Here is a 54,637-nt window from a genome sequence, read left to right as displayed (position 1 = left end):
CGATTGAGCCTGAAGCTTTTGGGCGTACTATTATTGAAGGGCAGGCTATGGAAAAGCTTGTTATTGCCACTAATATTGGTGGAGCTACCGAAACAATAAATGATAATGTAACAGGTTTCCACGTAAAGCCAAATGATGCTGAAGATTTAGCTCAAAAAATTGATCATTGCTTATCTATTCTAAATACTGAAGAAGCTAAGAAAATTCAAACCGCCGCAAGACATACTGTAATTAATGACTTCTCCCTTGATTTAATGCTCCGAAAGAATCTTGAAGTTTATAAAGAAGTTTTAAAAAACTCCCCTAATTCAAAAACGATGCCATAAATTTAAGATTTTCTAATAAAATCACTTATTCCTCATTCTCTATAAGTGATAAAGCAATTAATAATCTCTCTTTTTCTTTTATATAATTTCTATTGCTTTACATATAATGTATTTTTTTGGTTTATCAATTTCTCTAGAAATATTGGAAAGACTAGTATCTAACTCATTAGAAATTTGAGTGGTTATAACTGTTAAATAATTTTATATTTTTATTTTTGCATTAAATCTATTATAGCTTAATGCGATAAGGTAGTGATTTTTAAGAGCATAGTAAACAGCATCAAAAAAGTGCTCAAAATTAGAAATAGTTTTTCTTATTTCATTCTTGATTTTAAACCAGTAATGCTCAATAGAATTTAAGTCAGGAGAGTAAGTTGGTAAAAATAAAATACTGCAACCAACAGATTCAATTAACGTTTTCACTTTTGTACTTTTATGAAAATTAATATTATCCATTACTACTATCTGACCAGCCTTTAATTCCTTGATCAATATCTCTTGTACATAAGTTTCAAAAATGTCCTTATTACATGTCCCATCAAATATTATTGGGGCAATAATATCTTTGACACACAGCCCAGCAATCATACTAATCCGTGATTTATGTTGATAGACCTTTTCACCATAACATCTTTGACCGATAATGCTCCACCCGTGTTCTCTACAGCTATTATAGCATAAGTCATTAAGGTACTGACAGAGCGAGAGTATCATGTTATAGTAAGCAAATATTCAAAACTTACGCTATGTTATAGCAAATATGCTAAAAACTCTTATTACACAGCAATGTTTTATAGTGAAGCACTTCATAATATCCCTTAATTCATGGGCATTATATCAAACATAGCGTAAGTTTTGTATTAACAAGCATGTAAAGAGATATGGCACGAGCATATGCAATAGAACTAAGACTAAGAGTTATAAAAGCTGTAGAAGCAGGGATACGAATAAGTAAGGTAAGTAAATAAAAGTAATCCCCGCCGCAAGCAGCGGGGTATTTTAGAAGAAAGCTAGCTGATGATCCTCATGCAGTTTCTGATATTCCTTGCCTTGGTTTTTTACGTATTTTCCTATCATATTCTCATTTCCATGCTTACCTACCGTACTCGTAAAATATCCATCAGTCCAAAATTCTCCACCCCATAATTGTTTCTTTACCTGTGGACACTGTCTAAATATTTGACGAGCTGTAACACTTTTAATTGTTGTTACTATTTTTGTTACGCTATAGGTTGGTACAGATTGTACCAAAAAATGGACATGATCTTCATCAACCCCTATTTCTAAAAATTTTATTTGATATCTCTTTTCTATCTCTAAACATATTTCTCGTAATACTTGATCAACTGATACGTCAAACACTGCTCGGCGATATTTTGCTGGAAATACCATGTGATACAGCAGTACCGTAACATTATGACTTTTATGTATATATTTGCTCATTCCGCCATATTACGCCGCAAGCGGCGGGGAATATACCCAAAAGAGATTTAATGTAAGTCGTGATACTATATATAAATGGAAAAAATTAAAAGATAAGCAAGGTACTTTAGAAGCAGCAACTGGTTATCAGAAAGGACATAGTCATAAGATAAAAGATTCAGAATCTTTTAAAGAATTTTTTAAAGCTAATATGAATAAAACATCAAAGGAGTTAGCAAAGCAATGGGGTAATATTGCATCTGTAACTATTTTAAGACAAATCAGAAAACTTGGCTATAGCTATAAAAAAACTCATTTTCATCCGAAAAGAGATATTAAATTAAGAAATGAATTTATAGCAAAGATACAAACCATCACAAAAGACAAATTAGTATATCTTGATGAATCTGGAATAGAGGATAATGCTTGCAAAGAGTATGGATGGAGCATTATAGGACAAAGGTGTTATGGAGAAAAGGTGTATCAACATAAATTTAGAATAAGTATGATAGCTGGTCTTTGTAATGGTAATCTTATTGCTCCTGTAATATTTGAAGGTAATTGTAATACAGAGGTCTTTAAAACTTATATTAGGGATGTATTAATTACAGAATTACAACCTGGGCAAACCGTTATTATGGATAACATTAATTTTCATAAAAATTCTAAAGTTAAAGAGTTCATTGAATCCGTTGGTTGTACCATATTGTATTTACCAACTTACTCTCCTGATTTAAATCCTATAGAGCATTACTGGTTTAAGATAAAAAATGAAATTAGGAAAGTTGTAGGAGATTTTGAAACATTTTATGATGCTGTTTTTAATACTATTAAATTGTCAGTATCTTAATGATTTATGCTATATCTTCTATCCCAGACTCATCGATAAATACTAAATCTTGTTTATCTATAGTTTTTAGTTTCAATATAAACTCATTCCTTAGACCAATATCCCTTTTGGGATGAAGAAAAGTTTTTTTTATAACTATAACCTAATTTATTAAGCAATCTTGATATCGTACTTGCAGATACTTTTTGACTCCAGTTATTAGCTAGCTCCATGGTGGTTTTATCAAAATTTAATTCTATAAATTTTTTAAATCCCTCTATGTCTCTTATTATTCTACGATGTCCTGTATGATAACCACTTTTTGCTTTGACATCCCCAGTTTGTTTCTTTAATTTTTTCCACTCTATTATAGTCTTCCTACTAATAGAGTATATCTCTGAAGTCTCTTTTATTGTTTTACCATCTGTTAAACTTTTTATTACTCGTATTCTTAAATCGTATGAATATGCCTTTGCCATAAGTTTTTCATTTAGTATAATCCAACTCATACTATAAGTCACTACCTTATCGCATTAAGCTATATATATCTATTTTTAGTTTCGTTAAATCTAAAGATTTTATTCTTTAGGTTCTTATATTCATTTAATTTAGATTAGTAGTATGTATAGTAAAGAAAAGCTAAGCTTACGTGTAGAAAGGTTAGAGCAGCAGTTAGAAAAAATAAAATCAGAAAATTTAGGAAGTGTAAAGAATAATTTATGGTTTAAGTATCGTTCTGAAGTGCATAAAAAATTTAGTAAAATTAATTACACAGTAAAAAAATTAAATGATTTTTTATTTTGTTCAATATTAATTTCTTTTATTTTAATACTTATGCTAGCTCATTATACAAACAATTTTTTTTTGTTATGATCTTGATAGCATTAACATTATTTATAGTATTTATTTTTATATATCCTTTTATTGCAGTATTTTTTCAACTAAGAATTTATCGCCAGCTTAGAAAACCAAAAAATTTTATAAAAATATTAATTTCATTTGGAAAGTTTTTAGAGCAATCTTTAACAACATTTATAATTAAATTTGGTCTTCCATTAACATTATCTATAGTTATAAAAATCCTGTTGTTAAATATTTTGAGAAGCAAAGTTATAGAATTACCACCTGATGAATTGAAAATTGTGATTGACTCAATTATCCAAGGAAAAAATCTAAGTGTTATAATATATATATTTATGTTTAGTATTATATTACTAGCATATAAAGTTTCTTATGTTCGTACAAAAAGTTATCTACAAACTTTAAATAATAAGTGGAGATATTATAAACCTGTAGATATTTTTTCTGTTTTCTCTTTAATGTTTATTTCTTTTTTTATAATATTTTCTTTTTGTATAGAAATACCTGCCTTTATTAATGCATTACAAGAAGATCTAGCTGAAAATAATATGTTATATGCTACTAATATACTAGTTTCCAGTTATCAGTACTATTTTATTCTAGGAGCATTTATTTTACATTCAATAGGGTTGTTAGTCAGCGAATACTTCGTAGATAAGCAATATATTGAAGAACATAATATTTTACCCTTGCATTAAAGCGATTAGGCAGCTATTTTTATTTTATTGATTTTTTAAAATTAAAGGAAATAATTTATGTCGACAAATGGGCAAGACAGTACCGCAAATAATAATGATACAATAGAGATACAAGAAACTGAAGTGGTACCTGTAGAAACTACGAATTCTCTACAATCGGGATTAACAAGCTTAATACCGATGGTTTTAATTTTTGCTGTTTTTTATTTCTTACTATTACGTCCGCAAGAAAAACGTCGTAAAGAAAGAGAAAAACTAGTAAGCGAAGTTAAAAAGGGTGAAGAAGTTCTAACAAATAGCGGTATTTACGGGATCGTTACTAAAGTTAGCGAAAGCGAACCTAACATTGAAGTTGAGATAGCAAAAGATGTACGTATTAAAGTTTTAAAAAGTGCTATTGTTGATATAACTAGCCGTTCTAAAGATGTAGCAGTTAAAAAGGAAGACAGTAAAAATAATAAAAAAGATAAGAAGGTAAGCGGTGCAAAATCTTCCTAAGTGGAAAATTTTCCTTTCAATTATATGTACGATTTTTGCAGTTATTTGTGCTTTACCGAATTTTACACAGGTAAAGTCCAAATATTTGCCTCATGATTCAGTAAATTTAGGGCTTGACCTTAGGGGTGGAGCACATTTATTGCTTGATGTTGATTTCGATACTTATCTCAATGACACTATGGAAAATTTAGCCGATACTTTACGTAAAAGCTTCCGTGAAGATAAAATTGGTTATAAAAATCTATTGGTTAAGCAGAATAATATTCAGTTAGAGCTGAGATCGCAGGAAGAATTAAAGCCATTAAAGAAAATAATTAGCAAAATTGATCCTGAGATTAATGTTGAAGCAAATGATAATAGAATAAAGCTTTCCTATAGCGAATCTAGATTAAGAGAGCTACTTAATAAAATAGTCGATCAATCTATTGAGATTGTCAGAATGCGAGTTGATAGTACTGGTACTAAAGAGCCTATACTGCAAAAGCAAGGTGATAGGCATATATTATTACAAGTTCCTGGTGAAGAAGATCCAACCTATTTGAAAAATATTTTAGGTAAAACTGCTAAACTAACTTTTCACTTAGTTGATGAAAATGCCAATGTTGAAGAAGCAGTAAAAGGTCATGTGCCTATGGGTTCAATGCTTGTTCAAGGGGATAGAATGGGTTATTTAGTTGTAAAGAAAAAAGCTATTTTAGGTGGCGATTCATTAACAACTGCCGCAGCATCTTTTGATCAGAATTCACAGGCGGTTGTATCATTTTCTTTTAACAGTTTGGGTAGTAAATTATTTGGTGAAGTTACTAAAAATAATGTTGGAAAGCATCTTGCTATAGTTTTAGATAATAAGCTACTTAGTGCTCCAACAATAAATCAACCAATTATGGGTGGTAGCGGTATAATCTCAGGTGATTTTACTGTTGAATCGGCAAATGAACTTGCGTTATTATTACGTGCTGGCTCGCTGCCTGCACCGCTTAAGATTATTGAAGAAAGAAGTATAGGACCGAATCTTGGAGCTGATTCTATAGAATCCGGAAAAAAAGCAGGAATAATTAGTTTTGCAGCAGTTTGTATATTTATGGTCTGGTCTTATGGCTTGCTTGGTTTTTTTGCAAATATAGCTTTAAGTCTTGCTATGCTATATGTTTTAGCATTATTGTCGCTTTTCCAAGCTACCTTAACTCTGCCAGGGATTGCTGGAATAATACTTACTATGGGTATGGCTGTTGATGCTAATGTCTTGATTTATGAGCGAATAAAGGAGGAGCTGAACAAAGGAACTTCCAATCTTTATGCTATTAAAACCGGTTTTGAGTCAGCTTTTGCTACTATTTTAGATTCTAACCTTACTACTCTAATTGTTGCTTTTCTACTTTATATATTTGGAGTTGGAGCAATAAAAGGATTTGCTGTGGCATTAACAATCGGGATTATATCATCGATGTTTTCAGCAATTATTATTACTAAATTACTAATAGATATTTGGGTAAAATATTTTAAACCTAAAAAAATAGGTCTTGTATAAGATTTGGGGATATAAAAAATGCAATCAAATATTATAAAAATTATTATTGGAGTTAGTCTATTAATAGGTGTTGGAGCATTATATTTGTTATTATCTTTAAAGACTCCTGATAAGCCTCTTGCTGGTCAGGTAAATATTTATGAAGATAATGCAGAAATCGGTGGTGACTTTGAATTAATAGATCAAAATGGTGAAATATTTAACAGTGATGAACTAAAAGGTAAATTAAGTCTCTTATATTTTGGATTTACTGGCTGTCCTGATATATGTCCAACTTCTTTAAATAAAATAACAAAAGCGGTGGAAATTTTAAGCGAAAATAAGATAGATATAGTACCGGTTTTTATTACTATTGATCCAAGGCACGATACTCCAGCAGTATTAAAGGAATATTTAAAACATTTTCATCCTAAATTTATTGGACTTACAGGTGATGAGAAGCAAATAAGAGAAGTAGCAGATAAGTTTAAGGTTTATTATGCTAAGGCTGCTAGTGAAAATGATAATGACCAAGATTATATGCTAGATCATTCCTCCTTTACTTATTTGATGAATGAAAACGGAAAATATCTAAAGCATTTTTATTTAGATTCTGCTCCTAGCGAAATTATGGAGTTTTTAAAAAGTAACTGATGAATAATTATTTATTAGTAGCATATATATTTACCTTTTTAAGTCTGGGAGTATTGTTAGTTAGTAGCTTTGTAAGTTATAAGAAAGAGAAGAAAAATACTGATGCAAAAAAGAGCAAAAAATAAGTTAATAACTATCATTATTTGCTTTTGTTCAGCAGTAATCGGAGTTAGTATAATACTTTATAATTTAGAAAAAAGTATAGTATTTTTCGTGCCGCCATCAAAAATTAATGAAATAGAGCAGGGGAAAGAGCTAAGAGTTGGCGGGCTAGTTAAAGTAGATTCAATAAATAAAATTGCGGCTGATAAAATAAGTTTTGTTATCACAGACAATATTAAGGACTTAGAAATATTATATCAGGGTGTGCTACCTGCCTTATTTCGTGAGAATCAGGGTATTATTGCTATAGGTAAGTTATCAAACGGCAAGTTTATAGCAAGGGAGTTGCTTGCAAAACATGACGAGAATTATCGACCTCCGAATACTGTCTTCCGCAGAAGCGGGAATCCAGCATAAAGCGAGATAAATCGAGCTTTTAGCTCTAAAAATTTACTCTGTTTATGCTTTTTTTCTGGATTCCCGCTTTTAGCTAGGAATGACAAATGAGCTATTAAATAACATAAAACAATTATAACAAAAAAATAAAACATGTTCATAGATAAAATTAAAGCAAAAGCAAATAACGATGAAATAAATGTAATCATTGAAATACCGATGAATAGTGGTCCGATTAAGTATGAATTCGATAAAGAATCAGGAGCGGTTTTTGTTGATCGTTTCATGCAAACTAAAATGAGTTATCCATGTAATTACGGTTTTATTCCGCATACTCTTTCTAATGATGGTGATCCGGTAGATGTGCTTGTTGTATCGCATCATCCAGTAGTGCCTGGCTCAGTAATTAAGTGCCGAGCTGTTGGAGTATTGATGATGGAAGATGAATCGGGTTTTGATGAGAAAATTATTGCAGTTCCAACCTCTAAGCTTGATATTACCTTTGATCATATCAAAGAATTAGATGATGTATGTGAGATGCTTAGGAAACGTATAGTTCATTTCTTCGAGCATTATAAAGATTTAGAAAAAGGCAAATGGGTTAAAGTTACCGGCTGGGAGAATAAAGCCAAAGCTGATAGCCTTATAGAGGAAGGGATAGAAAGGATTAAAAGTTAGTTGTATGTCATTCCTGCGGAAGCAGGAATCCAGTATAAAGCGAGATAAATTGAGCTTTTAATTTTAAAAACTTACTGCTTTTATGTTTGTTTTTCTGGATTCCCGCCTCTAGCTAAGAATGATATAGAATAAAAACTGTCCGGTACTATTGGACAAGCCACGGGATAACAGGGGAAAAATTGATTCACCCAGGCAACATTTTTTCTCAATGACGTACTTATAAAAACTATAAAATTATAAATTAGTGACATTATTCAGATCAGGGATTGTAGTAGCCTTTTTTACATTAATTTCTCGCATATTTGGGCTTGTGCGTGAGCAATTTATTGCATCATTATTCGGCTCTACTCAAATGGGTGATAGCATAAATGTTGCTTTTAAATTACCAAATCTATTTAGAAGAATTTTTGCCGAGGGAGCATTATCAAACGTTTTTATCCCTATTTATAATAAAAAAATGCTGATTTCTAAGAAAGCAGCAGGTAGATTTTCTGGTGAGGTCTTTACACTTTTACTACTCTCATTAATAGTTATAATAGTATTAATGCAAATATTTATGCCGCAATTAATGCTATTTATAGCTCCTGGTTTTCACGGTAAAAAAGAGAAGTTTGAGCTTACAGTATTCTTATGCCGAATCACTATACCTTACTTAATATTTGTATCACTTACAGCTTTATTAGGTGGGATTTTAAATTCGGTAAAACGCTTTGCTGCTTTTGCTTTTTCACCTGTTATCTTAAGCGTATGCGTAATAGTCTGTACATTAATGTTGGATAATTATACAGAGTCTACCGTTTCAATCAGCTTATCTTTAATAATTGCTGGAATATTACAAGTTTCTTTTATGTTTGTTTGCGTTAAAAGAGCTGATTTAAGCTTTCCGTTTATTTTTAAACCAAATGATCCAGATGTAAAAAAGCTTTTAATTAATATGGGACCGGCGACCATTAGCTCAGGCGTACAGCAATTAAACCTTTTTATCTCTCAATCTATTGCTAGCTTCATTGAGGGAGCTATCTCCATACTATCTTATGCTGACCGAATTTATCAATTTCCTCTATCAATAATAGGCACTAGCTTTTCAACTATTTTATTACCTGAATTATCAAAAATATATAAATCAAACGATATAGTAGCTGCAACGAAAGTACAGAATAATGCAATTAGAATGGGGCTATTTTTGTCACTACCTGCAACTTTTGGAATTATAATTTTATCGCATCCAATTATTAACGTAATATATGAAAGGGGAGCGTTTACCTCTCAAGATACTACAAATTCTGCTGAGGCTATTTCTGCTTTTGCTTTAGGGCTTCCTGCTTTTATTTTGGCAAAAATTCTAACTCCTATTTTTTATGCCAATGGTGATACTAAAACACCTCTGAAAATAACTCTATTTTCAATAATAATTAATACCAGCATGAATTTATTATTAATGGATTCTTTAAAGCATATCGGTATTGCGGTTGGTACTTCTATTGCAGCTTGGTATAATTTAGGTTTATTATATAGCTATACTAAAAAGCAGAATATGCTACATATAGAGCAGGATATAAAATCTTTTTGTATTAAAGTTTTATTATGCTGCATAATTATGTCTATTATGATTGGCTCAATAAAACATTATTTCTTAGAATATTTTTATTCGGAATATTTGCTGATTAAAATTTGTGCATTAGGAGGTACTATTACAATTGGCATTATAGTCTTTTTTGGTGTAGCTTATTTAATAAAAGTAATCCCCGCCGCAAGCAGCGGGGTATTTTAGAAGAAAGCTAGCTGATGATCCTCATGCAGTTTCTGATATTCCTTGCCTTGGTTTTTTACGTATTTTCCTATCATATTCTCATTTCCATGCTTACCTACCGTACTCGTAAAATATCCATCAGTCCAAAATTCTCCACCCCATAATTGTTTCTTTACCTGTGGACACTGTCTAAATATTTGACGAGCTGTAACACTTTTAATTGTTGTTACTATTTTTGTTACGCTATAGGTTGGTACAGATTGTACCAAAAAATGGACATGATCTTCATCAACCCCTATTTCTAAAAATTTTATTTGATATCTCTTTTTTATCTCTAAACATATTTCTCGTAATACTTGATCAACTGATACGTCAAACACTGCTCGGCGATATTTTGCTGGAAATACCATGTGATACAGCAGTACCGTAACATTATGACTTTTATGTATATATTTGCTCATTCCGCCATATTACGCCGCAAGCGGCGGGGAATATACCCAAAAGAGATTAAAAGTAGTTAAGCATGTTAGAAAGCAGTAAAAATAAATCAAATTATCAAGATTTGCTAAAAACTCTAGCAATCATAGCTATGATCATCGATCATATAGGTTTGTATCTATATCCTGACCTTATTACTTTGCGAATAATCGGTCGTACTGCTATGCCGGTTTTTTGCTTTTTTGCTGGCTATAATTTTCATGATAAGCCAAAATTGCGAATAATAATATGGGGTATTTTACTACAAATTTACACTACAATATTATTCAAGCAGTTTATCACCACAAATATTTTAATCTCTATTTATTTAGGGCAGTGCTATATTTATTGTTTTCGTAAGTCGTTAACTCGTTTCTTCTATAGCGGCTACTGCCATGTTATTATAATGATAATATTATGGTATATAAGCTGGGCTATCATTGATTATGGTACGATTGTAATTGCAATTATGATACTTGGATTTATTGCAAAACATGAACCCAAAAACCTAAAACTTTGTTGTTTTGTAACAATTCTTATTACTTTAGTACATTCAGCTCTGTTCGTGCTTACTATTTCTTTTAGTGATCTTAATTTATCAAATTTTGATTTAGTTTTAGATATTATCTTGTTAACAGTTACATACATATTAATGATCATAAGTAATTATTCAAAGAGACTATTTATAAGTTTAAAATGGATCAGTAGAAATGTTATATATATATATTGTGTGCAAATTATGATTTTGCAGTTTATATTTGTCTATAGCTACACATATGGTTTTAAAAATTAGTAAATAAAAATTAACAATTTTGGTGGCATTTATTTTTTATCGATATTAATATGTTTGAGCAACTAATTAATATTAACAACGATGAATGTAATAGATCGTTTAATTTTAGATAATGAAAAATATAAAGAAAGGTTTAAACAAAATAAGTTAATAAAAGTAATCCCCGCCGCAAGCAGCGGGGTATTTTAGAAGAAAGCTAGCTGATGATCCTCATGCAGTTTCTGATATTCCTTGCCTTGGTTTTTTACGTATTTTCCTATCATATTCTCATTTCCATGCTTACCTACCGTACTCGTAAAATATCCATCAGTCCAAAATTCTCCACCCCATAATTGTTTCTTTACCTGTGGACACTGTCTAAATATTTGACGAGCTGTAACACTTTTAATTGTTGTTACTATTTTTGTTACGCTATAGATTGGTACAGATTGTACCAAAAAATGGACATGATCTTCATCAACCCCTATTTCTAAAAATTTTATTTGATATCTCTTTTCTATCTCTAAACATATTTCTCGTAATACTTGATCAACTGATACGTCAAACACTGCTCGGCGATATTTTGCTGGAAATACCATGTGATACAGCAGTACCGTAACATTATGACTTTTATGTATATATTTGCTCATTACGCCATATTACGCCGCAAGCGGCGGGGAATATACCCAAAAGAGATTTAAAATTAATTTAGAAAGTGACGCACAAAAAAATAAATTTCTTGATTACTTCCAAATCTGGTCAAATGAATTTCAAAAAATGGTACTTGCAAGGGTAGTATTTTCAGAACATAAAAAATTTACAAAACTTGCTTGGGAACATTTACTTGATGAATTCGGTCACAATATAGAACTCTCAAAAGACAGAAAAAATAATACAGAAGTGGAAGATCCTATCTTTGAGGCACTTGGTTCTTGGTTTACTTTAAAAATGATGACACTTGGTGATAGTGAGCGAGTGGTGCTTGTACATATGATAATAGAATCATGTGCTACTATATTTTATGAGAAGTTAGGCTCGATATTTTTAAGTTGTAAAAAAGCTGAAAAGCACTTTAAAACCCACATGCATCTTGACCCCGAGCATGAACAAATGGGAGTAGATTTATTAAGACAGTTAAATGTTAATGATCTTTTACTACTTAATATTCAGAAAAAAGGCTGGGACATGATTGAGGCTCTATTCACTAGACTTGCAAGCATTGTGGAAGGGTGATCGTCATTGTCATTCTGTGGGGGCATTGCCTGCATGAGTTAGTTCTCGTCATTGCAAGCAAGCATTGCTTGTGTGGCAATCTCATGAAGCAGAACTTCTAGGATTACTTCGTAAAACCTATGGTTTTTCTGGTCTTGTTACCCGGCTTGATTTTTTCCGTCATTGCGAGGAAAAATTGAAAATTTTGACGAAGCAATCTAGTAAAAAATACTAAAATCAGTACTTTTTTACTTTTTTTCTGGATTGCTGCACTCATTTCATTCGCTCGCAATGACGATTTGAGAGTTATGTAACAACGTCGGTTTTTCCTCTCAATGACGTTAACTCATTTCACCATCATATGCCTTGCCTAATAATTCTAAAGCATTTTGTTCATAATTTCTTTGTTGTTCCATGCCATATTATTGTTTCATAATTTTGTTGTTTTAAAGTAGTTTCTGCCGTATTTTTTAAATAACTCACTATCTAATGTATGTAATACATATGAAAGCGTATAAGAAATATCAGGTTTATCTGGAGCTTGCTGTATTTTTTCTTGAATATAATTATGTTGTAGTTAGTTAGTATAGCATAAATCATTAAGATACTGACAATTTAATAGTATTAAAAACAGCATCATAAAATGTTTCAAAATCTCCTACAACTTTCCTAATTTCATTTTTTATCTTAAACCAGTAATGCTCTATAGGATTTAAATCAGGAGAGTAAGTTGGTAAATACAATATGGTACAACCAACGGATTCAATTAACTCTTTAACTTTAGAATTTTTATGAAAATTAATGTTATCCATAATGAAAATGCAAGGACTAAGTAGAACAAAACCTATAAATTTTCTGCCCAAATTTCATTGGGGGTTTTATAACCAAAAATCTTTCTTGGCATGTTATTTAAAATCTCAGCAACATTGTCAAGACCTCTTTGTGTAACGGTAGTAATATCTGTATTTTTAGGTAAAATTCTATGAATCATAGAATTCATTTTTTCCACTAATGCTTTTTGTCTAGGGCGGTATGGATCACAAAAGAAAGTTTGAAACCCAGATAGTCTATAGGCAACATGCCCCACAAACTCTTTGCCATTATCCATAGTAATAGTCTTTCTCACACTATTTGGAAGAGTTTTTATCTTTCTTAAAAAACCATTGGTAACTGTTGTAGCTCTCTTGGAGTTATTCAGCACTAAAATAATCTTTTGACTCTTCAAAACTTACGCTATGTTATAGCAAATATGCTAAAAACTTTTATTACACAGCAATGTTTTATAGTGAAGCACTTCATAATATCCCTTAATTCATGGGCATTATATCAAACATAGCGTAAGTTTTGTCTTTTTATCCACCAGTGCACCAATATTCATACTTTGATTACCTTTATGAAATGTAAGATCTGCCTCAAAATTCCCTACTTCTACCTTTTTCGTAGCTATTGCATCACGCTGATGTATTGAGATCCTTTGTGGTATAATGATCCTTTGACGCCTCTTCCCTCTTTCTTGCCTTTTATATCTTTTAGAAGGTAAATAGCTATATAACTTTAATTTAGCTGCTACTGCAGAAGTGTAAACAAATCTATATATACTTTCTGTACTGATACACAAAGCTGTATTTTTGTCTAGTTTTAACTTTCCGGCTATAGCATCCGGCGACCATTTCTTGCGAATCATAGCATTTTTAATATAATCTAACAACATAGGGTTCTTTTCTATTTTTAATAACTCTTGCTGATACATCCTGTTTTCATATTTTTCCTGAGCAACACAAGGCATATACTTATCTTTTACCTTATTTCTTTTTAGCTCCATACTAATAGCGCTTTTAGACCTCGTAAGATGTTGTGCTATCTTATTAATACTGACTCCTAGGTCATACATTCTTTTTATCTCATATCTCTCTTCTCGAGATAAGTGTCTATACAGAAAGTATATATAGATTTGTTTACACTTCTGCAGTAGCAGCTAAATTAAAGTTATATAGCTATTTACCTTCTAAAAGATATAAAAGGCAAGAAAGAGGGAAGAGGCGTCAAAGGATCATTATACCACAAAGGATCTCAATACATCAGCCTGATGCAATAGCTACGAAAAAGGTAGAAGTAGGGAATTTTGAGGCAGATCTTACATTTCATAAAGGTAATCAAAGTATGAATATTGGTGCACTGGTGGATAAAAAGAGTCAAAAGATTATTTTAGTGCTGAATAACTCCAAGAGAGCTAAAACAGTTACCAATGGGTTTTTAAGAAAGATAAAAACTCTTCCAAATAGTGTGAGAAAGACTATTACTATGGATAATGGCAAAGAGTTTGTGGGGCATGTTGCCTATAGACTATCTGGGTTTCAAACTTTCTTTTGTGATCCATACCGCCCTAGACAAAAAGCATTAGTGGAAAAAATGAATTCTATGATTCATAGAATTTTACCTAAAAATACAGATATTACTACCGTTACACAAAGAGGTCTTGACAATGTTGCTGAGATTTTAAATAACATGCCAAGAAAGATTTTTGGTTATAAAACCCCCAATGAAATTTGGGCAGAAAATTTATAGGTTTTGTTCTACTTAGTCCTTGCATTTTCAAATCTGAAAATCTTTGGGAAAGAAGAATAGCAATGGTTGCAACTTGGTATTTTATTCGCAAAAATGAACTCGATTTAACTTTTAAAATAGCTCAATTATTACTAAACGATAAGCACGATTTAATTCATAAAGCGGTAGGGTGGATGCTACGTGAAGCAGGAAAAAAGGATGAAAAGCAATTGATAGAGTTTTTAAATAGACATATATCACAAATGCCTAGAACTACATTGCGTTATGCGATTGAGAGGTTTATGCTGGAAATACGTAGGTATTATATTCTAAAAAACTAGATTTATATAAAATTTATGCTAGTATTTTATAAAACTATTAAAAGGTGTTAATTATGATAAAAACTTTATTGGCTAGTTTTATAGCTTTTGCTAGTATAACAAGCTATGCTAAGCTTACAAATACGCAGCCAACCCAAACTACTAGTCCTACTGATACTACTACAGATTCATCTACTACTTTATCTAAGTTAAATGCAGCAGGAGCTGTACAATTTGCCCAACCTTGGGTAAGACCTACTACAAATGTTGATAATGTACTAAGCAATTCTGCTATGTATTTTACATTAGTAAATACTAGACCGGCTAGCTATAATATAGTTAATATATCTTCAGATCAAGTAGGTAGAATAGAGATGCACCAAACGATTAATGACAGTAATGGTGTTAGCCAAATGGTGAAAGTAGATTATCCGTTTTTAATTTCTGGTAATCTTAACGTTGCTTTTAAACCTGGAGATATGCATATAATGCTTTATGATATAAGAAAAGATCTAAACGTAGGTGATACAGTTGATATAACTTTTTTCTTTGATGATAATAGTGTAAAAACTGTTACTGCTAAAGTGGCAAGTGATAACCCTTATCCTCAACAGTAAAAGAAAATTTTAATAGCCCGTCATTGCGAGTATAGTACCGAACAGTTTTTAAAAAATGTTATATTTTATTCAGGTATAGGTATTATTCTATGTAATTCTTAGCTAGAGGCGGGAATGACATAGAATAATAACTGTCCGGTACTATTGGACAAGCCACGGGATGACGACAGGGGGAAACGATCCACGCAAGCAAATCTTAAGCGGGAATGACATAGAATAATAACTTTTCGATGCTATTCTATCTTTCATGCATATAACTATTGCATAATTGTATTATTTCTTCTTTATATCTTGGTTTTAGTAAATATCTACTTTTTAGGTTTAAATTTTTAAAATCTTGTTCAGTTAAAGGTAGATATTTACATAGCTTCATTAAATCTTCATCTGAAATAAAATGTTTTCGAGGGATATTTATAGTTTGTGCCTTTTCTTCACGATAAGCTGCAAGCATTTGTATTTTAGTTTTAAAATCTTTAATTTCAATCCTAAATTTTACTTTTTTCCAAGCATCTTCGGGTTTTACCTCATAGTTTTTAATATTAAATAAAAACTGGAGCATGGATTGATATTGATTCGTTAAATTATTATTCAAAATTATCTTATTTAGTTGTTTATATATTTTATCCAAATATTCAACATCTAAAAATGCATAATTTAGCATATCTTCGGTAATAGGGCGTTTTAACCAATTAGATTTTTGATGAGTTTTATCAATATTGATTTTGAAGAGTTTATAACAAATATCATCATAGCTTAGTTGATTACCAAGACCACAAACATTTGCAGCAACTTGTACATCAAAAATATTAGAAGGCAGAGTTTTAAACAAATTATAAAAAATTTCGAAATCTTCACGAGGTGCATGAAATATTTTAATAATATTATTATCTATAAGTAATTTATTAAAGACGTTTAAATCTAAATTATTTATCGCATCAATTATTATGCTGCAATCTTCTGCTTTTACTTGTATTATACTGAGTTTAGAGTAATAGGTATAACGACGTTCAAATTCTGTATCTATACTTAACCATTTTTTAGTGGATAATTCCTTACAAAACTCTTCTAATATTTTTTGACTATTAATAATTTGCATAAATGAAGCTATTTACAAAGCTCCAATAATTTTTAGAAAAAGATTGGTATGAGATAAAGATAATACTACTTCAAGACCAATTAATATAATAATAATCCACTCAAGTTTAGTAGAGTGTTTATAGTTAAGGTCATTGGAAAGGATATCAAGCAACTCATGAATCATATTAAGGCGATGGTTCATTATATTTTGCCTTATTTCTATGTCTTGAAATTCTGCCGTCATAAGATATAAAGGCTCATAGCTAGGACGACGCCAAAAAAATTCAGGAGTATCGAATATATCACTATGTAAGCTGATTGAATAACGTTCACTAAATAATATTCCTATTTGTTGTAATATCTCTTTTTTAGAGAGTGATACACTACCAGTTCTAGCTAATTCCTGTTGTATAGGAGTGGTCTGAGATATCAAATTACTTACAGATTGCTCAAGAACGCTAAGCTTAACAGATTGGGCAAGTGCATGAGAAATAGACAGCTTAACAAAAACCGATTTATCAGCCAAAATTATTTTGTTTTTTTCTTCGTCAATAAAAGTTTTTTCGTGTTCTTCACTATATTCAAAATAAATATAATCGGATACAGGTTCGGCAAGTTTATTTATCGTTACTAAATCAGTATCATTTAAAATTACTCTTTCCTGAATTTCGTCACCGCCCCAAATAGTTACACAACCAAAAGGGAAGAAAAATATATCTATATAATCAGAATCTTTATTTATTTCTTTCCGAATATATAAAACATCATCAAAATGCTGAGGTTCAAGCCCAATCTTTTTTAAATTAGTAACCAGATCACTCATCTTATATTCAGAAGAAACGCAGTAAGATGAACATCTCATAATTATTTAAGTTTAATTTACATAAATTTAAAGTATAGTAGTGTGAAGCATAGAAAGTCAATAATATTATAATTATGTACGAAATATTAAACAATAGAGAGGTTATTAAAATAGCGGGTTCGGATTCGTTAAAGTTCCTGCAAAACCTTACAACTAATGATATCAATAAGAGTAATTATTGTTATACTTATTTACTTAATAATCAAGGTAGATATTTATTTGATTTCTTTGTATATACACATAACCTTGAAGAAATTTATATTGATATTGATGAGAAAAGTAAAACTGCCTTAATAGATCACTTAAATTTTTATAAGTTCCGCTCCAAAATAGAAATAATAGATTGTAAAGATGAATATAAAATTGCTTATTCTCATCAGGAATTAAATATGGATTCGTTAGTCATAGCTCGTGATCCTCGATATAATTTGCTGGGATTTCGCTCAATAACACTAAGCCAAGCATGTCATTCCTGCGTAGGCGGGAATCTAAGTAAAAAATTATATCTAAAAGATAAATATAATTTTGCCATAGTAGACGGAGTAGATGATTTGGCTTCAGGTGAGTCAATTCCAGTTATCTATGGTGCTGAAGAATTGAACGCTATTAGTTATGATAAAGGTTGTTATGTAGGTCAAGAAGTTATATCAAGAGCTAAATATCAAGGTGTTATAAGAAGAAAAATATACAAAATTATAGGTGAGGAAGATTTATCATCTTTAGTTAAAAATGAGGAAATAATTACGACCAAGTACAAAATTGGGATAATATGTTCTAGCTATCAAAATAAAGCTATCGCCTTAATTAGAGAAGAGAAGTATTTGGCTAATAAGGAAGAAGATATTACTGTGGGAGGGATTAAGGTAGGCTTGTCTTTTGCTCCTTGGTATGGTTAAGATTAAAAACGTCATGAGTTACACGAATTTTTGTGTCATTCCCAGCAACGGCGGGAATCCAGCATAAAGCGAGATACATCGAGCTTTTAATTTTAAAAACTTGTTGTATTTGTGTTTTTATTACTGGATTCTCGCCATTGCTAGGAATGACATTATGGATGATGAGATGACATAATAATAAAAATCAAAATATATGAATAATAATTCTCCAAAAATATCAATAGTTTTACCGGTTTATAACAGAGAGAAGTTATTGCCGAAAGCTATTGAAAGCTGCCTTAATCAAACATTTACAGATTTTGAGCTTATTATAATCGATGACTGCTCTAAAGATAAAAGCTTTGAAATAGCAAAGGAATATGCAAAGCAGGATCAGCGTATCAAAGTAATAAGAAATGAGCCTAATAAAAGATTGCCAGCTAGTCTTAATATTGCTTTTAAGGAGGCTAGGGGGCAGTATTTTACTTGGACTTCCGATGATAATCTTTTGCATGAAAATGCTTTAGCAAAAATGAATGATGTTTTAGATAATTCACCAGATATTGGGCTTGTTTATACCGATTATACTTTAATTGATGAGCATGGTAAAGTGGGTAGCAGAATGCACCAAGAACCTCCAGAATTTCTACCTATTCGTGATTGTGTCGGGGCATGCTTTCTATATAGGGCGGATATAGCAAAGATGGTAGGAGGATATAACGAAAACATGCATTTAGTTGATGATTATGAATATTGGCTTCGGTTTGGGCTTGTTACAAAATTTGCTCATATACCAGAGTCGTTGTATTTTTATATGGTGCATAATCAGAGCTTAACAACTGAACGAAAAGCAGAAGCCCAAAAAGCTAAAAGAGCTTTGAAAGAATTATTTAAAGATAAATATACTATTCCTGATAAGATTAAGCCTATAGATGATTTATATAGCTGGTTTATTGAAGATAAAAATTTAAATTCTTATCTCAAATTATTAAAAATAATAATTTGTAATCCTATCATTACCCTTTCTTATATTCTAAAAAACCTTAAAAGAATTAGATAATTTTTATTGATAAAAGCAGAAATAGGGGTATTATTCTATGGTGTCATTCCTGCAAAAGCAGGAATCCAGCATAAAGCGAGAGAAATCGAGTTTTATAATTTTAAAGGCTTAATGTTTTTATGTTTATTTTTTCTAGATTCCTGCGATCAACGGAATGACAATAAAAGCTTTTTTCAAGCCATGGGATTGACATCCACACAACCAATATATCCATAATATGCCAAATCAAGACTTCTTACATTCATTAAATGAGCAGCAGCAAAAAGCAGTTCTTCATACCGAAGGACCTCTTCTTTTGCTTGCAGGAGCAGGAACTGGTAAGACGAAAGTACTAACCTCAAGAATTGCAAATATTATTCATCAAAATTTAGCATCCCCGCAAAATATTTTAGCTGTTACTTTCACGAATAAAGCAGCAAAAGAGATGCAGGAAAGAGTCCATAATTTGGTTAGCTCTTACGGTCTTAATATTGGTACTTTCCACTCAATGGCAGCAAGGATATTGCGTGATCAAATAGAGCATTTAAATCTTAGTTTAAATAGCAGATTCACTATTATTAGCCAAGATGATCAACTAAGATTAATCAAGGATATAGTAAAGCTTAAAAACATCGATACTAAAAAATATGCTCCTAAACTAATACATATCGTAATTTCACGTTGGAAAGATCAAGGTTTATTGCCAAATAAGTTATCAAGTTCTGATACTAATTTACCTTTGCAACGTGTAGCAAAACTTGTTTATGAAGAATATCAGCAAAATTTACTGATCTCTAACGTAGTGGATTTTGGGGATTTACTGCTTTATAATAATGAGCTTTTCATTAAAAACCATGAGATATTAAAACATTATCAAGAAAAATATCGTTATATTTTAATTGATGAGTATCAAGATACTAATGTCGTGCAATATTTGTGGGCAAGAATGCTTGCGAGCTTAAGTAAAAATATCTGCTGCGTTGGTGACGACGACCAGTCTATTTATGGTTGGCGTGGTGCAGAAGTAGGCAATATATTACGTTTTGAAAAAGATTTTTTAAATGCCACAATTATTAAGTTAGAGCAGAATTATAGATCAACTCTTCCAATTCTTGCGGCTGCTTCAAATGTCATTAATAACAATAAAAATCGTCATGGCAAAATCTTATGGACTGATAAGGAAAGCGGCGAAAAGATCAAAATTATATCTTGCTGGAATGATAAAGAAGAAGCAAGATATATTGCCTCCGAAATAGCTAGGTTAGTGCGAGAGGGAAGATATAGTGCAGGGAATATTGCTATATTAGTAAGAGCAGGGTTTCAAACTAGAAGCTTTGAAGAAGCCTTTATAAATAGTGCTATGCCTTATAAAATTATCGGCGGTTTGCGGTTCTATGAACGTATGGAGATTAGGGATGTGCTGGCTTATATCCGTATCGCTTTAAACCAAAATGATAATTTAGCATTAGAGCGTATTATTAACGTACCGAAAAGAGCAATAGGGGCAGTAACGTTAAATAAAATTAAAACATATGCTATAGAAAAAAATATCTCTAATTTCGCTGCTATTAAAGAAATGCTAGAGGATGGTGAGATAAAAACAAAATCCTATGAAACTTTGAAAGATTTAGTTACCAAAATTAGCAATTGGCATGAAAGATTTAGCTTTGATGCTCCAATAAATGTAACTAAAGCAATACTCGATGATTCCGGATATTTAGAAATGCTTCAGGAAGAGAAAACTGAAGAAGCTTTAAGCAGGATCGAGAATATCAACGAAATGCTAAGAGCTATTGCTGAGTTTAACGATATTCATGATTTTATTGAGCATTCTAGCTTAGTTATGGAAAATGAAGTTTTAGAAACCAATTATGGTGGTTCTGTAACAATAATGACTCTACATGGTGCTAAAGGGCTTGAGTTTGATGTAGTATTTTTGCCAGGTTGGGAAGAGGGGGTATTTCCGTCTCAAAGATCTTTAGATGAAGAGGGTGAAAAAGGTTTGGAAGAAGAACGCCGCATTGCTTATGTTGGTATTACTAGAGCTAAAAAAGAGCTTTACATTACCCATGCTGAAAGCCGTAAAATATTCTACGAAATAGTCAGATCATACCCATCAAGGTTCTTAGCTGAAATCCCAGAGGAAATTATTATCCGCACATCTTCTATAAAAAAATACGATTCTTTTTACAAATTTTAACTAATTTTTTTTCTAGAATTTAAAATTAATTTGGCATTTTTTTTAATGTTTATTATTATTTAAAATAAATTAAAAAAGGAATAATATGACAGATAATTTGAAAGTTGATGACAGAGTTCAGCAACTGAAAGACATAACGGATATTCAAGAAAAGGATTTAAATATTGATGATCGAACTCAGCAATTACCAAAAAAAGACGTAGCTGATAAAAAAATTAATGAGATTGAAGAGAAAAAAAATTTAAAAATTGATGATCAGAACCAGCAATCATCAAATAGAAATATAGTAAATAATAAAATCAACGATATTACAGGAGTAATTAGAAAGTTTGATCAATATCAGTCATTAGTACCTAAAGATCTTTCTTTTTTTGATCAACCGCTTCAATATATACAAAATTTTGGTGGAGCATTAGATTTAGGTTATGATCTTATAAGATCCTATCTTAAAGAAGAGAAAATTCAAGATTTTGTTGATAGCATAAATGAAAATGCAAAACAAAATGCTGCAATAACTACAAAGCAAAATAGAGATAAAATTAAACTTTATGCTGCAAAAATTGAAGGTAATTTAAAAGGATTTAGGGTAAGTTTAGATTTAGTATCAATGAAACCTGTACTAAATGAATTTAATGATCAAGATATAAATACTTTAACAAATGCAATTAATGAATCATTAGTTGAAGTGAGCAATAATAAGATTCCTGCAAAAGTATATACTGAAAAACTGCTAGATGCAGTTGTAAAAAAATTACCTAATTCTTTCTCACAACAAAAATTGCAGCAATGTAAGGAATTTATTCAAAGTGGGCAAAAAAATAAAAAAACATACACAGAATCGGAAATGGATAGAAAAGAAATTTCTAAAGCAGCAGAAGATTCGATAAATCAACTGACAGAAAGGTTAGATAAAAATACTCGCGAAAGTAAAATGTTAGAGCCTATGGTTAGGCTTTTTGCTCCTTTATATGAGAGTACCAATGAAAAACTTATTGAAAAAACAGGAACAATTTTAAAGAATTTAGATTCTGCTTATCTGACTGAAAATAGTAATAAAATAGTCTCGGAGCTAAAAGAAATTAATGACAAAGGCACTTCTCTATGGGAAAAGTTTAAGTCAATTTTTACAGGTAAAGATTATTTAGAGGAAAGATTAGAACAATCAGTAAATAAATATGCAGCGTTAAGTGATGAACATGTAAAAAAAGAAATTGATAATAAAATCTTTTCAAATGCTTTAACAAATGAACAAATTGCTGCTAGCTTAACAAAATTAATGAATAAAACTGTTGAGCCGAAAGAAGTTAATAATCCTAATCCTAATCTTAATTTAGTTGAAATAAGAAAAGCAAATCCTGAAATATTTGATAAATTATTATTTGCCAACCAATCTCAAACATCTTCAAAAGATAAACCTGATATTCATCAAGAGAATCAGAAAGTAAGAACAAGAGGACCTGGTCTTTAATTAGCTTTCTTTCCAAGCTATGAAGATTTCTAAAAATACCTTAAATGGGATATGTATTAGAAATCTTCATAGAACCTATCTTAGTTATTTTACATCGTTAATTTTTTAAATATTTTTATCAAAAGATAAAAAAGTTGTAAATTATGGAATTTTGATATCTAATATATCAAATGTTTTAATAATAGGTAACATATGGCTATAAAGTTACAAGAAGCACAGCATGAGGTTAGGAGTAAAGATAAAGAAAGTGATTTAATACAATTATTAAGAAACGACCTAAAAGAAACAAAAAACTATTTAGTACAGGGGTTAATTAACGAGGGGTTTAAAAAAAAAAGAAATTAATGTAAATGATCCTGATGTAAAAAACAATTGAAAATCTAATATATTCTGATCCGGATGACCCTAAAAATAAAATATATCTTCTAAGCCTAATGCAAAAAATGATGTTAAAAGTATTATTGCAACTATAAAAAATAACAACGAGCAAATAACAAAATGGGAGAAAGAAGGTTATAATCCTAAAGCTTTTAAAGGAATTAAAGAAAAGATGGAAAAGCTTCCTAAGCAGTTAGAAGCAGAGTTATCAAGTCAAAAAAATGTAGATAATCTTGTAAAGGAGCGTGTAAAAAACCGTATATTTATGTACGCTAATTTTGCTAAAGAAAATCAGCCAATATTTAAAGATGAAAAAGACGCTCTTATAAATAAAATAAATAAATATGTAGAAATATCGCAAGATACAGTTTCGGCTTTGCTAAAAAATGAAAAATTATTAGATCCATTAGTGCGGCAAATTACTAAAAATGCTAGCGATTTTTTTGGTAAAGATGGAGCTAACGTTAAAAATGTATGCGTTTTAGATGAGAAAAAGGTGACTGATGAAAATATCCTTAAATTTACTTATGAAACTAATCATACTATTAAGTCGTTTGAATCAGTACAAAAAGGGATTAATAACTTAGATGTTGCAAAAAATAAGCAGGTCACAGAAACATTATTATCTAAATTAGATACAGATTATATAACTAAATATAGCATAAATCATTAAGATACTGACAATTTAATAGTATTAAAAACAGCATCATAAAATGTTTCAAAATCTTCTACAACTTTCCTAATTTCATTTTTTATCTTAAACCAGTAATGCTCTATAGGATTTAAATCAGGAGAGTAAGTTGGTAAATACAATATGGTACAACCAACGGATTCAATGAACTCTTTAACTTTAGAATTTTTATGAAAATTAATGTTATCCATAATAACGGTTTGCCCAGGTTGTAATTCTGTAATTAATACATCCCTAATATAAGTTTTAAAGACCTCTGTATTACAATTACCTTCAAATATTACAGGAGCAATAAGATTACCATTACAAAGACCAGCTATCATACTTATTCTAAATTTATGTTGATACACCTTTTCTCCATAACACCTTTGTCCTATAATGCTCCATCCATACTCTTTGCAAGCATTATCCTCTATTCCAGATTCATCAAGATATACTAATTTGTCTTTTGTGATGGTTTGTATCTTTGCTATAAATTCATTTCTTCAAAACTTACGCTATGTTTGATATAATTCCTATAAATTAAAGGATATTATAAAGTGATGCACCGTAAAAACATAGCTTTGTAGTAAGGGTTTTTAGCATATTTGCTATAACATAGCGTAAGTTTTGTCTTAATTTAATATCTCTTTTCGGATGAAAATGAGTTTTGTTTATAGCTATAGCCAAGTTTTCTGATTTGTCTTAAAATAGTTACAGATGCAATATTACCCCATTGCTTTGCTAACTCCTTTGATGTTTTATTCATATTAGCTTTAAAAAATTCTTTAAAAGATTCTGAATCTTTTATCTTATGACTATGTCCTTTCTGATAACCAGTTGCTGCTTCTAAAGTACCTTGCTTATCTTTTAATTTTTTCCATTTATATATAGTATCACGACTTACATTAAATAATTTACTTACCTTACTTATTCGTATCCCTGCTTCTACAGCTTTTATAACTCTTAGTCTTAGTTCTATTGCATATGCTCGTGCCATATCTCTTTACATGCTTGTTAATATTTGCTTACTATAACATGATACTCTCGCTCTGTCAGTACCTTAATGACTTATGCTATATGCTATTTGTTGCCTGGTTCTGAAAAAATTGTGCTATCCCGCCAAGTACGCCGTTAAGCACCGCCATTCTTGCGACATCTGATGATCTATCAACAACTATCCCTTTTAATGCCGGGTCTACCATCTTCTCCTATTAACCAGCCTTCTACCGGTTTTTCAATTATCTCTCCATTACTATTTAGTAAAGATATTGTCTCTAACCGGCATTTAGCCCGCTCTGATGAAATATCCCCAGTGCAAGAACCAATTAAAATTGCTTCTTTGATTTGCTCCGTTTTATATCCTTTAGAAAAAATAGCTGTATCAACAAGCCTTACCATTATAGGCTCAGGTGAAGCTGCATTATTAGTGCCGGTTCCAACCACCACGCCAGTAAGCAGCACCCCTCTTGCAAAGCTGCCAGTAGTAATATAATCTTTAACGTCTTTTTTTATCCTTAAGTCAGCTCTTTTTACATAACCAAGTAATCTTTTTACTGGAGCAGTAGGAGCAGCAGCAATGCTTTTCTCAAGGTTATTATCTAGTAAATCTTCTATTTTTTGATTATTATTAAAATCATTGCCATCATATAATATAGTTTCTTCATGAGGCTTCTCTAATGATTCTAACTTTTGACTAAAATCATCAATTTTAGTTTTAGTTTCTAAATATTTATTCTCTATTAACTTCTCTAAATGATTCTGCATATTTTTAACTTCATTTAATATTTCTGCAGTCCATTTAGCCCTTGGATCTATTGCCCTCTCTATTCCAGATATTTCCCTTGATTGTCTATCTTCTTGTAGAGCCCTAGAAGTTTTTACCTCACTTTCTGACAATCCATAAAACACCAAAAGCATTATTACGCCTATGCAAGCTAGAGTTAGTTACTAATGGTCTGTTTTTAATTATCTCTATGAATCCTGATAATCTTTTGCTAAATGTAGATGGTAATTTATGATCCTCTACTGTACTTTGTAATTCTTCCTGCTTATTGAAATCTTGATTCATTGCTTTTAATCAATATCCTAATTATCTAACTGATTTTCATCCCACTAGAGACCCACTCTAAATAAAACCCTAAAATAATACCAATAGCTACAATTGCTCCGGCAAGTCTTAAATTACCCCTGACTACTGCCCAGATTGATGATAAAATCGTTGCCCCTGATATCCCGATAGTTTTAAGTTTACCAGTAGAGAGTCCACCAATGTGATCTAACTGTCCTTCTAATGTTTCTCCTAAAGCGATTTCAGGCAGTATTACATTTAGACAAAAAATTAATAATACCGGCAATAAATTATATATTATTCTTAAATACTGTTTATTCTTTTCTTTTTCTCGTACATCTTTGTTTTTTACATTCATGATGCTTCTCTTCCTTATTATTAGTTAACTTTGTTACTTCTTGTTCTAAATCAAACTTAATGAGTCTAATCAGTGCTGGTTTGCTTTTAGTAAAATTCAGCATTAAATCTTGGATCGTGCCATTTTCCCCAATTAGGGTTAAGTAAAGCTTAACTTTATCTTGCTGCGGTAAAATAAATAAACAGCCCGAATCATGCACAACTATTTCTGCAGCTTCCTGCGGATGAATAAAAATATCGTTAATCTTTTCTCCTTCGATATTAATCCTAGTTGGAGCGTCTTTTGCTATTTGTAGCTCTAACAAAGAATCAGCATGTAACATATAACCTATAGCGTAAGTATTACTACTAAAACTTGCAAGCATTATGCCAACAAAAACTACTAATATCTGTAACTCTGACTGTAAACTTTTCATTGCTTATTTGCCTCTTCTTCCTTAATACCAGTAAGTAACAACAAATGATTAGCTCCTCGCTTGTAAGTTAATAAATAAGTTTTATCAGCTGCGACATGCTTATTCTCAGAAAACCAATAACGAAATGTTCCATTAATTAATACTCCATCCGCAATGACTTTTACTTTTTTAGGAAAAAATACCGATGAAATATTAGAGCCTTTAACAAAATCTAAATGTTCCTTAAAAAATTTATCCAATTGCTCTGTATTACTAGATACCACCTTCATATCTGCTATTTGCCTCTCTACTCCTTCTGGCGAAGTAGTAAATAATTCTTTCATTACGAAAACTGCCCATTCTTTAAGATATGTCTCATGATAGTTCTTGGATGATACTATCATCCGACGATCTGGCTCTATTGCCGGAATTAATAACCATTTTTCTTCCGTGCTAACTGTTTTCATCATTCCAAGTAGACTCGTAACTGCACGCAGCAATGTGATAAGCAATAATCTCTTATTATATTTAACTAGCTGCTGAATCCCGCTTTGTTTAAATCTCTTTTGGGTATATTCCCCGCCGCTTGCGGCGTAATATGGCGGAATGAGCAAATATATACATAAAAGTCATAATGTTACGGTACTGCTGTATCACATGGTATTTCCAGCAAAATATCGCCGAGCAGTGTTTGACGTATCAGTTGATCAAGTATTACGAGAAATATGTTTAGAGATAGAAAAGAGATATCAAATAAAATTTTTAGAAATAGGGGTTGATGAAGATCATGTCCATTTTTTGGTACAATCTGTACCAACCTATAGCGTAACAAAAATAGTAACAACAATTAAAAGTGTTACAGCTCGTCAAATATTTAGACAGTGTCCACAGGTAAAGAAACAATTATGGGGTGGAGAATTTTGGACTGATGGATATTTTACGAGTACGGTAGGTAAGCATGGAAATGAGAATATGATAGGAAAATACGTAAAAAACCAAGGCAAGGAATATCAGAAACTGCATGAGGATCATCAGCTAGCTTTCTTCTAAAATACCCCGCTGCTTGCGGCGGGGATTACTTTTATTAAATGATCCATTACTTGCCTACCTTTTTACCAAGTAGATTAGGATAAGAAGTAGGAGCATATAGCCATTTCTTAGCGACTAAATAACTCTTAAGTATAAAATATTCTGATATTTTCTTAAACTTTTTAAATGTATAGCAAAGTACAATACCAGCTATAATGCATATCATCCCAAGCTTAGCATGTCCGCTATTTAGTAACACTATCCCAGGTACTATACCAAGTAATATAACAAACCACTCATCTAAGCTTAATCCCATATATTTTAAGGAAGTAGATAGTGACCAATATAATCTTTGATTAGCACAATTATTATTCATATTAATTAAGTGATATTTCCATTAATAGATAAGTTTTGCTAGTCATGACATTAACATCCTAATTTTTACATTGCCAGTGGAGTTTTAAGCCATAACAAAAAAAGCGGTAATTCATCTAAAACTGTGGATATCTGGAGATAGAATCTATAGCTCTATCCATGAATTTGTTGATAACTAGCAGTAATTTTGCTAATATTAACGAAATAAATTATTGGTGAGTTGTGTATGTTTAGAAGTGATGTAGAGTTAAAATTAGAATGTTTAAAACTTGCTATTCAGTCCTGCTGTAGTTATGATGCTGTGGATCTTGCAAAACAATATTATCGTTTTCTTGTAGAAAATAGTGAAAATGTGCCGGTTCAATTCCTTTTTAATAATAAAGCCAATTTAAATTAACCTTTTTTTAAGATAAGTTAGTATCAAAAATAGAGTTTTAGCTTTTTATTTTAAGGCATAAACTAAATTAATAATGTCCTTTACAAAGTTTGATTTTCTTCATTGATAAAATATACCAATCTATGTTCTTGATCTATTAAATATATATTTAAGATTTTGTATTTATAATAGCATTTACAGCTTTTTGCATATATTTTCGAGCAGTATCAGTGGCAAGTCTAGTATAAACTGCCGTTGATCTTGGATCTCTATGATTTAGAAGCTGTCCTATTACATATTGATTTGCTCCGGTCATTGCAATCCAGCTTGGTATTGTTCTTCTTAAATCATGGATTCTTAAATTTTCTATTCCTGCCTTTTTACAAATCCTCTTCCACGCTTTCTTTGGTTCCTGCAGGTGACCACTACTGCTGGTCTCACTTGGAAATACCCACATGCTAGTAGATTGCTCTTTCCTGGCTTTTAATATTTCTACTGCCTGATCTAGTAAAGGTAAACGGTGAGGATCACCATTTTTAGTTTCTGGAAGATATAATTGTTTATCAGCAAAACTCACCTGTTCCCAACGCATAGTAAGTAAATTATCCTTACGAACTGATGTATACAAAGCTATTAAGAAAAAGTCTTGCATTACCTGGTTTTGCTCGTCTGCTATTGCTGTAAAAAATCGTGGTATTTCTTCCCTAGTTAAATACCTGCTTCTTGATTGTTCCTTGTGCTTCTTTATGCCAATAACTGGATTTATTGTAAGCAATTCCCATTCTATTGCTTTACTAAATACAGGACTTAAAACTTCAAGAAATCTATTAGCTCCATATTTACCGGTTTTAGTTAAATTATTAAATAATTCTTGAATATCTGTTTTTTAAATAGTAGATATTTTTCTAGGATATAAATGTTTTGCATATCTATCTACAGAAGCGGCATAATCTTTCCATCTTTTATTATTAATTTTACTATATTCATTAAGGTATTTATCATAAAGCTCCTTAAAGGTCAGTTCTTTTGATAATCTAGCTTTTTCTTCTACAGGATTATATCCTTTGGCGATCTCACCTTTTAATTCAGATGCTTTGGCTCTAGCATCAATAATTGATAGATCAGGGAACACACCTATTTTAATTCTATGATATTTCTTATCAAGTACTGTGCCCAAATAAAATATTTTACTACCACCATATGATACAATTAGCAATAATCCTTTTTCTTTGGTATCTTTATATACATCTCGTTTTGCCTGTGGAGCTTTAATTTCATGTAATGCTTCTTTAGTAAAAACTAGTGATTTAACTGACATAAATCCTCCCACAGCTTAATTCATATATAATTAAACTGTAATATGCTTTACTCAGAAAAACAAATCTTATGTTAAATAAGATTATACTTTAAAAAATGATGATTTATCCTAACTATATACAATTTAACAATTAATAGTTGCTATAATTTTTTATCAAATTCAAAAGGTCTAAATATAATTATAAGATAAAAATTAGCCATTAGTTTGAACTAATTATATGCTCATCATATCCACATATTATTTTTAGATTTGTACTATTTTTTTAATATTGACAAATAATTGCAACTCTACTACAGTTAAGCTGTAATTTTTTGGCACCCAAGAAAAGTACCATAAACATTAGGGTTATGAGCTACAAATTAGTGTATGAGCAAGAAGCAAAGAAGCAGGGAAAAAGAGGCTTTTAGGTTGACATCGTAAAGGTTAGAGGTTCGAGTCCACTATCACCCACCACCTTACAATCAGGCTTTTCATAATCTACTAATTTTACCTCCCTACTCTGTATGCTGCTTATATGCTCCTCGCATTTTTAAAAATACTGCTTTAATTGCCTTATTACCTCGATTAAACCTGATGTTTAAGTTGAGGTCTTATGCACACTATATGCTGCTCACATTTCACTCCTGATTGTGTAATCCATAATCATAGTGATAAAAATCACACTATCTTCTACAATTTTGTTGGTAATTTTGTTCCGCCTGAATGGAGTACTCTTTCCTCTCGTAATGGTAAAATTTTAAGTAAAACCTCAAGACAACTCCTATCTCTTATAGTCTTCCGCATGCAAATCTATCATAATAATAGCATTGATGAACTTCAGGAAACTTATCATTTCTTTGAACAACACTTGAGTGTTTGTCAACGAAGAGTAAGACAATGTTTACTCGAATTGGAACAATCCGGGTTCATCAATCTTTCTACCACAACAATTATTAAATATGGTATCAAATGTCGTAATACCCCTTGTATAAAATTAGCAAAAGATTTCCAACTTTATGATCATAAATCTTCAACTGAAAACGAAAAAAATTTCGGCACTACACGAAAAATTTTTCGCCCCAACCCGAAAGAAATTTCAGCTCAACCTGAAAAAAATTTCGCTAACTACTTATATATAGATAATAATAAAAATATATAGCATAAATCATTAAGATACTGACAATTTAATAGTATTAAAAACAGCATCATAAAATGTTTCAAAATCTCCTACAACTTTCCTAATTTCATTTTTTATCTTAAACCAGTAATGCTCTATAGGATTTAAATCAGGAGAGTAAGTTGGTAAATACAATATGGTACAACCAACGGATTCAATTAACTCTTTAACTTTAGAATTTTTATGAAAATTAATGTTATCCATAATAACGGTTTGCCCAGGTTGTAATTCTGTAATTAATACATCCCTAATATAAGTTTTAAAGACCTCTGTATTACAATTACCTTCAAATATTACAGGAGCAATAAGATTACCATTACAAAGACCAGCTATCATACTTATTCTAAATTTATGTTGATACACCTTTTCTCCATAACACCTTTGTCCTATAATGCTCCATCCATACTCTTTGCAAGCATTATCCTCTATTCCAGATTCATCAAGATATACTAATTTGTCTTTTGTGATGGTTTGTATCTTTGCTATAAATTCATTTCTTAATTTAATATCTCTTTTCGGATGAAAATGAGTTTTGTTTATAGCTATAGCCAAGTTTTCTGATTTGTCTTAAAATAGTTACAGATGCAATATTACCCCATTGCTTTGCTAACTCCTTTGATGTTTTATTCATATTAGCTTTAAAAAATTCTTTAAAAGATTCTGAATCTTTTATCTTATGACTGAAAATACTATAAGTAAGTAGAACAGAACCTATTTAAAATAATAAGATTTTAAATAGGTAATGATGAACAGAAAATATAGACACTTATCTCGAGAAGAGAGATATGAGATAAAAAGAATGTATGACCTAGGAGTCAGTATTAATAAGATAGCACAACATCTTACGAGGAAAAGCACTATTAGTATGGAGCTAAAAAGAAATAAGGTAAAAGATAAGTATATGCCTTGTGTTGCTCAGGAAAAATATGAAAACAGGATGTATCAGCAAGAGTTATTAAAAATAGAAAAGAACCCTATGTTGTTAGATTATATTAAAAATGCTATGATTCGCAAGAAATGGTCGCCGGATGCTATAGCCGGAAAGTTAAAACTAGACAAAAATACAGCTTTGTGTATCAGTACAGAAAGTATATATAGATTTGTTTACACTTCTGCAGTAGCAGCTAAAATAAAAGTAATCCCCGCCGCAAGCAGCGGGGTATTTTAGAAGAAAGCTAGCTGATGATCCTCATGCAGTTTCTGATATTCCTTGCCTTGGTTTTTTACGTATTTTCCTATCATATTCTCATTTCCATGCTTACCTACCGTACTCGTAAATATCCATCAGTCCAAAATTCTCCACCCCATAATTGTTTCTTTACCTGTGGACACTGTCTAAATATTTGACGAGCTGTAACACTTTTAATTGTTGTTACTATTTTTGTTACGCTATAGGTTGGTACAGATTGTACCAAAAAATGGACATGATCTTCATCAACCCCTATTTCTAAAAATTTTATTTGATATCTCTTTTCTATCTCTAAACATATTTCTCGTAATACTTGATCAACTGATACGTCAAACACTGCTCGGCGATATTTTGCTGGAAATACCATGTGATACAGCAGTACCGTAACATTATGACTTTTATGTATATATTTGCTCATTCCGCCATATTACGCCGCAAGCGGCGGGGAATATACCCAAAAGAGATTAAAGTTATATAGCTATTTACCTTCTAAAAGATATAAAAGGCAAGAAAGAGGGAAGAGGCGTCAAAGGATCATTATACCACAAAGGATCTCAATACATCAGCGTGATGCAATAGCTACGAAAAAGGTAGAAGTAGGGAATTTTGAGGCAGATCTTACATTTCATAAAGGTAATCAAAGTATGAATATTGGTGCACTGGTGGATAATAAAGAGTCAAAAGATTATTTTAGTGCTGAATAACTCCAAGAGAGCTACAACAGTTACCAATGGTTTTTTAAGAAAGATAAAAACTCTTCCAAATAGTGTGAGAAAGACTATTACTATGGATAATGGCAAAGAGTTTGTGGGGCATGTTGCCTATAGACTATCTGGGTTTCAAACTTTCTTTTGTGATCCATACCGCCCTAGACAAAAAGCATTAGTGGAAAAAATGAATTCTATGATTCATAGAATTTTACCTAAAAATACAGATATTACTACCGTTACACAAAGAGGTCTTGACAATGTTGCTGAGATTTTAAATAACATGCCAAGAAAGATTTTTGGTTATAAAACCCCCAATGAAATTTGGGCAGAAAATTTATAGGTTTTGTTCTACTTAGTCCTTGCATTTTCATGACTATGTCCTTTCTGATAACCAGTTGCTGCTTCTAAAGTACCTTGCTTATCTTTTAATTTTTTCCATTTATACAAAACTTACGCTATGTTATAGCAAATATGCTAAAAACTCTTATTACACAGCAATGTTTTATAGTGAAGCACTTCATAATATCCCTTAATTCATGGGCATTATATCAAACATAGCGTAAGTTTTGTATATATAGTATCACGACTTACATTAAATAATTTACTTACCTTACTTATTCGTATCCCTGCTTCTACAGCTTTTATAACTCTTAGTCTTAGTTCTATTGCATATGCTCGTGCCATATCTCTTTACATGCTTGTTAATATTTGCTTACTATAACATGATACTCTCACTCTGTCAGTACCTTAATGACTTATGCTATACAAAACTTACGTTATGAGTAAAAAAGTGATAAATTATTGTAAAAATAATTAAACATGTCAAAGAGGATAAAGTTGCAAGCAATACCAATTAATAGGACAGATTATTGTCAATTTTTAATAGTTAGCCAAAAGAATTATAGTTTAACCTACTACGCTGAACATGCAAAGAAATGTAGTCATGATGTTATTAATAGATTTTTAAGGAATGAAAAATATACACCTTCTTTGTTATGGGAACACATCAAGAATGATGTTATTTTTTCATCTAATGGATATACAATATTTGATGATACGGTTTTAAATAAAAGGAATACGAAGCAAATAGAAATTGCAAGATCGCAGTACAGTGGAGCTACAGGTAGAGTTACTAAAGGTATAGGAGTAGTGAGTCTGGTATATTATAACCCTGATATTAATAAGTTTTGGGTAATAGATTATCGAATTTTTGCACCTGATCATGATGGAGCAACAAAACTAGAACACCTATTAAACATGTTAAATAATGCTGTTTATAGCAAGAAGATTCCTTTTCAAACAGTACTTTTTGACACATGGTATTCTACACACAAAATTATGCAACATGTTGACTCTCTGGGGAAATATTATTATGCCCCTATTAAAGCCAATAGAAACGTTAGTAAAACACACGATTCTAAACCTTATAAAGCTGTAAAAGAGTTGACATTTTCAGATGAAGAGATCAGGCATGGAGTAGAGATTCATATAAAAGGCTTTGCTAAAAATAAGCATGTTAATTTGTTTAAATTTACTGTTTCTACCAACAGAGTTGAGTATGTTGTTACCAATAACAAAACTCACAAATCTTCTAAAGCTGCACAAGATGAGTGTGGCTTTCGATGGGTAATTGAGAGCATGCACAGAGAAATTAAGCAACTTACTGGGATAGAACGTTATCAATGCAGGAAACAGCGTATTCAACGTAATCATATTAGTTGTGCATTTTTAGTTTGGGCATTTCTCAAAAGGACTGCAAATACAATCGGTAAAACGGTTTACCAAATAAAGTTAGGGCTTTTAGATGACTATATGCAACAACAGCTGCGTTCTCCATCTTTACGATATTTAGAACCAAACATAGCGTAAGTTTTGTCATATCTCTCTTCGCGAGATAAGTGTCTATATTTTCTGTTCATCATTACCTATTTAAAATCTTATTATTTTAAATAAGTTTTGTTCTACTTACTTATAGTATTTTCACCAGACTCATCGATAAATACTAAATCTTGTTTATCTATAGTTTTTAGTTTCAATATAAACTCATTCCTTAGACCAATATCCCTTTTGGGATGAAGAAAAGTTTTTTTTATAACTATAACCTAATTTATTAAGCAATCTTGATATCGTACTTGCAGATACTTTTTGATTCCAGTTATTAGCTAGCTCCATGGTGGTTTTATCAAAATTTAATTCTATAAATTTTTTAAATCCCTCTATGTCTCTTATTATTCTACGATGTCCTGTATGATAACCACTTTTTGCTTTGACATCCCCAGTTTGTTTCTTTAATTTTTTCCACTCTATTATAGTCTTCCTACTAATAGAGTATATCTCTGAAGTCTCTTTTATTGTTTTACCATCTGTTAAACTTTTTATTACTCGTATTCTTAAATCGTATGAATATGCCTTTGCCATAAGTTTTTCATTTAGTATAATCCAACTCATACTATAAGTCATTACCTTATCGCATTAAGCTATAATTAGAATAAATATCTAACGCTATAATATTTTCGTGCATCCTTACTACTGGTTGACTATTAACTAACATATTAAACTATTAAGGTTTATTAACCATGTAGTAATAAAGCTATAGTATATTGTCAATGTTTAAATAATCTTAATGCCTACAGCCGCTTCCATGAACATGAGGAGGGTGCATTTTTATATGCTTCAGCATTTTTTTAAGCAAAGTGTCACGTTTTAGTTTAGATAAATGATCTAAAAAAACTTTGCCATTTAAATAATCTACTTCATGCTGAATTACTGTTGCTAAAAAATCATGTGCTTCTAGCTCTTGTTTATTCCCTTGATAATCAAGGTAATTTATTTTTATTGCTTTTGATCTGGTAATAGGTGCTTCTATTCCTGGAAATGATAAAGATCTTTCCATAAATGTTTGTTTGTCGTTTGAGAAATAAGTTATTTCCGGATTGATAAAAATAATAGGTGATGATTTGTTATTCTCATGTAAATCAACTACCGCTATACGCTTTAATATACCAACCATATTAGCACCAAGCCCTACCGCTCTTTCTATCTGCATAGTATTAAGCATTTTGTCTACAATAGTACGAATATTATCATCAACAACTTCTATATATTCTGCTTGCTTCTTAAAGATATCGTTTGGAGCGTAAACTATTTGATAGTAAGATTTTTCTTGGTTCATAATACTAATTTTAATTATAATTGTTGATAATATATTTTGATTATAAGGCTCTTGCAAGTGATAAGAGCGTCTTTTGCTAGGGTATTTTGCTGGGTTTGTATAAGTATCTTCCGCAATTTTTTTAATATTTTTAACTCCTGCTTGTTTAAGCTGTAATTCTACGAATCCTGGCAAATCAAACATATAATGATTTTCTTTTTTTGAGTTTATGAAGAATTGTTTGTTATTAATATCTTTATCTAAAAAAGCCTTATAATATTCTGTATCAACTTCATATGATCCTTGAGCTATAGCAGGACCTATTAGTGCAGCCAAATTTTTTGCACCTTTTTCTATCATTTTATTAACTATATTATGGATAATACCGTTTATAGCACCTTTCCATCCTGCATGTGCTGCTCCAATTATTTTACCATCATCGCTTGCCAGTAACACTGGTACACAATCTGCAGTTTGCACTGCTAGAACTAAATTTTTTCTAGTAGTAATACTGCCATCAGTTTCAGGTATGATAATAGAATTATTATCTGCATCAATAATATCTATACCGTGAACTTGATTTAAAATTAGAATATCTTCTGCTTTAAAATAATCAGTTATGGCTTTTTTGTTTCTTATTATTTCTATTTCATCTATAGAATTATTTTTTTTTACATATCTATGACTAGAATCCTTGAATGTTCTGTCAAAAATTTTATAATATACTAGTCCGTTTATTAGTGCTTTCATGCAAATATCCTATAATAATTTTATTAATACCTTATCTAATAACCTACAAAAAAAGAAACAGCTAGAAAAAATCATTTTCCAATTTCATAAAGATTATAATTTAATACCTATCATTGGGGTAGAAATAGAGTTTTACTTAAGCCCTAATATTGATATATCTAAATTTGAAATACTTGCAAGAAAATATTTAACGAAGTTTAAAATTTCTAAAATAAAAAAAGAAAAGGGTAATAATCAATTCGAAATAGATCTTCCTCCATCCCATGATTTAGTAAATTATGCAAAAATGATACTTAAAGTTAAAAATACTTTAACAAAAATAGCTGAGTATTTAAATGGTCATACGGATTTCTCTCCTAAACCTTTTTTAAATGATTATGGGAATAGTATGCATTTCCATATAAGTTTTGATATGGAATCTGGCGATTATATAATTTTAGCAGCACAAGGTTTATGCCATTATATGCTAGATACTCTACTTGCTTTTATGCCGGGTAGTATTGATTATTTACGCCTTGATAAAGATTTTATGGCCCCGACTCATGTATCTTATGGAGGAAATAACAGAAGTGTAGCTATTCGAACTCTAAATGTTGTTCCTAAACGTTTAGAGCATCGCTTATCTTCTCCTGAAACTGATCCTTACATAGCAATTTTTACTATTTTAAAGTCTATATTATTATCTTTAAAATTTCCAAATTCAATTAAAAAGACAGAAAAGATTTATGGAAATGCTTTTGATCCGCAATATAATTTAACACCATTACCAACGTCAGCTCAGGAAAGTTTCAAACTGTTTAAACCAGAGTTTTTTAGATAAAATTTTTTACCCAAGATATATATAATTATCAATCTTCACGAAATCTAAATTAGAAGCTATAACTTTTTATATACTTATAATAGAAAATCTTATATAATACTCTTTTATTAGTTACAAGATAATATTAATGTCTGAAAAAATAAAGCATGATAAGTTTTTTCAAAAGGCTTTATCAAATCCAATAGTTGCGAGAGAATTTTTTGAGGAATATTTGGCGGCTGAAATAAAAGCTTTATTCTCGCCTACTACTTTAACGCTAGAAAATGATAGCTTCATAGAGCCAAACCTTAAAGAATCTATTACAGATGTTTTATATTCTGCTAGAATTAATAATAGAGATTGTTATATATATTTTGTGCGAACATCAAAGTAGCTCGGACTTTCATATGGCATTTCGTTTGTTCAAATATATGTTAAATATTGTTGAAAAACACTTAATTTCATATCCCAATTCTAAAAAGTTTCCTTTTATATATCCGTTAATATATTCAAATGATCATAAAAAATATACTACTCCTTTAAATTTGTGGGATTTGTTTGAAAATAGTGAACTTGTAAAATCTACTTGGAGTAATGATTATCAGCTTATAAATTTGCGTGATATATCTGATGAAAAATTAAAAGAAAATCCTTGGCTTGCTCCATTACAAATTTTGATGAAATATATACACAAACCTAATATATTTGATAAATGGTAAGAGATATCTGGTTGTTTAGCAACAATTGCTGCTTCTAGTAGCGGCATTGAGTATATAAAGAGTGCTTTAAGTTACTCTTTGACTAAAATAGAGCAAACTGATAAAATAAAGTTAGAAAATATGCTTAAAACAAGCTTAAATCCTAAAACAGAAGAGGAAATTATGGGAAGCATAGCACATCACTGGTTACAAGAAGGTATTGAGAAAGGTATAGTACAAGGTATTGAGAAAGGCATAGAAAAAGGTAGCAAAACAGAGAAAATTATTTTAGCAAAAGAAATGATGGCTAATAAAGAGCCTTTAGAAAAAATTATAAAATATACTAAGTTAAAAAAAGAAGAGATTGAGAAATTAAAAATATAAAAAAATTATGGGAAGCGTAGCACATCACTGGTTACAAGAAGGTATTGAGAAAGGCATAGAAAAAGGCAGAAAAACCGAGAAAATTACTCTAGCTAAAAAGATATTAGTAAAAAATAAGCCTTTAGATGAAATAATAGATTTTACAGGTTTAACCAAAAAAGAAATCGAAAAACTAAAGTAAATTATTATGCGAAGTATAACAATTACTAAGAAAGTACTAAAAATATAATACGCCTAACTTGGTTTATAGCTTATTTGACTCTCAACTTTTGAAGTGTCTGCATGAATCAATTCACTATTTATTAGAGCTATAAATATTAGCAAGTTCTATGTAATTCCTTACATTATCTTGCATTTCTTCTAACTCTTGATCTGTTAAATATCTAACGAATTTTGCAGGGCGACCCATCCATAATTCTTTAGATTTAATTATTTTTTTAGGAGGTACAAGGCTTCCTGCAGCAACAAAAGCATATTCTTCTATTACAGCATAGTCCATTATTGTGCTACTCATACCAATAAAGGCATTATTACAAATAATACAAGCGTGAATAAGCGATAAATGACCAATAGTTATGTTATCGCCTATTTCTACAGGACCATTAAACCTTGAAGTATGAATTACGCTGCCGTCTTGTACGTTAGTATTATCTCCTATCTTTATTGATTCAACATCTCCTCTTAAAACAGTGTTAAACCAAATGCTTGAATTACTTCCGATCTTAACATCACCTATTATAGAACTACTTGGAGCAATATAAGCGGTTTTATCAATGTTAGGTTTAATTCCTTTATAAGGAAGAATCATTAATTATAATCTACCCAAGAAATATTACCATCTTTACGGTAATAAACTATATTTATACGATTGTTATTAATATTTTTGAATACTACTGCCGGTAAATTCTCTAAATCCATTTTCATTACTGCATCTTTTACTGATAGCTTTAGTATTTCTACAGGTTTTTCAGCAATAATTATTGGATAATTAGCATCATTTGTATCATTAGTATTTTCTTGATCTTGGGGGCTAATAATGTATTTAGTACCCTCAGAATTGATTTCAGATATTTTTACTTTACCTGTGTGATGATTTTTTAGTTTTGATTTATATTTTCTAAGCTGCTTTTCAAGTTTTGCCATAGCTTTGTCAAATGCTACATATATGTCATTGCAGCTCTCATTACTTTTAACGATATTATGCTTACCTGAACCATATTTTGCTATAATATCACATTTAAAATTCATTCCTTCTTTTGAATAATGTATATCTGCACTTATTATATCGGAAAAATATTTTGTTAGAACTTGGTTCACTCTTTCTTTTGAATATTCTTGTAAATTACTACCAATAGAAATATGTTGCCCTGAAACTGAAATAATCATAAATAACCTTATAGCTTAAAATTAGAACTATAACGTAAATATTAGTTATAGTGTGTATAGATGTTACCTAGTAACATCTATACACTTAATTTATATTTAGCGTAATTTCAAGCTTTTATTACAAAATAAATCTCCTTCATAGGTAACTGATTTATTTTGTTGTAGTCTAATTAAGCCTTTAGTGATTTTTCTTACTAAAGAGTGTTCTATACCTGCTTCAAAACATATGGTAATAAAATCTTCATTATCTACAAAAATCCATTTTTTAGCTGCGTCTTCTGCTTTTTTAGCCTCTTTTTTTGGAGAAGTATTAGTTGAATCGATTATTGCTTGCATAATAATAGCTAGCCTAAGTGCAATATCAGGTAAAGGATTATGAAATTTTAAGCGTTCAAAAGGGGTAGCTAGTTTAATAACGGATGGTTTTGTCATATTATACTCCTAATTATTGATTATAAAATAAGATTCCTTAATATGAGCAAACCAGCTTATATGCTGCCCTTATTAAGAAAATCTTAAAAAAGTATAATAATTTTTAAGAGTTCAACTAAGGATGGAAAAAGAGATTGCTGATGATTGTTTTAGATTTTATTATAATACTGACGCATATAGCTCAGTTGGTTAGAGCGTTTGCCTGTCATGCAGAAAGTCGTGGGTTCGAGTCCCATCACTCTCTGCCTTATTTTAAGGGCTTTTAGTATTTTGTAAGCTATTTAAATCTCTTTTGGGTATATTCCCCGCCGCTTGCGGCGTAATATGGCGGAATGAGCAAATATATACATAAAAGTCATAATGTTACGGTACTGCTGTATCACATGGTATTTCCAGCAAAATATCGCCGAGCAGTGTTTGACGTATCAGTTGATCAAGTATTACGAGAAATATGTTTAGAGATAGAAAAGAGATATCAAATAAAATTTTTAGAAATAGGGGTTGATGAAGATCATGTCCATTTTTTGGTACAATCTGTACCAACCTATAGCGTAACAAAAATAGTAACAACAATTAAAAGTGTTACAGCTCGTCAAATATTTAGACAGTGTCCACAGGTAAAGAAACAATTATGGGGTGGAGAATTTTGGACTGATGGATATTTTACGAGTACGGTAGGTAAGCATGGAAATGAGAATATGATAGGAAAATACGTAAAAAACCAAGGCAAGGAATATCAGAAACTGCATGAGGATCATCAGCTAGCTTTCTTCTAAAATACCCCGCTGCTTGCGGCGGGGATTACTTTTATTATTTCACATGCTACAAAAAAATGAAAATAAGCTATTTTATCCTTGCACGATTGAAAGAATTGTTATATATAATTTGTTATCCCTTAAAGGGGGGTGTAGCTCAGTTGGTTAGAGCGTCTGCCTGTCACGCAGAAGGTCGCGGGTTCAAGTCCCGTCACTCTCGCCACATGCGACAACTAGAAATTTCTTGCAGTTTATCAAACGGAAAAGCCAGAGAGTAAAGCACTTTTCCGTCTTTCAAGCTTAGGTTCGAGAAGATAAAATTTAAAAACTCTCTTTTTTTGTCTATTGTCGAACCTCTAAAAGTTCTATTACAAAATTTGTTCCCATACTTTAAATTTTTATGCTGCTTATGAATTTTATAAAGTTTGAAATAGGAACAACTATTGCTGCAAAAATCTTATTAATTTTTGCTAAAAAATAACGCAATTATAAAAATAAAAACAAATTATAATTAGGTTTAAAGAGAGTCTTAAATAAGTCTAATTAAGTTATTACTATAAGATAAAACTTGAGAAAGGTGTAGGAGAGTGCTTATATTAAATATTTTAGTATACAGCAAAAGTTTATAATAATCTTCTGCCATATATCTAAAACATTACTGATTTTTATTTTAATCTATAGAGCCAATTATAGTCAGAGCCAATTATAGTCGTAGAATCATCGTGATTATTGTCTAAATAATCTAGCATATATTTATTATTTATGTGTAAATTATTTATTCCTGTTTCGCCTTGTCCGAGAAGTATAATATGTTTATATTCTTTAATATTTTTAGAACATAATTTAAACAATGATATTTTTTTATCAGTAGATATTTCATTGATAATAAACATAAATTGATCGTGAGCCAATAGAGCTATATCCTCCACTCCGTTAAACGAAAATTTTTCAGGGTTAATTTTGTCTATTAAAAGCTTTGCTATTTCTTTATGTTTATATATTAATGCCCTTTTTAAAGGCGTTTGTTTACCAAAAATTTCGTTTATATTATTTATTGGATATTCAAGAAGCGTTCTTACAAAATTAGTATATCCTTTATATGCTGCATACCATAAAGGAGTATAACAATTTGTACCAGCTGGAGTATTTGGCTCAAATCCACATGATAATAACATTTTAAGCATGTCAAGATTATTATTTTTTACTGCTACTAATGGCAAACTATCTCCTATATAAATATCATGACTGAAATTACCTTTGCTGATACGAAGATCACTAATAAAATTATCACTCCTATTTAATTCAGAAATAGCTATCTCAGCTGTTTTTTTATCGTTATATTTAACAGCATTACATAATCTTTCTTCTAACTCTGTCTGAGAAAAATGTATTACTGGTAAGTATCTATTAAAATCATTTATAGTTTTAGGCATAATATTTAATTAAGTTAATGAACTCTAATTATATTAATAATTTATTAATATATCAAGTTTTAGTTAAAAATTTAACCTATCACTTATTTAAATTAAGTAATAATTTATCAATAATTTTACTGATAGTTCTATAATAATTTATTTTTACTACATATAGTTTAAAAAATATTTATGATTATAAGAAATTCAACTAATATTTTTGAATAACATTAGCAATAATTTTAAAAAAGTTTATTAATATTAAGTGAAACAGTTACGTATATTAAAATTATTTAAGTATTTTAAATTAAATTTATTTGCAGTTTGTAATATTATAGTGGATTATATTATAGTACGATGTCATCCCGTGGCCCCCGCCACGGGATCCAGAAAAACAATTAAAAATACTATATGGTGGTGCTTATTCACGCAACAAAATAACATATAATCAACAAACCTTTTAAATACAAAGTAAATGAATTATGATTAATATCTTTCTAATTATCCTTTCTTTATTTATTTCTTTAATAACCTATCTATTTATTAGAAAAACAGATATTTTCACTAAGCTATTAATCCTAAACAGTTTAACTAGTGTAGTGAGTTTATTTATTTGCTGCTTAGGATTTTATTTAGGCAATAGCTCATATTTAGATATAGCAATTATTTATTTTTTATTGAGCTTTATAGCTACAAATGGTTATTTAAAATATTTTATATATGAATCAGATAAAAACAAAGAAGATTGATAAAGTTATTTTGGGATGCGCTTTGAGTGGTATGCTAACCGCTCTTGCTTTTGCTAAAAGGGGTATAGAAACTACCATATTTGAAAGTAAATCTGTTAAAAGCCCTAGCTTTTTTAATGATATTAGAACAACTGCTTTGACACCAGCTTCCAAAGATTTTTTATCTTCCATTGATATATGGAAGAAACTTGAAGAATTTGCGAGTACCATGAAAGATGTTTATGTAGTTGATAATAAAGCTCCTGAAATATTGGAACTAAAAAATTATAGTTCTTTAGGGTATGTAGTTCAGAATAACGATTTTAAGAAAATATTATTATCAAAAGTAATTGATAATCCGCTGATAACATTAATTGATAATAAAGAATATCAAGAGATTATAAGCCATGATGAACATTCTATTATTAAGTTTAATGACAACAACCAAATTAAATGTAATTTACTAATTATATGTGATGGTACAAATTCAAAGGTTAGGTCACATTATTTTGCAAATGAAATAGAAAAGCCATATCAAACAGCTTTAGTATTTAATATTAAGCATGAAAAACCACATGAGAATTGTGCTATGGAGCATTTTCTGCCTTTAGGACCTTTTGCATTATTGCCGATGAAAGATCAATATAGTTCTTCTGTAATATGGTCAACTTCTTCTGACCAAGCTGCTTTAATTATCCAGCTGCCTATTGAAGAGGTTAGATTTTTAACGCAAAGAAATGCTGGTAATTCGCTTGGAAAAATTACTATCGATAGTGAAGTAAGAGGTTTTCCGCTAAAAGCTCGTATAGCAAATAGATATTTTCATAATAAAATGGTACTTATTGCCGATAGTGCTCATATTGTGCATCCATTGGCCGGTCAAGGGCTTAATCAAGGTATAAAAGATATGGAAGCCCTAATTAATGTGATAAATAATAATTTACCGCTATCAGAATACCAAAAATCAAGGCAAGCAGATAATTTTATTATGTATAAGCTAACTGATGAGCTTAATAATATTTTCTCAAATCATTCAAAAAGTTTAAGGCATTTAAGACAAATAGGGTTTAAAATGATAAATAACTTTAAGACTATTAAAAATCTGATTACTAGCTACGCAATGGGTAAAAGGTAGAGTATACTAAGATAGAACTTCAAAAATTGGCTACGTCGTCTTTTATAAGATCTGTGGTACTCACGTACTATTTGTACGCTCCGCTCCGAGGGCTTTAGACTCCTTGCTCTTTTCCAAGTTGATCTTCGTATACCCAACTTTTCATTTATTATATGTATATTTTTTAATTTATTTTTTTGTTGTTTCAATTCTTAATGTCAAAACTTACGCTATGTTTGGTTCTAAATATCGTAAAGATGGAGAACGCAGCTGTTGTTGCATATATTCATCTAAAAGCCCTAACTTTATTTGGTAAACCGTTTTACCGATTGTATTTGCAGTCCTTTTGAGAAATGCCCAAACTAAAAATGCCCAACTAATATGATTACGTTGAATACGCTGTTTCCTGCATTGACAACGTTCTATCCCAGTAAGTTGCTTAATTTCTCTGTGCATGCTCTCAATTACCCATCGAAAGCCACACTCATCTTGTGCAGCTTTAGAAGATTTGTGAGTTTTGTTATTGGTAACAACATACTCAACTCTGTTGGTAGAAACAGTAAATTTAAACAAATTAACATGCTTATTTTTAGCAAAGCCTTTTATATGAATCTCTACTCCATGCCTGATCTCTTCATCTGAAAATGTCAACTCTTTTACAGCTTTATAAGGTTTAGAATCGTGTGTTTTACTAACGTTTCTATTGGCTTTAATAGGGGCATAATAATATTTCCCCAGAGAGTCAACATGTTGCATAATTTTATGTGTAGAATACCATGTGTCAAAAAGTACTGTTTGAAAAGGAATCTTCTTGCTATAAACAGCATTATTTAACATGTTTAATAGGTGTTCTAGTTTTGTTGCTCCATCATGATCAGGTGCAAAAATTCGATAATCTATTACCCAAAACTTATCAAAACTTACGCTATGTTATAGCAAATATGCTAAAAACTCTTATTACACAGCAATGTTTTATAGTGAAGCACTTCATAATATCCCTTAATTCATGGGCATTATATCAAACATAGCGTAAGTTTTGTTATTAATATAAGGGTTATAATATACCAGACTCACTACTCCTATACCTTTAGTAACTCTACCTGTAGCTCCACTGTACTGCGATCTTGCAATTTCTATTTGCTTCGTATTCCTTTTATTTAAAACCGTATCATCAAATATTGTATATCCATTAGATGAAAAAATAACATCATTCTTGATGTGTTCCCATAACAAAGAAGGTGTATATTTTTCATTCCTTAAAAATCTATTAATAACATCATGACTACATTTCTTTGCATGTTCAGCGTAGTAGGTTAAACTATAATTCTTTTGGCTAACTATTAAAAATTGACAATAATCTGTCCTATTAATTGGTATTGCTTGCAACTTTATCCTCTTTGACATGTTTAATTATTTTTACAATAATTTATCACTTTTTTACTCATAGCGTAAGTGTTGATAACCATTCTAAAGCAAAATTACATGTACAGCATGTTCAAAAAGGTTGATACAAGTGAATTTTGTAGGACTTGCCTTTTGCTCATGTATTTAATATACGCTCCGCAGGCTCGCCTTTAAATTCATCTTGTCTGAACCTTTCTGAAATATGCTGTACAAAAAAGGTAGCAAATAATGAAAGATGTTATTTTAATAGCTAATGCCAGTTCGTCTAGTTTAAAAATTTCCGTTTTTGAAGTTAAAGATAAGAAAATAAAAGATAAAATTTATAATAGGTTGAAAATACTATAAGTAAGTAGAACAGAACCTATTTAAAATAATAAGACAAAACTTACGCTATGTTATAGCAAATATGCTAAAAACTCTTATTACACAGCAATGTTTTATAGTGAAGCACTTCATAATATCCCTTAATTCATGGGCATTATATCAAACATAGCGTAAGTTTTGAAGCATTAAAAAATTGAAGCAAAGGCAAAAGAAACTGGTGTTAAACTAGACAAAGATGCGATGAGACGTTTAAATAAAATAAAAGATCGATATACACAAGCTACCAAAAAAGATGATTTTAATAAGCATCAAAGCGATCAAGCTTATGCAAAAAATCAGCAAGCCCATAAAGATTTTGTTAGTGGAAAAACAGCAGCTGCTCAAAAGCAAAGAAGAGATGATTATCGTGGATAAAATATAACTCCTTTGCATAATTCTAGCTGATAAATCATATTTATAGCTAAAATTATTTTGTTATTGTAATTTTAATGACAGTTTTTTATTATTATATTAAATAACTAAATTTAATATTTTTCAAATATGCTTTTGGGGTGTGGAGTTACTATTTCTGAAAATGGCAGAATAAATATTCCAACAAAAATTCGCAATCAATTGCATATTTCTTCAGGGGATCAACTGATGTTAGTTTTTGATAAGGAATTAAAGCTTATTCCTTTAAAAAATAAAATTAAAGAATTTCAAGCATTGGTAAAATCTAAAAATAAAAATAATATATCATTAGTTGACTCTTTGATTAAATCAAGAAAAGAAGAGTTTGATAATAATTTTCCTAATTAAATGTCCCTACTTCATGCTACTATCTTAACTGTTTTTCCTGAAATGTTTCCTGGTACTTTAGGGCATTCTTTGGCTGGGCAAGCTCTGCAAAAAAATATTTGGTCGTATGATGTTATCAATATCCGTGATTTCGGCTTAACTAAGCATAAAAATGTTGATGATGAAGCTTATGGCGGCGGTGATGGGCTGATAATGCGTCCTGACGTGCTGGGTAATGCAATAGATCACGCCTTATCTTTAAATCCAAAAGCTAAAATTTACTACCCCTCACCTCGTGGTAAAGTCTTTACACAAGGCTTTGCTAAAAAGATGTTACAGGATACAAATATTATATTCTTGTGTGGACGTTACGAAGGGATTGACGAACGTGTAATTGAAGAGTATAATATAACCGAAATTAGTGTAGGCGACTACATTTTATCCGGCGGGGAAATACCCACTCTCACCATTCTTGATTGCTTAATTAGGTTACTACCTGGTGTTTTAATGAACCAGAATACCCTTTCTTCTGAGTCTTTTGAGAAAAACGGGGAGTTTGAGGGAGGGCTTGAATGCGGCTTATATACAAGACCTGAAGTTTGGCGTAACCGAAAAGTGCCGAGTGTTTTATTATCCGGTAATCATAAATTGATTAATAAATGGAAAAAAGAGCAGTCGCTTATGATTACAAAATTACGTCGTCCGGAATTATTAAAAGATTTAAGAGACAAGGAAAGGAGTTAACAAATGAATATTATTGACCGCTTTGAACAGGAAAATATTTCAAAGCTTATTGAAAATAAAAAAATTCCTGATTTTAAAGCTGGTGATACAGTTAAAGTTACCGTAAAAATAGTTGATAGATCAGTTGAGAAAGATGGTAAAGAAAAGCTGACTGAAAGATTCCAAGCTTATGAGGGTGTGGTTATTGCTAAAAGAAATTGTGGCATTACCTCTTCGTTTTTAGTACGTAAAATTAGCCATGGTGAGGGTGTTGAGAGACGCTTCATGACTTATTCACCGGTAGTACATGCTATTGATGTAGTAAAATATGGTGTAGTTCGTCGTGCTAAACTTTACTATTTAAGAGAGAGAAGTGGTAAATCAGCGAGAATTAAAGAAAGACACATGCATATTGCTAAAACACCTAAAGCTAAAGTAGCTGAGGCTGTTTAATCTTATTCGTTATTTCCGCTGCATGGATCAGTTTTTCCGTCATTGCGAGCGACTGTAAGGAGCTTGGCAATCCAAAAAAAATATAAAAAATGCTATAAGTTAGCATTTTTTATACTTCTTTACTTTGTAAATTCCTCATAATGACGGAAAAAATGATCCACATAACAATGCTTCCACGGGAATGACATATAAGGTCACCTACATCTGAATAAAAGATAACATTTTTTTAATAACTGTCCGGTACTATTAACAACACCACCCCGTGACTTGGGGACTAGGTCCAGCTAAAAAATGCTAATTTATAGCATTTTTTATTATTTTTTCTGGATTGCCAAGCTCCCTTCAACTGCATAACCCATGACGTGTTCTCTTTAATTGTCCAGTACTAATTATTAATCAAGAATTTTGCAATAAAATTGCTCGATTACCTTTGTCTATTCTTTGATGTTTTTGTTCTATTATTAGGGGTGTTAGACGGTTGCAAATTGCCAAGTCTATTGAGAGCTTGGCTATGCTGTTGTATTTTTTTTGCTCCGGCAGTTGCTATTGATTTAGTAACTTTAGCAGTTTCTAAGAAGATTTGTTGTGGAGTTTGTAGCTGATCAATTTGATTATAATGATTTTTAAGAAATTCTTTTTTTACCTTTTCATCAACTCCTTTTAAATCAACATATGATTTATATAGTTCTTTTAAGGTTGCTTTAGATTCTGCCATTTGCTTATCAGAAGATTTTTTAGAAAGCGATTTGATAGAATCAGTGAAAATACTACCTATCTTTATTAAGAGTATTAATAGCAGGTGTTGTTATTTTCTTTATTCCATCATAAATTTTACTTAAGGTATTAGCTACAATGTCTAATAGTTTTGGTTCTTGTTCTTTAGATATATCAGGAGTATTTGCTATTATATCTCTCATATCATATAGTTTAGTAGTAAAATTCATTAAAGGTATCTTTGGTTCCTCTTCATTTATTTGTTTAGCTGCTCTACTAGCTATCTTAGCTTGCCTATCTAAACTATCAGCAATAATTGACTTAGTCTGCTGAAAAGTCAAATTTTTTGGGTTCTTTACTATGGGCTTCTTAGGTCTATATTCTTTTAATCTTTTCAGCCTATCATGCAATTCTTGATTAGGTCTATCTTTAAGCTCTTTACTCTTATTCTCTAATTTAATTTCAGACTCTATTTGCTCTATTAATTTTTCTGCTTCACTGCTAGGTTTTTTGGATGGAACATAAGGCTTATCTTGCAACTTAGCAAGTCTTGATTCTAATTCTTCTAACGAGGGAATATTATCTCTATCTTGTAATTTTCTTAATCTTGATTCTAGATCTGATATATCAAATGAAGCCATAAATTACCTAACAAATTTTAATGTCTCTAACATACTAGCATATTATACATAATATAGTCAATTCCTATACATATAAAATTATTAGTAGAACTCAATATAATTTTTGGTATTAAGGGTATATGTCAGATTTTAATGATGATCAATGTTGCTACCAGCTATTTTAACACTGCTATCTTCGAATTTAAGATATTGGGTTATATGAGGCATAATAGTTTCACCGGTGGTGATTACATCATCAATTAATAAGATTTTTTTACCTAAAATATTATATTTTGTATTAAATTTGATACTACCGCTTATATTGTTTTTACGCTGTCTTTTTGATAAAAAAGTTTGTGCTTTTGTCCATTTTGACTTAATCAATATATCGGCTTTTACTGTAAGATTCATAATTTTTGCTAATTCTTCTGCAAGAATTTGAGGCGGGTTATACATCCGCAATAACTTTTTAAACCTATTCATCGGCACAGCTATGATTAAATCAACATCTTTTATATCTTCCAAATATCTATTACATAAAAGCTTTGCGAAAGTTTTAGCAAATATCGTTTTATCTTGATATTTAAATTGATGAACTACTTTTTTGCTATATTCATTAAACTTTAAATAGACTACGAGCAAGATTATAATTAGGTTTTTTGCTATAACAACACCCACAAACTGCATTATCTAAGATTTTTACGCTAAATCTTTGACCGTATATATTGCAATAAGGCTTTGCTATAAACTCCAATTTTTGCCAACAATCCCCACAAAACTCACCACTACTACTTAATATTTCCAAGCAGCTTAGGCATCTTTGTGGTAAAATATAATCTATTAAATAATTATAAACTTTTACTAACAATTAACGCCCCACTGAAGATTCGTGATGCTTAGAAGCATTTTGTGTTTGTTGTGGCGGTGTTATACTATTACTATAGCCGCTAATTTTACCATGTGTAAGGTTCTCTTGCATATTATGAACTTGTTCTTGTGCTTTGCTTATTTCAGGCTTCTGTACTTTATTAGCAACATTTGGCGTTACTGGAGTTTGAGTTTGTTTATTTTCTTTGCTAAATGCCTCCTTTACTTCCTCAAATTGTGCTTCAACAAAATAACTAGCTCCAGCTTTTACTGCCGATTTAACTTTTTGAAAACCAGTTTTCTCAGGAGGTTCTTTAAACTCATCTCTTGCTCCTACTTCTTTTTGTTTTGTAGCAAATGCTGCTTCGAGCTGTATCTGGTTTAACTTATCTAGATTAGGCGTATCTAAAAATTCTTTCAATGTTTGATTATTTATTCTTTCTTGCCTTTCTAATTCTTTCAGTTCTTTTTCATTTTCATAATTTCCGGCAGATAATTTTAAATCTCTTTTGGGTATATTCCCCGCCGCTTGCGGCGTAATATGGCGGAATGAGCAAATATATACATAAAAGTCATAATGTTACGGTACTGCTGTATCACATGGTATTTCCAGCAAAATATCGCCGAGCAGTGTTTGACGTATCAGTTGATCAAGTATTACGAGAAATATGTTTAGAGATAGAAAAGTGAAAATACTATAAGTAAGTAGAACAAAACTTATTTAAAATAATAAGATTTTAAATAGGTAATGATGAACAGAAAATATAGACACTTATCTCGCGAAGAGAGATATGAAATAAAAAGAATGTATGACCTAGGAGTCAGTATTAACAAGATAGCACAACATCTTACGAGGTCTAAAAGCACTATTAGTATGGAGCTAAAAAGAAATAAAGTAAAAGGTAAGTATATGCCTTGTGTTGCTCAGGAACAATATAAAAAAAGGATGCATCAGCAAGAGTTATTAAAAATAGAGAAGTTACCTATTTTGTTAAATTATATCAAAAATGCTATGATTCACAAGAAATGGTCACCGGATGCTATAGCCGGAAAGTTAAAACTGGACAAAAATACAGCTTGTTGTATCAGTACAGAAAGTATATATAGATTTGTCTACACTTCTCCAGTTGCAGCTAAATTAAAGTTATATAGCTATTTACCGTCTAAAAGATATAAAAGGCAAGAAAGGGGGACAAGGCATCAAAGGATCATTATACCACAAAGGATCTCAATACATCAGCGTGATGCAATAGCAATGCAAAAGCTAGAAGTAGGGCATTTTGAGGCAGATCTTACATTTCATAAAGGTAATCAAAGTATGAATATCGGTGTGCTGGTGGATAAAAAGAGTCAAAAGATTATTTTAGTGCTGAATAACTCCAAAAGAGCTAAAACAGTTACCACTGGGTTTTTAAAAAAGATCAAAACGCTGCCAAGTAGTGTTAGAAAGACTATTACTATGGATAATGGCAAAGAGTTTGTAGGGCATCTTGCTTATAGACTATCTGGGTTTCAAACTTTCTTTTGTGATCCATACCGCCCTAGACAAAAAGCACTAGTGGAGAAAATGAATTCTATGATTCATAGAATTTTACCTAAAAATACAGATATTACAACCGTTACACAAAGAGGTCTTGACAATATTGCTGAGATTTTAAATAACATGCCAAGAAAGATTTTTGGTTATAAAACCCCCAATGAAATTTGGGCAGAAAATTTATAGGTTTTGTTCTACTTAGTCCTTGAATTTTCAAAGAGATATCAAATAAAATTTTTAGAAATAGGGGTTGATGAAGATCATGTCCATTTTTTGGTACAATCTGTACCAACCTATAGCGTAACAAAAATAGTAACAACAATTAAAAGTGTTACAGCTCGTCAAATATTTAGACAGTGTCCACAGGTAAAGAAACAATTATGGGGTGGAGAATTTTGGACTGATGGATATTTTACGAGTACGGTAGGTAAGCATGGAAATGAGAATATGATAGGAAAATACGTAAAAAACCAAGGCAAGGAATATCAGAAACTGCATGAGGATCATCAGCTAGCTTTCTTCTAAAATACCCCGCTGCTTGCGGCGGGGATTACTTTTATTTTTTTATTTTATTTTTTTTATCGTTTCCCCTCTCCATATGTACTATATTCGAGTCCACTTCACCCGTAATATTAACAAAAGCTGCTGTTGCTGCAAATGCAATACCACCTATACTTCCGGTAGCTATTCCATCAGCAAATAAAGATGCCGCTTCTAAAGTAGTATCACGCACTGATTTTACAAATTGTTTAGCCCACCCACCTTCAAAAGTTTTATCAGGTGAAGGTTCAGGCGGATTTTTATAAATATCTGGTATTTTAGTATCTAAAAACTTTTGTAAATTCGGAGCATCTTTAGCTATATTTTCTTTAGCTTCCAATACCTTATTAAGTTGCTGTGCTTTAGCTCCTTTAATACTTTCTAAAGCAGTTTTTTCTCTATCTAATTTTTTGTCCTCTCGCACTTCAAGTGTTTCTTTCGTAACGTTATATGCCACAGCAGTTAGAGAAAGTGCTGCAATACCGACACCTATAGCGTTGGATTTAATACTACTAAACTAATAGCACCGCCTACTTTAAGAATTCTTTTAGTACCTTTGCTTGATATTACCTTATACGTTTTATCTAAACCATCTGCTATCGTATTACCACCAGACACACTAGTTCTAATTTTATTAAGAGCTTTATCATATAAGCCAGGACTATGCTGTCCTTCTTTCTTAATTTTTCCACCTTTCCGAGCTTTATCAAGTGGATCAGCTGCTTTTGAAACAGCTGTTGCTACTTTAGATCCGCCTTTAGCTAATCCTTCTACTATATGCTCAACACCGCCGACAATATCATGTGCAGCAATTTTACCTACTCCTTTAACTACCCCTGCAGTTACATGATATCCTGCCTCAGCGGTAGCTCCAGCTCGTGCCATTCTTGTGCCTTTAAGTTTAGGATCATCCTTTAATATTTTCCTTGTTTTTTTCTCTTCTTGGGGATTTGAGGGTGCTGGTTGTTCCTGCTCTTGTACAGGTTCAGGATTTTGTACATTAACCCCTTCAGGCGAATTAATAGACGACTTCAAACTTTCCTTACTCATAAATTTATATCCTTAACATCAAAACTTACGCTATGAGTAAAAAAGTGATAAATTATTGTAAAAATAATTAAACATGTCAAAGAGGATAAAGTTGCAAGCAATACCAATTAATAGGACAGATTATTGTCAATTTTTAATAGTTAGCCAAAAGAATTATAGTTTAACCTACTACGCTGAACATGCAAAGAAATGTAGTCATGATGTTATTAATAGATTTTTAAGGAATGAAAAATATACACCTTCTTTGTTATGGGAACACATCAAGAATGATGTTATTTTTTCATCTAATGGATATACAATATTTGATGATACGGTTTTAAATAAAAGGAATACGAAGCAAATAGAAATTGCAAGATCGCAGTACAGTGGAGCTACAGGTAGAGTTACTAAAGGTATAGGAGTAGTGAGTCTGGTATATTATAACCCTGATATTAATAAGTTTTGGGTAATAGATTATCGAATTTTTGCACCTGATCATGATGGAGCAACAAAACTAGAACACCTATTAAACATGTTAAATAATGCTGTTTATAGCAAGAAGATTCCTTTTCAAACAGTACTTTTTGACACATGGTATTCTACACACAAAATTATGCAACATGTTGACTCTCTGGGGAAATATTATTATGCCCCTATTAAAGCCAATAGAAACGTTAGTAAAACGCACGATTCTAAACCTTATAAAGCTGTAAAAGAGTTGACATTTTTAGATGAAGAGATCAGGCATGGAGTAGAGATTCATATAAAAGGCTTTGCTAAAAATAAGCATGTTAATTTGTTTAAATTTACTGTTCCTACCAACAGAGTTGAG

General features: G+C 30.8%; 62 protein-coding genes, 2 tRNA genes and 17 pseudogenes (2 of these 81 cut by a window edge). 46 read left to right on the top strand and 35 right to left on the bottom strand.

Going from position 1 to position 54,637, the window contains the following annotated elements:
- Positions 1 to 326, top strand: the 3' portion of a protein-coding gene (locus AAGD55_RS07795; RefSeq protein ID WP_341791053.1) for a glycosyltransferase family 4 protein. It extends 862 nt beyond the left edge of the window; only the last 326 of its 1,188 coding nucleotides appear in the window; its start codon lies beyond the left edge, outside the window; it ends in the stop codon at positions 324 to 326.
- Between the two features lie 201 nt (positions 327 to 527).
- On the opposite strand, the pseudogene AAGD55_RS07790 reads toward AAGD55_RS07795, so the two are convergent.
- Positions 528 to 998, bottom strand: a pseudogene (locus AAGD55_RS07790) (IS630 family transposase); the annotation flags it as partial.
- A gap of 327 nt (positions 999 to 1,325) precedes the next feature.
- Positions 1,326 to 1,769 (bottom strand): IS200/IS605 family transposase, encoded by a 444-nt coding sequence (gene tnpA / locus AAGD55_RS07785; protein WP_341790826.1) that lies wholly within the window; start codon positions 1,767 to 1,769, stop codon positions 1,326 to 1,328.
- Positions 1,770 to 1,809: 40 nt separating this feature from the next.
- Between tnpA (AAGD55_RS07785) and AAGD55_RS07780 the strand changes: the two are divergent.
- Positions 1,810 to 2,598 (top strand): annotated as a pseudogene (locus AAGD55_RS07780) (IS630 family transposase); the annotation flags it as partial.
- Between the two features lie 83 nt (positions 2,599 to 2,681).
- Here the strand turns inward: AAGD55_RS07780 and AAGD55_RS07775 are convergent.
- A complete protein-coding gene (locus tag AAGD55_RS07775) occupies positions 2,682 to 3,086 on the bottom strand; it encodes a helix-turn-helix domain-containing protein (RefSeq protein WP_341791052.1) in 405 nt (134 codons plus the stop codon).
- A 112-nt stretch (positions 3,087 to 3,198) separates the two neighbouring features.
- Between AAGD55_RS07775 and AAGD55_RS07770 the strand changes: the two genes are divergently transcribed.
- The 8 genes from AAGD55_RS07770 (at position 3,199) to murJ (ending at position 9,742) form a co-directional block, all read left to right on the top strand.
- Positions 3,199 to 3,450 (top strand): hypothetical protein, encoded by a 252-nt coding sequence (locus AAGD55_RS07770; RefSeq protein ID WP_341791051.1) that lies wholly within the window; start codon positions 3,199 to 3,201, stop codon positions 3,448 to 3,450.
- On the top strand, positions 3,447 to 4,136 hold the full coding sequence (locus AAGD55_RS07765; RefSeq protein ID WP_341791050.1) for a hypothetical protein: 690 nt from the start codon (positions 3,447 to 3,449) through the stop codon (positions 4,134 to 4,136). Before AAGD55_RS07770 ends, AAGD55_RS07765 begins: the two co-directional genes overlap by 4 nt.
- 57 nt (positions 4,137 to 4,193) lie before the next feature.
- Positions 4,194 to 4,634 carry a preprotein translocase subunit YajC gene (gene yajC / locus AAGD55_RS07760; protein WP_341791049.1) on the top strand — a complete coding sequence of 147 codons (441 nt, stop codon included), beginning with the start codon at positions 4,194 to 4,196 and terminating at the stop codon, positions 4,632 to 4,634.
- On the top strand, positions 4,618 to 6,162 hold the full coding sequence (gene secD, locus AAGD55_RS07755) for a protein translocase subunit SecD (RefSeq protein WP_341791048.1): 1,545 nt from the start codon (positions 4,618 to 4,620) through the stop codon (positions 6,160 to 6,162). Before yajC ends, secD begins: the two co-directional genes overlap by 17 nt.
- Positions 6,163 to 6,180: 18 nt before the next feature.
- Positions 6,181 to 6,795, top strand: coding sequence for an SCO family protein (locus AAGD55_RS07750; RefSeq protein WP_341791047.1), 615 nt, complete (start codon positions 6,181 to 6,183; stop codon positions 6,793 to 6,795).
- Between the two features lie 102 nt (positions 6,796 to 6,897).
- The gene (ccmE, locus tag AAGD55_RS07745; RefSeq protein WP_341791046.1) at positions 6,898 to 7,314 is read left to right on the top strand and encodes a cytochrome c maturation protein CcmE; all 417 of its coding nucleotides are present in this window, start codon (positions 6,898 to 6,900) and stop codon (positions 7,312 to 7,314) included.
- A gap of 132 nt (positions 7,315 to 7,446) precedes the next feature.
- Positions 7,447 to 7,971 (top strand): inorganic diphosphatase, encoded by a 525-nt coding sequence (gene ppa / locus AAGD55_RS07740; protein WP_341791045.1) that lies wholly within the window; start codon positions 7,447 to 7,449, stop codon positions 7,969 to 7,971.
- 244 nt (positions 7,972 to 8,215) lie between these two features.
- Positions 8,216 to 9,742: a murein biosynthesis integral membrane protein MurJ gene (gene murJ / locus AAGD55_RS07735; RefSeq protein WP_341791044.1), complete on the top strand. Its 1,527-nt coding sequence runs from the start codon at positions 8,216 to 8,218 to the stop codon at positions 9,740 to 9,742.
- Here the strand turns inward: murJ and tnpA (AAGD55_RS07730) are convergent.
- Positions 9,739 to 10,182, bottom strand: a complete 444-nt coding sequence (tnpA, locus tag AAGD55_RS07730) for an IS200/IS605 family transposase (RefSeq protein WP_341791043.1) — start codon at positions 10,180 to 10,182, stop codon at positions 9,739 to 9,741. The genes murJ and tnpA (AAGD55_RS07730) overlap by 4 nt on opposite strands.
- A gap of 62 nt (positions 10,183 to 10,244) precedes the next feature.
- Here tnpA (AAGD55_RS07730) and AAGD55_RS07725 point away from each other — a divergent pair, with 62 nt between their 5' ends.
- Positions 10,245 to 10,991: a TraX family protein gene (locus AAGD55_RS07725; protein ID WP_341791042.1), complete on the top strand. Its 747-nt coding sequence runs from the start codon at positions 10,245 to 10,247 to the stop codon at positions 10,989 to 10,991.
- A 185-nt stretch (positions 10,992 to 11,176) separates the two neighbouring features.
- On the opposite strand, the gene tnpA (AAGD55_RS07720) is transcribed toward AAGD55_RS07725, so the two are convergent.
- Entirely contained in the window at positions 11,177 to 11,620 is a 444-nt protein-coding gene (gene tnpA, locus AAGD55_RS07720; RefSeq protein ID WP_341791041.1) for an IS200/IS605 family transposase, read from the bottom strand.
- Between the two features lie 40 nt (positions 11,621 to 11,660).
- Here tnpA (AAGD55_RS07720) and AAGD55_RS07715 point away from each other — a divergent pair.
- A pseudogene (locus AAGD55_RS07715) lies at positions 11,661 to 12,203 on the top strand (hypothetical protein); the annotation flags it as partial.
- 578 nt (positions 12,204 to 12,781) lie between these two features.
- Here AAGD55_RS07715 and AAGD55_RS07710 read toward each other — a convergent pair.
- A pseudogene (locus tag AAGD55_RS07710) lies at positions 12,782 to 13,003 on the bottom strand (transposase); the annotation flags it as partial.
- A 23-nt stretch (positions 13,004 to 13,026) separates the two neighbouring features.
- Positions 13,027 to 14,073 (bottom strand): annotated as a pseudogene (locus AAGD55_RS07705) (IS30 family transposase).
- Between the two features lie 14 nt (positions 14,074 to 14,087).
- Between AAGD55_RS07705 and AAGD55_RS07700 the strand changes: the two are divergent.
- From AAGD55_RS07700 to AAGD55_RS07690, 3 genes are read left to right on the top strand one after another with little or no spacing between them, the layout of a single operon-like run.
- Entirely contained in the window at positions 14,088 to 14,747 is a 660-nt protein-coding gene (locus AAGD55_RS07700) for an IS30 family transposase (RefSeq protein WP_341792554.1), read from the top strand.
- Positions 14,729 to 15,067, top strand: a complete 339-nt coding sequence (locus tag AAGD55_RS07695) for a DNA alkylation repair protein (RefSeq protein WP_341791040.1) — start codon at positions 14,729 to 14,731, stop codon at positions 15,065 to 15,067. Before AAGD55_RS07700 ends, AAGD55_RS07695 begins: the two co-directional genes overlap by 19 nt.
- A gap of 53 nt (positions 15,068 to 15,120) precedes the next feature.
- The gene (locus AAGD55_RS07690; protein WP_341791039.1) at positions 15,121 to 15,663 is read left to right on the top strand and encodes a copper chaperone PCu(A)C; all 543 of its coding nucleotides are present in this window, start codon (positions 15,121 to 15,123) and stop codon (positions 15,661 to 15,663) included.
- A 238-nt stretch (positions 15,664 to 15,901) separates the two neighbouring features.
- Here AAGD55_RS07690 and AAGD55_RS07685 read toward each other — a convergent pair whose 3' ends face one another.
- Together AAGD55_RS07685 and AAGD55_RS07680 are read right to left on the bottom strand one after the other, a co-directional pair.
- On the bottom strand, positions 15,902 to 16,759 hold the full coding sequence (locus tag AAGD55_RS07685; protein ID WP_341791038.1) for a ribonuclease D: 858 nt from the start codon (positions 16,757 to 16,759) through the stop codon (positions 15,902 to 15,904).
- Between the two features lie 12 nt (positions 16,760 to 16,771).
- Positions 16,772 to 17,563 (bottom strand): RMD1 family protein, encoded by a 792-nt coding sequence (locus AAGD55_RS07680; RefSeq protein WP_341791037.1) that lies wholly within the window; start codon positions 17,561 to 17,563, stop codon positions 16,772 to 16,774.
- 113 nt (positions 17,564 to 17,676) lie between these two features.
- Between AAGD55_RS07680 and AAGD55_RS07675 the strand changes: the two genes are divergently transcribed.
- The 7 genes from AAGD55_RS07675 to AAGD55_RS07645 all read left to right on the top strand — a co-directional run bounded on the left by AAGD55_RS07675 (position 17,677) and on the right by AAGD55_RS07645 (position 24,235).
- A complete protein-coding gene (locus AAGD55_RS07675; protein WP_341791036.1) occupies positions 17,677 to 18,498 on the top strand; it encodes a folate-binding protein in 822 nt (273 codons plus the stop codon).
- Positions 18,499 to 18,691: 193 nt separating this feature from the next.
- Positions 18,692 to 19,537: a glycosyltransferase gene (locus tag AAGD55_RS07670; RefSeq protein ID WP_341791035.1), complete on the top strand. Its 846-nt coding sequence runs from the start codon at positions 18,692 to 18,694 to the stop codon at positions 19,535 to 19,537.
- A 6-nt stretch (positions 19,538 to 19,543) separates the two neighbouring features.
- Positions 19,544 to 19,753 carry a hypothetical protein gene (locus AAGD55_RS07665; RefSeq protein ID WP_341791034.1) on the top strand — a complete coding sequence of 70 codons (210 nt, stop codon included), beginning with the start codon at positions 19,544 to 19,546 and terminating at the stop codon, positions 19,751 to 19,753.
- 1 nt (position 19,754) lies between these two features.
- The gene (pcrA, locus tag AAGD55_RS07660) at positions 19,755 to 21,716 is read left to right on the top strand and encodes a DNA helicase PcrA (RefSeq protein WP_341791033.1); all 1,962 of its coding nucleotides are present in this window, start codon (positions 19,755 to 19,757) and stop codon (positions 21,714 to 21,716) included.
- Positions 21,717 to 21,801: 85 nt separating this feature from the next.
- Entirely contained in the window at positions 21,802 to 23,184 is a 1,383-nt protein-coding gene (locus AAGD55_RS07655) for a hypothetical protein (protein WP_341791032.1), read from the top strand.
- Positions 23,185 to 23,376: 192 nt separating this feature from the next.
- Complete coding sequence (locus tag AAGD55_RS07650) at positions 23,377 to 23,529, top strand: hypothetical protein (RefSeq protein WP_341791031.1); 153 nt, start codon at positions 23,377 to 23,379, stop codon at positions 23,527 to 23,529.
- A 205-nt stretch (positions 23,530 to 23,734) separates the two neighbouring features.
- Positions 23,735 to 24,235, top strand: a complete 501-nt coding sequence (locus tag AAGD55_RS07645) for a hypothetical protein (RefSeq protein WP_341791030.1) — start codon at positions 23,735 to 23,737, stop codon at positions 24,233 to 24,235.
- Here AAGD55_RS07645 and AAGD55_RS12420 read toward each other — a convergent pair.
- The 5 genes and pseudogenes from AAGD55_RS12420 to AAGD55_RS07610 form a co-directional block, all read right to left on the bottom strand.
- A pseudogene (locus AAGD55_RS12420) lies at positions 24,232 to 25,232 on the bottom strand (IS630 family transposase). The gene AAGD55_RS07645 and the pseudogene AAGD55_RS12420 sit on opposite strands and share 4 nt — an antisense overlap.
- 79 nt (positions 25,233 to 25,311) lie before the next feature.
- Positions 25,312 to 26,303 (bottom strand): annotated as a pseudogene (locus tag AAGD55_RS07625) (TraB/VirB10 family protein); the annotation flags it as partial.
- A 25-nt stretch (positions 26,304 to 26,328) separates the two neighbouring features.
- Positions 26,329 to 26,661, bottom strand: a complete 333-nt coding sequence (locus AAGD55_RS07620) for a hypothetical protein (RefSeq protein WP_341791028.1) — start codon at positions 26,659 to 26,661, stop codon at positions 26,329 to 26,331.
- Positions 26,618 to 27,076: a hypothetical protein gene (locus AAGD55_RS07615; protein ID WP_341791027.1), complete on the bottom strand. Its 459-nt coding sequence runs from the start codon at positions 27,074 to 27,076 to the stop codon at positions 26,618 to 26,620. Before AAGD55_RS07615 ends, AAGD55_RS07620 begins: the two co-directional genes overlap by 44 nt.
- On the bottom strand, positions 27,073 to 27,669 hold the full coding sequence (locus AAGD55_RS07610) for a TraE/TraK family type IV conjugative transfer system protein (RefSeq protein ID WP_341791026.1): 597 nt from the start codon (positions 27,667 to 27,669) through the stop codon (positions 27,073 to 27,075). Before AAGD55_RS07610 ends, AAGD55_RS07615 begins: the two co-directional genes overlap by 4 nt.
- On the opposite strand from AAGD55_RS07610, the gene tnpA (AAGD55_RS07605) reads away from it, so the two are divergent.
- Entirely contained in the window at positions 27,662 to 28,105 is a 444-nt protein-coding gene (gene tnpA, locus AAGD55_RS07605; protein ID WP_341790826.1) for an IS200/IS605 family transposase, read from the top strand. The genes AAGD55_RS07610 and tnpA (AAGD55_RS07605) overlap by 8 nt on opposite strands.
- 46 nt (positions 28,106 to 28,151) lie before the next feature.
- On the opposite strand, the gene AAGD55_RS07600 is transcribed toward tnpA (AAGD55_RS07605), so the two are convergent.
- On the bottom strand, positions 28,152 to 28,460 hold the full coding sequence (locus AAGD55_RS07600) for a hypothetical protein (protein WP_341791025.1): 309 nt from the start codon (positions 28,458 to 28,460) through the stop codon (positions 28,152 to 28,154).
- 225 nt (positions 28,461 to 28,685) lie between these two features.
- On the opposite strand from AAGD55_RS07600, the gene AAGD55_RS07595 reads away from it, so the two are divergent.
- The gene (locus AAGD55_RS07595; RefSeq protein WP_341791024.1) at positions 28,686 to 28,856 is read left to right on the top strand and encodes a hypothetical protein; all 171 of its coding nucleotides are present in this window, start codon (positions 28,686 to 28,688) and stop codon (positions 28,854 to 28,856) included.
- A gap of 148 nt (positions 28,857 to 29,004) precedes the next feature.
- Here the strand turns inward: AAGD55_RS07595 and AAGD55_RS07590 are convergent.
- A pseudogene (locus AAGD55_RS07590) lies at positions 29,005 to 30,153 on the bottom strand (tyrosine-type recombinase/integrase).
- A 592-nt stretch (positions 30,154 to 30,745) separates the two neighbouring features.
- Here AAGD55_RS07590 and AAGD55_RS07585 point away from each other — a divergent pair.
- Positions 30,746 to 31,288, top strand: a pseudogene (locus tag AAGD55_RS07585) (hypothetical protein); the annotation flags it as partial.
- Positions 31,289 to 31,300: 12 nt separating this feature from the next.
- Here the strand turns inward: AAGD55_RS07585 and AAGD55_RS07580 are convergent.
- Positions 31,301 to 31,976 (bottom strand): annotated as a pseudogene (locus AAGD55_RS07580) (IS630 family transposase); the annotation flags it as partial.
- Between the two features lie 75 nt (positions 31,977 to 32,051).
- Between AAGD55_RS07580 and AAGD55_RS07575 the strand changes: the two are divergent.
- Complete coding sequence (locus AAGD55_RS07575) at positions 32,052 to 32,477, top strand: helix-turn-helix domain-containing protein (protein ID WP_341791023.1); 426 nt, start codon at positions 32,052 to 32,054, stop codon at positions 32,475 to 32,477.
- Here AAGD55_RS07575 and tnpA (AAGD55_RS07570) read toward each other — a convergent pair.
- Positions 32,474 to 32,916: pseudogene (tnpA, locus tag AAGD55_RS07570) on the bottom strand (IS200/IS605 family transposase). The gene AAGD55_RS07575 and the pseudogene tnpA (AAGD55_RS07570) overlap by 4 nt on opposite strands.
- Between tnpA (AAGD55_RS07570) and AAGD55_RS07565 the strand changes: the two are divergent.
- Both AAGD55_RS07565 and AAGD55_RS07560 read left to right on the top strand, forming a co-directional pair.
- A complete protein-coding gene (locus tag AAGD55_RS07565; protein ID WP_341791022.1) occupies positions 32,909 to 33,202 on the top strand; it encodes a hypothetical protein in 294 nt (97 codons plus the stop codon). The pseudogene tnpA (AAGD55_RS07570) and the gene AAGD55_RS07565 overlap by 8 nt on opposite strands.
- Entirely contained in the window at positions 33,153 to 33,548 is a 396-nt protein-coding gene (locus AAGD55_RS07560; protein ID WP_341790873.1) for an IS30 family transposase, read from the top strand. Before AAGD55_RS07565 ends, AAGD55_RS07560 begins: the two co-directional genes overlap by 50 nt.
- Positions 33,549 to 33,751: 203 nt before the next feature.
- Here AAGD55_RS07560 and AAGD55_RS07555 read toward each other — a convergent pair whose 3' ends face one another.
- Positions 33,752 to 33,892, bottom strand: coding sequence for an IS630 transposase-related protein (locus tag AAGD55_RS07555; RefSeq protein WP_341791021.1), 141 nt, complete (start codon positions 33,890 to 33,892; stop codon positions 33,752 to 33,754).
- 135 nt (positions 33,893 to 34,027) lie between these two features.
- Here AAGD55_RS07555 and AAGD55_RS07550 point away from each other — a divergent pair, with 135 nt between their 5' ends.
- Entirely contained in the window at positions 34,028 to 35,077 is a 1,050-nt protein-coding gene (locus tag AAGD55_RS07550) for a transposase (protein ID WP_341791020.1), read from the top strand.
- Between the two features lie 174 nt (positions 35,078 to 35,251).
- On the opposite strand, the gene AAGD55_RS07545 is transcribed toward AAGD55_RS07550, so the two are convergent.
- The 3 genes and pseudogenes from AAGD55_RS07545 to pgeF form a co-directional block, all read right to left on the bottom strand.
- The gene (locus AAGD55_RS07545) at positions 35,252 to 35,656 is read right to left on the bottom strand and encodes a helix-turn-helix domain-containing protein (RefSeq protein ID WP_341791019.1); all 405 of its coding nucleotides are present in this window, start codon (positions 35,654 to 35,656) and stop codon (positions 35,252 to 35,254) included.
- Positions 35,657 to 35,828: 172 nt separating this feature from the next.
- The gene (gene def / locus AAGD55_RS07540; RefSeq protein ID WP_341792553.1) at positions 35,829 to 36,380 is read right to left on the bottom strand and encodes a peptide deformylase; all 552 of its coding nucleotides are present in this window, start codon (positions 36,378 to 36,380) and stop codon (positions 35,829 to 35,831) included.
- 9 nt (positions 36,381 to 36,389) lie between these two features.
- A pseudogene (gene pgeF, locus AAGD55_RS07535) lies at positions 36,390 to 37,109 on the bottom strand (peptidoglycan editing factor PgeF); the annotation flags it as partial.
- On the opposite strand from pgeF, the gene AAGD55_RS07530 reads away from it, so the two are divergent.
- From AAGD55_RS07530 to AAGD55_RS07510, 4 genes and pseudogenes are all read left to right on the top strand, one after another.
- The gene (locus AAGD55_RS07530; protein WP_341791018.1) at positions 37,108 to 37,929 is read left to right on the top strand and encodes a glutamine synthetase; all 822 of its coding nucleotides are present in this window, start codon (positions 37,108 to 37,110) and stop codon (positions 37,927 to 37,929) included. The pseudogene pgeF and the gene AAGD55_RS07530 overlap by 2 nt on opposite strands.
- Before the next feature lie 127 nt (positions 37,930 to 38,056).
- Positions 38,057 to 38,627 (top strand): annotated as a pseudogene (locus tag AAGD55_RS07520) (Rpn family recombination-promoting nuclease/putative transposase).
- A 78-nt stretch (positions 38,628 to 38,705) separates the two neighbouring features.
- Positions 38,706 to 38,990 (top strand): transposase, encoded by a 285-nt coding sequence (locus AAGD55_RS07515; RefSeq protein WP_341791015.1) that lies wholly within the window; start codon positions 38,706 to 38,708, stop codon positions 38,988 to 38,990.
- A 7-nt stretch (positions 38,991 to 38,997) separates the two neighbouring features.
- Positions 38,998 to 39,171, top strand: coding sequence for a transposase (locus AAGD55_RS07510; protein ID WP_341791014.1), 174 nt, complete (start codon positions 38,998 to 39,000; stop codon positions 39,169 to 39,171).
- A gap of 114 nt (positions 39,172 to 39,285) precedes the next feature.
- On the opposite strand, the gene AAGD55_RS07505 is transcribed toward AAGD55_RS07510, so the two are convergent.
- From AAGD55_RS07505 to AAGD55_RS07495, 3 genes are all read right to left on the bottom strand, one after another.
- On the bottom strand, positions 39,286 to 39,798 hold the full coding sequence (locus tag AAGD55_RS07505) for a gamma carbonic anhydrase family protein (RefSeq protein ID WP_341791013.1): 513 nt from the start codon (positions 39,796 to 39,798) through the stop codon (positions 39,286 to 39,288).
- Entirely contained in the window at positions 39,798 to 40,376 is a 579-nt protein-coding gene (gene hpf / locus AAGD55_RS07500; protein ID WP_341791012.1) for a ribosome hibernation-promoting factor, HPF/YfiA family, read from the bottom strand. The genes AAGD55_RS07505 and hpf overlap by 1 nt, the downstream gene beginning before the upstream one ends.
- A 96-nt stretch (positions 40,377 to 40,472) precedes the next feature.
- Positions 40,473 to 40,808 carry a hypothetical protein gene (locus tag AAGD55_RS07495; RefSeq protein WP_341791011.1) on the bottom strand — a complete coding sequence of 112 codons (336 nt, stop codon included), beginning with the start codon at positions 40,806 to 40,808 and terminating at the stop codon, positions 40,473 to 40,475.
- Between the two features lie 172 nt (positions 40,809 to 40,980).
- On the opposite strand from AAGD55_RS07495, the gene AAGD55_RS07490 reads away from it, so the two are divergent.
- The 3 genes from AAGD55_RS07490 to AAGD55_RS07480 all read left to right on the top strand — a co-directional run bounded on the left by AAGD55_RS07490 (position 40,981) and on the right by AAGD55_RS07480 (position 41,786).
- Positions 40,981 to 41,055, top strand: a tRNA-Asp gene (locus tag AAGD55_RS07490).
- 85 nt (positions 41,056 to 41,140) lie between these two features.
- Positions 41,141 to 41,584 carry an IS200/IS605 family transposase gene (gene tnpA, locus AAGD55_RS07485; RefSeq protein ID WP_341790826.1) on the top strand — a complete coding sequence of 148 codons (444 nt, stop codon included), beginning with the start codon at positions 41,141 to 41,143 and terminating at the stop codon, positions 41,582 to 41,584.
- Positions 41,585 to 41,709: 125 nt separating this feature from the next.
- A tRNA-Asp gene (locus tag AAGD55_RS07480) sits at positions 41,710 to 41,786 on the top strand.
- Between the two features lie 442 nt (positions 41,787 to 42,228).
- Here the strand turns inward: AAGD55_RS07480 and AAGD55_RS07475 are convergent.
- Positions 42,229 to 42,996, bottom strand: coding sequence for an ankyrin repeat domain-containing protein (locus AAGD55_RS07475; RefSeq protein ID WP_341791010.1), 768 nt, complete (start codon positions 42,994 to 42,996; stop codon positions 42,229 to 42,231).
- A gap of 461 nt (positions 42,997 to 43,457) precedes the next feature.
- Between AAGD55_RS07475 and AAGD55_RS07470 the strand changes: the two genes are divergently transcribed.
- Both AAGD55_RS07470 and ubiH read left to right on the top strand, forming a co-directional pair.
- The gene (locus AAGD55_RS07470) at positions 43,458 to 43,724 is read left to right on the top strand and encodes a monovalent cation/H+ antiporter complex subunit F (protein WP_341791009.1); all 267 of its coding nucleotides are present in this window, start codon (positions 43,458 to 43,460) and stop codon (positions 43,722 to 43,724) included.
- Positions 43,696 to 44,838, top strand: coding sequence for a 2-octaprenyl-6-methoxyphenyl hydroxylase (ubiH, locus tag AAGD55_RS07465; RefSeq protein WP_341791008.1), 1,143 nt, complete (start codon positions 43,696 to 43,698; stop codon positions 44,836 to 44,838). Before AAGD55_RS07470 ends, ubiH begins: the two co-directional genes overlap by 29 nt.
- A 204-nt stretch (positions 44,839 to 45,042) precedes the next feature.
- Here ubiH and AAGD55_RS07460 read toward each other — a convergent pair whose 3' ends face one another.
- From AAGD55_RS07460 to AAGD55_RS12415, 3 genes and pseudogenes are all read right to left on the bottom strand, one after another.
- Positions 45,043 to 45,654, bottom strand: a complete 612-nt coding sequence (locus AAGD55_RS07460; RefSeq protein ID WP_341791007.1) for a transposase — start codon at positions 45,652 to 45,654, stop codon at positions 45,043 to 45,045.
- A gap of 162 nt (positions 45,655 to 45,816) precedes the next feature.
- A complete protein-coding gene (locus tag AAGD55_RS07455; protein WP_341791006.1) occupies positions 45,817 to 46,221 on the bottom strand; it encodes a hypothetical protein in 405 nt (134 codons plus the stop codon).
- Between the two features lie 89 nt (positions 46,222 to 46,310).
- Positions 46,311 to 46,441, bottom strand: a pseudogene (locus AAGD55_RS12415) (palindromic element RPE3 domain-containing protein); the annotation flags it as partial.
- 344 nt (positions 46,442 to 46,785) lie between these two features.
- On the opposite strand from AAGD55_RS12415, the gene AAGD55_RS07445 reads away from it, so the two are divergent.
- The 4 genes from AAGD55_RS07445 (at position 46,786) to rplS (ending at position 48,498) form a co-directional block, all read left to right on the top strand.
- Positions 46,786 to 46,959 carry a hypothetical protein gene (locus AAGD55_RS07445; protein WP_341791005.1) on the top strand — a complete coding sequence of 58 codons (174 nt, stop codon included), beginning with the start codon at positions 46,786 to 46,788 and terminating at the stop codon, positions 46,957 to 46,959.
- A gap of 126 nt (positions 46,960 to 47,085) precedes the next feature.
- On the top strand, positions 47,086 to 47,343 hold the full coding sequence (locus AAGD55_RS07440) for an AbrB/MazE/SpoVT family DNA-binding domain-containing protein (protein ID WP_341791004.1): 258 nt from the start codon (positions 47,086 to 47,088) through the stop codon (positions 47,341 to 47,343).
- Positions 47,344 to 48,066, top strand: a complete 723-nt coding sequence (gene trmD / locus AAGD55_RS07435) for a tRNA (guanosine(37)-N1)-methyltransferase TrmD (protein ID WP_341791003.1) — start codon at positions 47,344 to 47,346, stop codon at positions 48,064 to 48,066.
- Between the two features lie 3 nt (positions 48,067 to 48,069).
- Positions 48,070 to 48,498: a 50S ribosomal protein L19 gene (gene rplS, locus AAGD55_RS07430; protein ID WP_341791002.1), complete on the top strand. Its 429-nt coding sequence runs from the start codon at positions 48,070 to 48,072 to the stop codon at positions 48,496 to 48,498.
- 424 nt (positions 48,499 to 48,922) lie between these two features.
- Here rplS and AAGD55_RS07425 read toward each other — a convergent pair.
- From AAGD55_RS07425 to AAGD55_RS07410, 4 genes and pseudogenes are all read right to left on the bottom strand, one after another.
- A pseudogene (locus AAGD55_RS07425) lies at positions 48,923 to 49,853 on the bottom strand (hypothetical protein).
- Positions 49,854 to 49,982: 129 nt separating this feature from the next.
- Positions 49,983 to 50,288 carry a ComF family protein gene (locus tag AAGD55_RS12410; RefSeq protein ID WP_410526130.1) on the bottom strand — a complete coding sequence of 102 codons (306 nt, stop codon included), beginning with the start codon at positions 50,286 to 50,288 and terminating at the stop codon, positions 49,983 to 49,985.
- Positions 50,289 to 50,448: 160 nt separating this feature from the next.
- On the bottom strand, positions 50,449 to 50,637 hold the full coding sequence (locus AAGD55_RS07415) for a double zinc ribbon domain-containing protein (protein WP_341792551.1): 189 nt from the start codon (positions 50,635 to 50,637) through the stop codon (positions 50,449 to 50,451).
- A gap of 63 nt (positions 50,638 to 50,700) precedes the next feature.
- The gene (locus AAGD55_RS07410; protein WP_341791001.1) at positions 50,701 to 51,120 is read right to left on the bottom strand and encodes a hypothetical protein; all 420 of its coding nucleotides are present in this window, start codon (positions 51,118 to 51,120) and stop codon (positions 50,701 to 50,703) included.
- A gap of 128 nt (positions 51,121 to 51,248) precedes the next feature.
- Here AAGD55_RS07410 and AAGD55_RS07405 point away from each other — a divergent pair.
- The 3 genes and pseudogenes from AAGD55_RS07405 to tnpA (AAGD55_RS07395) form a co-directional block, all read left to right on the top strand.
- Positions 51,249 to 51,386 (top strand): annotated as a pseudogene (locus AAGD55_RS07405) (transposase); the annotation flags it as partial.
- 61 nt (positions 51,387 to 51,447) lie between these two features.
- Entirely contained in the window at positions 51,448 to 52,422 is a 975-nt protein-coding gene (locus tag AAGD55_RS07400; protein WP_341791000.1) for an IS30 family transposase, read from the top strand.
- Positions 52,423 to 52,452: 30 nt separating this feature from the next.
- Positions 52,453 to 52,761, top strand: a pseudogene (tnpA, locus tag AAGD55_RS07395) (IS200/IS605 family transposase); the annotation flags it as partial.
- A gap of 31 nt (positions 52,762 to 52,792) precedes the next feature.
- Here the strand turns inward: tnpA (AAGD55_RS07395) and AAGD55_RS07390 are convergent.
- Both AAGD55_RS07390 and AAGD55_RS07385 read right to left on the bottom strand, forming a co-directional pair.
- A complete protein-coding gene (locus AAGD55_RS07390) occupies positions 52,793 to 53,233 on the bottom strand; it encodes a hypothetical protein (RefSeq protein WP_341790999.1) in 441 nt (146 codons plus the stop codon).
- Positions 53,234 to 53,265: 32 nt separating this feature from the next.
- On the bottom strand, positions 53,266 to 53,811 hold the full coding sequence (locus tag AAGD55_RS07385; RefSeq protein WP_341790998.1) for a hypothetical protein: 546 nt from the start codon (positions 53,809 to 53,811) through the stop codon (positions 53,266 to 53,268).
- A gap of 88 nt (positions 53,812 to 53,899) precedes the next feature.
- Between AAGD55_RS07385 and AAGD55_RS07380 the strand changes: the two genes are divergently transcribed.
- On the top strand, positions 53,900 to 54,637 hold the 5' portion of the coding sequence (locus AAGD55_RS07380; protein ID WP_341790997.1) for a transposase. It continues 114 nt past the right edge of the window; the window shows 738 of its 852 coding nt (coding positions 1-738); the start codon lies at positions 53,900 to 53,902; the stop codon falls past the right edge of the window.

Source organism: Rickettsia endosymbiont of Gonocerus acuteangulatus (assembly GCF_964026435.1).
Classification (GTDB): domain Bacteria; phylum Pseudomonadota; class Alphaproteobacteria; order Rickettsiales; family Rickettsiaceae; genus Rickettsia.
This window is presented reverse-complemented; position numbering and strand designations above follow the sequence as displayed.

What these genes read in the sequence shown, in the direction of transcription:
- tnpA (WP_341790826.1), bottom strand. Translation starts at nt 1,769, where the DNA reads ATGAGCAAATATATACATAAAAGTCATAATGTTACGGTACTGCTGTAT.
- AAGD55_RS07775 (WP_341791052.1), bottom strand. Translation starts at nt 3,086, where the DNA reads ATGAGTTGGATTATACTAAATGAAAAACTTATGGCAAAGGCATATTCA.
- AAGD55_RS07770 (WP_341791051.1), top strand. Translation starts at nt 3,199, where the DNA reads ATGTATAGTAAAGAAAAGCTAAGCTTACGTGTAGAAAGGTTAGAGCAG.
- AAGD55_RS07765 (WP_341791050.1), top strand. Translation starts at nt 3,447, where the DNA reads ATGATCTTGATAGCATTAACATTATTTATAGTATTTATTTTTATATAT.
- yajC (WP_341791049.1), top strand. Translation starts at nt 4,194, where the DNA reads ATGTCGACAAATGGGCAAGACAGTACCGCAAATAATAATGATACAATA.
- AAGD55_RS07750 (WP_341791047.1), top strand. Translation starts at nt 6,181, where the DNA reads ATGCAATCAAATATTATAAAAATTATTATTGGAGTTAGTCTATTAATA.
- ccmE (WP_341791046.1), top strand. Translation starts at nt 6,898, where the DNA reads ATGCAAAAAAGAGCAAAAAATAAGTTAATAACTATCATTATTTGCTTT.
- ppa (WP_341791045.1), top strand. Translation starts at nt 7,447, where the DNA reads ATGTTCATAGATAAAATTAAAGCAAAAGCAAATAACGATGAAATAAAT.
- tnpA (WP_341791043.1), bottom strand. Translation starts at nt 10,182, where the DNA reads ATGAGCAAATATATACATAAAAGTCATAATGTTACGGTACTGCTGTAT.
- AAGD55_RS07725 (WP_341791042.1), top strand. Translation starts at nt 10,245, where the DNA reads ATGTTAGAAAGCAGTAAAAATAAATCAAATTATCAAGATTTGCTAAAA.
- tnpA (WP_341791041.1), bottom strand. Translation starts at nt 11,620, where the DNA reads ATGAGCAAATATATACATAAAAGTCATAATGTTACGGTACTGCTGTAT.
- AAGD55_RS07690 (WP_341791039.1), top strand. Translation starts at nt 15,121, where the DNA reads ATGATAAAAACTTTATTGGCTAGTTTTATAGCTTTTGCTAGTATAACA.
- AAGD55_RS07685 (WP_341791038.1), bottom strand. Translation starts at nt 16,759, where the DNA reads ATGCAAATTATTAATAGTCAAAAAATATTAGAAGAGTTTTGTAAGGAA.
- AAGD55_RS07680 (WP_341791037.1), bottom strand. Translation starts at nt 17,563, where the DNA reads ATGAGTGATCTGGTTACTAATTTAAAAAAGATTGGGCTTGAACCTCAG.
- AAGD55_RS07675 (WP_341791036.1), top strand. Translation starts at nt 17,677, where the DNA reads ATGTACGAAATATTAAACAATAGAGAGGTTATTAAAATAGCGGGTTCG.
- AAGD55_RS07670 (WP_341791035.1), top strand. Translation starts at nt 18,692, where the DNA reads ATGAATAATAATTCTCCAAAAATATCAATAGTTTTACCGGTTTATAAC.
- pcrA (WP_341791033.1), top strand. Translation starts at nt 19,755, where the DNA reads ATGCCAAATCAAGACTTCTTACATTCATTAAATGAGCAGCAGCAAAAA.
- AAGD55_RS07655 (WP_341791032.1), top strand. Translation starts at nt 21,802, where the DNA reads ATGACAGATAATTTGAAAGTTGATGACAGAGTTCAGCAACTGAAAGAC.
- AAGD55_RS07650 (WP_341791031.1), top strand. Translation starts at nt 23,377, where the DNA reads ATGGCTATAAAGTTACAAGAAGCACAGCATGAGGTTAGGAGTAAAGAT.
- AAGD55_RS07645 (WP_341791030.1), top strand. Translation starts at nt 23,735, where the DNA reads ATGGAAAAGCTTCCTAAGCAGTTAGAAGCAGAGTTATCAAGTCAAAAA.
- AAGD55_RS07620 (WP_341791028.1), bottom strand. Translation starts at nt 26,661, where the DNA reads ATGAATGTAAAAAACAAAGATGTACGAGAAAAAGAAAAGAATAAACAG.
- AAGD55_RS07615 (WP_341791027.1), bottom strand. Translation starts at nt 27,076, where the DNA reads ATGAAAAGTTTACAGTCAGAGTTACAGATATTAGTAGTTTTTGTTGGC.
- tnpA (WP_341790826.1), top strand. Translation starts at nt 27,662, where the DNA reads ATGAGCAAATATATACATAAAAGTCATAATGTTACGGTACTGCTGTAT.
- AAGD55_RS07600 (WP_341791025.1), bottom strand. Translation starts at nt 28,460, where the DNA reads ATGAATAATAATTGTGCTAATCAAAGATTATATTGGTCACTATCTACT.
- AAGD55_RS07595 (WP_341791024.1), top strand. Translation starts at nt 28,686, where the DNA reads ATGTTTAGAAGTGATGTAGAGTTAAAATTAGAATGTTTAAAACTTGCT.
- AAGD55_RS07575 (WP_341791023.1), top strand. Translation starts at nt 32,052, where the DNA reads ATGATGAACAGAAAATATAGACACTTATCTCGAGAAGAGAGATATGAG.
- AAGD55_RS07555 (WP_341791021.1), bottom strand. Translation starts at nt 33,892, where the DNA reads ATGGCACGAGCATATGCAATAGAACTAAGACTAAGAGTTATAAAAGCT.
- AAGD55_RS07550 (WP_341791020.1), top strand. Translation starts at nt 34,028, where the DNA reads ATGTCAAAGAGGATAAAGTTGCAAGCAATACCAATTAATAGGACAGAT.
- AAGD55_RS07545 (WP_341791019.1), bottom strand. Translation starts at nt 35,656, where the DNA reads ATGAGTTGGATTATACTAAATGAAAAACTTATGGCAAAGGCATATTCA.
- def (WP_341792553.1), bottom strand. Translation starts at nt 36,380, where the DNA reads ATGAACCAAGAAAAATCTTACTATCAAATAGTTTACGCTCCAAACGAT.
- AAGD55_RS07530 (WP_341791018.1), top strand. Translation starts at nt 37,108, where the DNA reads ATGCAAATATCCTATAATAATTTTATTAATACCTTATCTAATAACCTA.
- AAGD55_RS07510 (WP_341791014.1), top strand. Translation starts at nt 38,998, where the DNA reads ATGGGAAGCGTAGCACATCACTGGTTACAAGAAGGTATTGAGAAAGGC.
- AAGD55_RS07505 (WP_341791013.1), bottom strand. Translation starts at nt 39,798, where the DNA reads ATGATTCTTCCTTATAAAGGAATTAAACCTAACATTGATAAAACCGCT.
- hpf (WP_341791012.1), bottom strand. Translation starts at nt 40,376, where the DNA reads ATGATTATTTCAGTTTCAGGGCAACATATTTCTATTGGTAGTAATTTA.
- AAGD55_RS07495 (WP_341791011.1), bottom strand. Translation starts at nt 40,808, where the DNA reads ATGACAAAACCATCCGTTATTAAACTAGCTACCCCTTTTGAACGCTTA.
- tnpA (WP_341790826.1), top strand. Translation starts at nt 41,141, where the DNA reads ATGAGCAAATATATACATAAAAGTCATAATGTTACGGTACTGCTGTAT.
- AAGD55_RS07475 (WP_341791010.1), bottom strand. Translation starts at nt 42,996, where the DNA reads ATGCCTAAAACTATAAATGATTTTAATAGATACTTACCAGTAATACAT.
- AAGD55_RS07470 (WP_341791009.1), top strand. Translation starts at nt 43,458, where the DNA reads ATGATTAATATCTTTCTAATTATCCTTTCTTTATTTATTTCTTTAATA.
- ubiH (WP_341791008.1), top strand. Translation starts at nt 43,696, where the DNA reads ATGAATCAGATAAAAACAAAGAAGATTGATAAAGTTATTTTGGGATGC.
- AAGD55_RS07460 (WP_341791007.1), bottom strand. Translation starts at nt 45,654, where the DNA reads ATGTTAAATAATGCTGTTTATAGCAAGAAGATTCCTTTTCAAACAGTA.
- AAGD55_RS07455 (WP_341791006.1), bottom strand. Translation starts at nt 46,221, where the DNA reads ATGTCAAAGAGGATAAAGTTGCAAGCAATACCAATTAATAGGACAGAT.
- AAGD55_RS07445 (WP_341791005.1), top strand. Translation starts at nt 46,786, where the DNA reads ATGAGACGTTTAAATAAAATAAAAGATCGATATACACAAGCTACCAAA.
- AAGD55_RS07440 (WP_341791004.1), top strand. Translation starts at nt 47,086, where the DNA reads ATGCTTTTGGGGTGTGGAGTTACTATTTCTGAAAATGGCAGAATAAAT.
- trmD (WP_341791003.1), top strand. Translation starts at nt 47,344, where the DNA reads ATGTCCCTACTTCATGCTACTATCTTAACTGTTTTTCCTGAAATGTTT.
- rplS (WP_341791002.1), top strand. Translation starts at nt 48,070, where the DNA reads ATGAATATTATTGACCGCTTTGAACAGGAAAATATTTCAAAGCTTATT.
- AAGD55_RS12410 (WP_410526130.1), bottom strand. Translation starts at nt 50,288, where the DNA reads ATGTATAACCCGCCTCAAATTCTTGCAGAAGAATTAGCAAAAATTATG.
- AAGD55_RS07400 (WP_341791000.1), top strand. Translation starts at nt 51,448, where the DNA reads ATGATGAACAGAAAATATAGACACTTATCTCGCGAAGAGAGATATGAA.